Source organism: Klebsiella sp. YJ (assembly GCF_002108615.1).
GTDB classification, from domain to species: domain Bacteria; phylum Pseudomonadota; class Gammaproteobacteria; order Enterobacterales; family Enterobacteriaceae; genus Klebsiella; species Klebsiella planticola.
On sequence record NZ_MTEG01000001.1, the window covers coordinates 401,850 to 459,520 of the forward strand.

At 44.8% G+C, this 57,671-nt stretch carries 46 protein-coding genes and 2 pseudogenes (2 of these 48 cut by a window edge); 12 read left to right on the forward strand and 36 right to left on the reverse strand.

Annotated features, from left to right (window positions below; all coding sequences use genetic code 11):
- The 7 genes in view from hisD to hisIE are tightly spaced (each overlapping or abutting the next) and all read left to right on the forward strand, a layout consistent with a single transcriptional unit that may run on beyond the window.
- On the forward strand, positions 1-326 hold the final stretch of the coding sequence (gene hisD, locus BV390_RS01865; protein ID WP_004864519.1) for a histidinol dehydrogenase. The gene continues 979 nt to the left of window position 1, outside the view; the window shows 326 of its 1,305 coding nt (coding positions 980-1,305); its start codon lies beyond the left edge, outside the window; it ends in the stop codon at positions 324-326.
- Positions 323-1,384: a histidinol-phosphate transaminase gene (gene hisC / locus BV390_RS01870; RefSeq protein WP_085396452.1), complete on the forward strand. Its 1,062-nt coding sequence runs from the start codon at positions 323-325 to the stop codon at positions 1,382-1,384. The genes hisD and hisC overlap by 4 nt, the downstream gene beginning before the upstream one ends.
- The gene (gene hisB, locus BV390_RS01875) at positions 1,381-2,448 is read left to right on the forward strand and encodes a bifunctional histidinol-phosphatase/imidazoleglycerol-phosphate dehydratase HisB (RefSeq protein WP_046852089.1); all 1,068 of its coding nucleotides are present in this window, start codon (positions 1,381-1,383) and stop codon (positions 2,446-2,448) included. Before hisC ends, hisB begins: the two co-directional genes overlap by 4 nt.
- Positions 2,448-3,038, forward strand: a complete 591-nt coding sequence (gene hisH / locus BV390_RS01880) for an imidazole glycerol phosphate synthase subunit HisH (RefSeq protein WP_032686800.1) — start codon at positions 2,448-2,450, stop codon at positions 3,036-3,038. Before hisB ends, hisH begins: the two co-directional genes overlap by 1 nt.
- The gene (gene hisA / locus BV390_RS01885) at positions 3,038-3,775 is read left to right on the forward strand and encodes a 1-(5-phosphoribosyl)-5-[(5-phosphoribosylamino)methylideneamino]imidazole-4-carboxamide isomerase (protein WP_085396454.1); all 738 of its coding nucleotides are present in this window, start codon (positions 3,038-3,040) and stop codon (positions 3,773-3,775) included. The genes hisH and hisA overlap by 1 nt, the downstream gene beginning before the upstream one ends.
- The gene (gene hisF / locus BV390_RS01890) at positions 3,757-4,533 is read left to right on the forward strand and encodes an imidazole glycerol phosphate synthase subunit HisF (protein WP_004864530.1); all 777 of its coding nucleotides are present in this window, start codon (positions 3,757-3,759) and stop codon (positions 4,531-4,533) included. Before hisA ends, hisF begins: the two co-directional genes overlap by 19 nt.
- Complete coding sequence (hisIE, locus tag BV390_RS01895; protein ID WP_085396455.1) at positions 4,527-5,126, forward strand: bifunctional phosphoribosyl-AMP cyclohydrolase/phosphoribosyl-ATP diphosphatase HisIE; 600 nt, start codon at positions 4,527-4,529, stop codon at positions 5,124-5,126. Before hisF ends, hisIE begins: the two co-directional genes overlap by 7 nt.
- A gap of 105 nt (positions 5,127-5,231) precedes the next feature.
- Here hisIE and BV390_RS01900 read toward each other — a convergent pair whose 3' ends face one another.
- The 8 genes from BV390_RS01900 to BV390_RS01935 all read right to left on the reverse strand — a co-directional run bounded on the left by BV390_RS01900 (position 5,232) and on the right by BV390_RS01935 (position 14,630).
- Complete coding sequence (locus BV390_RS01900) at positions 5,232-6,239, reverse strand: acyltransferase family protein (protein WP_032686797.1); 1,008 nt, start codon at positions 6,237-6,239, stop codon at positions 5,232-5,234.
- A gap of 344 nt (positions 6,240-6,583) precedes the next feature.
- Positions 6,584-7,888 (reverse strand): glycosyltransferase family 2 protein, encoded by a 1,305-nt coding sequence (locus BV390_RS01905; RefSeq protein ID WP_064356875.1) that lies wholly within the window; start codon positions 7,886-7,888, stop codon positions 6,584-6,586.
- 121 nt (positions 7,889-8,009) lie between these two features.
- The gene (locus BV390_RS01910) at positions 8,010-9,155 is read right to left on the reverse strand and encodes a glycosyltransferase family 4 protein (protein ID WP_162180079.1); all 1,146 of its coding nucleotides are present in this window, start codon (positions 9,153-9,155) and stop codon (positions 8,010-8,012) included.
- Positions 9,156-10,046 (reverse strand): glycosyltransferase, encoded by an 891-nt coding sequence (locus BV390_RS01915; protein ID WP_032699197.1) that lies wholly within the window; start codon positions 10,044-10,046, stop codon positions 9,156-9,158.
- Positions 10,043-11,197 carry a UDP-galactopyranose mutase gene (gene glf / locus BV390_RS01920; protein ID WP_085396456.1) on the reverse strand — a complete coding sequence of 385 codons (1,155 nt, stop codon included), beginning with the start codon at positions 11,195-11,197 and terminating at the stop codon, positions 10,043-10,045. Before glf ends, BV390_RS01915 begins: the two co-directional genes overlap by 4 nt.
- 18 nt (positions 11,198-11,215) lie before the next feature.
- The gene (locus BV390_RS01925; RefSeq protein ID WP_085396458.1) at positions 11,216-13,108 is read right to left on the reverse strand and encodes a DUF4422 domain-containing protein; all 1,893 of its coding nucleotides are present in this window, start codon (positions 13,106-13,108) and stop codon (positions 11,216-11,218) included.
- A gap of 14 nt (positions 13,109-13,122) precedes the next feature.
- Entirely contained in the window at positions 13,123-13,863 is a 741-nt protein-coding gene (gene rfbB, locus BV390_RS01930) for an O-antigen export ABC transporter ATP-binding protein RfbB (RefSeq protein WP_000433876.1), read from the reverse strand.
- Positions 13,863-14,630 (reverse strand): ABC transporter permease, encoded by a 768-nt coding sequence (locus tag BV390_RS01935; RefSeq protein ID WP_015583927.1) that lies wholly within the window; start codon positions 14,628-14,630, stop codon positions 13,863-13,865. The genes rfbB and BV390_RS01935 overlap by 1 nt, the downstream gene beginning before the upstream one ends.
- Before the next feature lie 1,375 nt (positions 14,631-16,005).
- On the opposite strand from BV390_RS01935, the gene BV390_RS01940 reads away from it, so the two are divergent.
- Positions 16,006-17,010, forward strand: coding sequence for an NAD-dependent epimerase (locus BV390_RS01940; protein WP_032686791.1), 1,005 nt, complete (start codon positions 16,006-16,008; stop codon positions 17,008-17,010).
- Between the two features lie 201 nt (positions 17,011-17,211).
- On the opposite strand, the pseudogene tnpA reads toward BV390_RS01940, so the two are convergent.
- Positions 17,212-17,648, reverse strand: a pseudogene (gene tnpA, locus BV390_RS01945) (IS200/IS605 family transposase).
- A gap of 378 nt (positions 17,649-18,026) precedes the next feature.
- Here tnpA and BV390_RS01955 point away from each other — a divergent pair.
- Positions 18,027-19,024 (forward strand): annotated as a pseudogene (locus BV390_RS01955) (IS3 family transposase).
- Positions 19,025-19,193: 169 nt separating this feature from the next.
- Here the strand turns inward: BV390_RS01955 and BV390_RS01960 are convergent.
- The 23 genes from BV390_RS01960 to BV390_RS30510 form a co-directional block, all read right to left on the reverse strand.
- Complete coding sequence (locus BV390_RS01960) at positions 19,194-21,035, reverse strand: acyltransferase family protein (protein ID WP_085396459.1); 1,842 nt, start codon at positions 21,033-21,035, stop codon at positions 19,194-19,196.
- 391 nt (positions 21,036-21,426) lie between these two features.
- Entirely contained in the window at positions 21,427-22,593 is a 1,167-nt protein-coding gene (ugd, locus tag BV390_RS01965) for a UDP-glucose 6-dehydrogenase (protein WP_032699193.1), read from the reverse strand.
- Between the two features lie 246 nt (positions 22,594-22,839).
- Positions 22,840-24,246, reverse strand: a complete 1,407-nt coding sequence (gene gndA / locus BV390_RS01970; RefSeq protein ID WP_032699191.1) for an NADP-dependent phosphogluconate dehydrogenase — start codon at positions 24,244-24,246, stop codon at positions 22,840-22,842.
- Between the two features lie 178 nt (positions 24,247-24,424).
- The gene (locus tag BV390_RS01975; protein WP_085396460.1) at positions 24,425-25,753 is read right to left on the reverse strand and encodes an oligosaccharide flippase family protein; all 1,329 of its coding nucleotides are present in this window, start codon (positions 25,751-25,753) and stop codon (positions 24,425-24,427) included.
- Positions 25,750-26,976: a glycosyltransferase gene (locus tag BV390_RS01980; protein ID WP_085396461.1), complete on the reverse strand. Its 1,227-nt coding sequence runs from the start codon at positions 26,974-26,976 to the stop codon at positions 25,750-25,752. Before BV390_RS01980 ends, BV390_RS01975 begins: the two co-directional genes overlap by 4 nt.
- Complete coding sequence (gene wcaK, locus BV390_RS01985) at positions 26,973-28,244, reverse strand: colanic acid biosynthesis pyruvyl transferase WcaK (protein WP_085396463.1); 1,272 nt, start codon at positions 28,242-28,244, stop codon at positions 26,973-26,975. Before wcaK ends, BV390_RS01980 begins: the two co-directional genes overlap by 4 nt.
- Before the next feature lie 37 nt (positions 28,245-28,281).
- Positions 28,282-29,520 carry a hypothetical protein gene (locus BV390_RS01990; RefSeq protein ID WP_032699187.1) on the reverse strand — a complete coding sequence of 413 codons (1,239 nt, stop codon included), beginning with the start codon at positions 29,518-29,520 and terminating at the stop codon, positions 28,282-28,284.
- A 37-nt stretch (positions 29,521-29,557) separates the two neighbouring features.
- Complete coding sequence (locus BV390_RS01995) at positions 29,558-30,718, reverse strand: EpsG family protein (RefSeq protein ID WP_072010674.1); 1,161 nt, start codon at positions 30,716-30,718, stop codon at positions 29,558-29,560.
- A gap of 17 nt (positions 30,719-30,735) precedes the next feature.
- Entirely contained in the window at positions 30,736-31,572 is an 837-nt protein-coding gene (locus BV390_RS02000) for a glycosyltransferase family 2 protein (RefSeq protein WP_032699185.1), read from the reverse strand.
- Positions 31,573-31,587: 15 nt separating this feature from the next.
- Positions 31,588-32,463, reverse strand: a complete 876-nt coding sequence (locus BV390_RS02005; RefSeq protein WP_085396465.1) for a glycosyltransferase — start codon at positions 32,461-32,463, stop codon at positions 31,588-31,590.
- 26 nt (positions 32,464-32,489) lie between these two features.
- Positions 32,490-33,353, reverse strand: coding sequence for a dTDP-4-dehydrorhamnose reductase (gene rfbD / locus BV390_RS02010; protein WP_032699182.1), 864 nt, complete (start codon positions 33,351-33,353; stop codon positions 32,490-32,492).
- A complete protein-coding gene (gene rfbC, locus BV390_RS02015; RefSeq protein WP_032699180.1) occupies positions 33,350-33,886 on the reverse strand; it encodes a dTDP-4-dehydrorhamnose 3,5-epimerase in 537 nt (178 codons plus the stop codon). The genes rfbD and rfbC overlap by 4 nt, the downstream gene beginning before the upstream one ends.
- Positions 33,887-33,888: 2 nt before the next feature.
- On the reverse strand, positions 33,889-34,758 hold the full coding sequence (gene rfbA / locus BV390_RS02020; protein ID WP_032699179.1) for a glucose-1-phosphate thymidylyltransferase RfbA: 870 nt from the start codon (positions 34,756-34,758) through the stop codon (positions 33,889-33,891).
- A gap of 18 nt (positions 34,759-34,776) precedes the next feature.
- Positions 34,777-35,841: a dTDP-glucose 4,6-dehydratase gene (gene rffG, locus BV390_RS02025; protein WP_032699176.1), complete on the reverse strand. Its 1,065-nt coding sequence runs from the start codon at positions 35,839-35,841 to the stop codon at positions 34,777-34,779.
- A 71-nt stretch (positions 35,842-35,912) separates the two neighbouring features.
- Positions 35,913-36,824 (reverse strand): glycosyltransferase family 2 protein, encoded by a 912-nt coding sequence (locus BV390_RS02030; RefSeq protein WP_085396467.1) that lies wholly within the window; start codon positions 36,822-36,824, stop codon positions 35,913-35,915.
- A gap of 36 nt (positions 36,825-36,860) precedes the next feature.
- Positions 36,861-38,288: an undecaprenyl-phosphate galactose phosphotransferase WbaP gene (gene wbaP, locus BV390_RS02035; RefSeq protein WP_032699171.1), complete on the reverse strand. Its 1,428-nt coding sequence runs from the start codon at positions 38,286-38,288 to the stop codon at positions 36,861-36,863.
- 104 nt (positions 38,289-38,392) lie between these two features.
- Positions 38,393-40,555: a polysaccharide biosynthesis tyrosine autokinase gene (locus tag BV390_RS02040; RefSeq protein ID WP_085396469.1), complete on the reverse strand. Its 2,163-nt coding sequence runs from the start codon at positions 40,553-40,555 to the stop codon at positions 38,393-38,395.
- Positions 40,556-40,570: 15 nt separating this feature from the next.
- Positions 40,571-41,005 carry an arsenate reductase/protein-tyrosine-phosphatase family protein gene (locus BV390_RS02045; RefSeq protein WP_072010673.1) on the reverse strand — a complete coding sequence of 145 codons (435 nt, stop codon included), beginning with the start codon at positions 41,003-41,005 and terminating at the stop codon, positions 40,571-40,573.
- Between the two features lie 2 nt (positions 41,006-41,007).
- A complete protein-coding gene (locus BV390_RS02050) occupies positions 41,008-42,144 on the reverse strand; it encodes a polysaccharide export protein (protein WP_032699169.1) in 1,137 nt (378 codons plus the stop codon).
- A gap of 132 nt (positions 42,145-42,276) precedes the next feature.
- Positions 42,277-43,710, reverse strand: a complete 1,434-nt coding sequence (locus tag BV390_RS02055) for a capsule assembly Wzi family protein (protein WP_032699168.1) — start codon at positions 43,708-43,710, stop codon at positions 42,277-42,279.
- A 962-nt stretch (positions 43,711-44,672) separates the two neighbouring features.
- Positions 44,673-45,302, reverse strand: a complete 630-nt coding sequence (locus BV390_RS02060) for a phosphatase PAP2 family protein (RefSeq protein ID WP_032699166.1) — start codon at positions 45,300-45,302, stop codon at positions 44,673-44,675.
- Between the two features lie 473 nt (positions 45,303-45,775).
- Positions 45,776-46,672, reverse strand: a complete 897-nt coding sequence (gene galF / locus BV390_RS02065) for a UTP--glucose-1-phosphate uridylyltransferase GalF (protein ID WP_071999960.1) — start codon at positions 46,670-46,672, stop codon at positions 45,776-45,778.
- 165 nt (positions 46,673-46,837) lie between these two features.
- A complete protein-coding gene (locus tag BV390_RS30510) occupies positions 46,838-47,137 on the reverse strand; it encodes a hypothetical protein (RefSeq protein WP_132467560.1) in 300 nt (99 codons plus the stop codon).
- Positions 47,138-47,577: 440 nt separating this feature from the next.
- On the opposite strand from BV390_RS30510, the gene BV390_RS02070 reads away from it, so the two are divergent.
- Positions 47,578-49,164, forward strand: a complete 1,587-nt coding sequence (locus tag BV390_RS02070; protein WP_032695607.1) for a TerC family protein — start codon at positions 47,578-47,580, stop codon at positions 49,162-49,164.
- A 505-nt stretch (positions 49,165-49,669) separates the two neighbouring features.
- On the opposite strand, the gene asmA is transcribed toward BV390_RS02070, so the two are convergent.
- The 4 genes from asmA to alkA form a co-directional block, all read right to left on the reverse strand.
- Positions 49,670-51,517 (reverse strand): outer membrane assembly protein AsmA, encoded by a 1,848-nt coding sequence (asmA, locus tag BV390_RS02075; RefSeq protein ID WP_032686763.1) that lies wholly within the window; start codon positions 51,515-51,517, stop codon positions 49,670-49,672.
- Positions 51,518-51,544: 27 nt separating this feature from the next.
- Positions 51,545-52,126, reverse strand: coding sequence for a dCTP deaminase (dcd, locus tag BV390_RS02080; RefSeq protein ID WP_004864592.1), 582 nt, complete (start codon positions 52,124-52,126; stop codon positions 51,545-51,547).
- 90 nt (positions 52,127-52,216) lie between these two features.
- Entirely contained in the window at positions 52,217-52,858 is a 642-nt protein-coding gene (gene udk / locus BV390_RS02085; protein ID WP_004864593.1) for a uridine kinase, read from the reverse strand.
- A gap of 229 nt (positions 52,859-53,087) precedes the next feature.
- Positions 53,088-53,936 (reverse strand): DNA-3-methyladenine glycosylase 2, encoded by an 849-nt coding sequence (gene alkA / locus BV390_RS02090; RefSeq protein ID WP_085396471.1) that lies wholly within the window; start codon positions 53,934-53,936, stop codon positions 53,088-53,090.
- 137 nt (positions 53,937-54,073) lie between these two features.
- Between alkA and yegD the strand changes: the two genes are divergently transcribed.
- Both yegD and BV390_RS02100 read left to right on the forward strand, forming a co-directional pair.
- A complete protein-coding gene (yegD, locus tag BV390_RS02095) occupies positions 54,074-55,426 on the forward strand; it encodes a molecular chaperone (RefSeq protein WP_085396488.1) in 1,353 nt (450 codons plus the stop codon).
- A gap of 549 nt (positions 55,427-55,975) precedes the next feature.
- Positions 55,976-57,671, forward strand: partial view of a sensor histidine kinase gene (locus BV390_RS02100; protein ID WP_085396489.1) — the 5' portion only. The gene runs 194 nt beyond the window's last position; only the first 1,696 of its 1,890 coding nucleotides appear in the window; the start codon lies at positions 55,976-55,978; its stop codon lies beyond the right edge, outside the window.

The following is a 57,671-nucleotide window of genomic DNA, read 5'->3' on the forward strand; positions in this document are numbered from 1 at the left end:
ACCTGATTATCCAGACCCGTAACGCCCGTGAACTGGTTGACAGCATTACCAGCGCCGGTTCGGTGTTCCTCGGCGACTGGTCGCCGGAATCCGCCGGTGATTATGCCTCCGGCACCAACCACGTGCTGCCGACCTATGGCTATACCGCCACCTGCTCAAGTCTGGGACTGGCGGACTTCCAGAAACGCATGACCGTGCAGGAGCTGTCGCGCGAAGGCTTTGCCGCCCTCGCCTCGACCATTGAGATCCTCGCCGCCGCAGAGCGCCTGACCGCCCACAAAAATGCCGTTACGCTGCGCGTTGCAGCCCTTAAGGAGCAAGCATGAGCATCGAAGATTTAGCCCGCGCTAACGTGCGCGATCTGACGCCTTATCAGTCTGCTCGCCGTCTGGGCGGCAAAGGCGATGTCTGGCTGAACGCCAATGAGTTCCCGACCGCCGTCGAATTTCAGCTGACCCAGCAGACGCTGAACCGCTACCCGGAATGCCAGCCGAAAGCGGTGATTGAGAATTATGCCCGCTATGCCGGCGTTAAGCCGGAGCAGGTTCTGGTCAGCCGCGGCGCCGATGAAGGTATCGAGCTGCTGATCCGCGCCTTCTGCGAACCGGGACAAGATGCGGTGCTCTATTGTCCGCCAACCTACGGCATGTACAGCGTTAGCGCTGAAACCATCGGCGTGGCCTGCCGGACGGTACCGAGCCTGAGCGACTGGCAGCTCGATCTGCCGGGCATCGCCGCGAATCTCGACGGCGTGAAGGTGGTGTTTGTCTGCAGCCCGAATAACCCGACCGGGCAGATTATTAACCCCAACGATATGCGCACGCTGCTGGAGATGACCCGCGGGAAAGCGATTGTGGTGGCCGATGAAGCCTATATCGAGTTCTGTCCGCAGGCGACGCTGGCCGGCTGGCTGAGCGACTATCCGCACCTGGTGGTCCTGCGCACGCTGTCAAAAGCCTTTGCCCTCGCCGGACTGCGCTGTGGGTTTACCCTGGCGAATGCCGAGGTGATTAGTCTGTTAATGAAAGTCATCGCCCCCTACCCGCTGTCAACGCCGGTGGCCGACATTGCCGCCCAGGCGCTCAACGAGCAGGGTATCGCCGCGATGCGCGCGCGCGTGGCGCAGATTCTCGACGAGCGTGAGTATCTGATCGGTCAGCTGCGCGATATCCCGTGCGTTGAACAGGTCTTCGACGCCGAGACTAACTATGTCCTCGTACGCTTTAAAGCGTCCAGCACAGTGTTTAAATCTTTGTGGGATCAGGGCATTATCTTACGAGACCAGAATAAACAACCCTCATTAAGCGGCTGTTTGCGTATCACTATCGGTACCCGTGCAGAGAGCCAGCGCGTGATTGACGCTTTGACTGCGGAGAATGTATGACCCAGAAGTTTCTCTTTATTGACCGTGACGGTACGCTGATTTCCGAGCCACCGGTTGATTTTCAGGTAGACCGCTTTGAAAAGCTGGCCTTTGAGCCGCAGGTGATCCCTGCCCTGCTGAAACTGCAGCAGGAAGGTTACAAGCTGGTGATGATCACCAATCAGGACGGTCTGGGGACCGACAGTCTGCCGCAGGCGGAGTTTGACGGCCCGCACAATCTGATGATGCAGGTGTTCTCTTCCCAGGGCGTCAGTTTCGACGAGGTGCTGATTTGTCCGCATCTGCCGGCCGACAACTGCGAATGCCGCAAGCCTAAAACCCAGCTGGTGCTGCCGTGGCTGGAAGAGGGCGTCATGGATAAAGCCCGCAGCTACGTTATCGGCGATCGCGCCACCGACATCGAGCTGGCGGATAACATGGGCATTACTGGCCTGCGCTATGACCGCGAGACGCTGAACTGGCCGACTATCTGCGAACAGCTGACTCGCCGCGACCGCTATGCCCACGTTGAGCGCAACACCAAAGAGACCCAGGTGGATGTCAAAGTCTGGCTGGATCGCGAAGGCGGCAGCAAAATCCACACCGGCGTCGGCTTCTTCGATCATATGCTCGATCAAATCGCCACCCACGGCGGTTTCCGTCTGGAGATTAACGTCGGCGGCGACCTCTATATCGACGATCACCACACCGTGGAAGATACCGGTCTGGCGCTGGGCGAGGCGTTGAGGCTGGCGCTGGGCGATAAGCGCGGGATCAACCGTTTTGGGTTTGTGCTGCCGATGGACGAATGTCTGGCCCGCTGCGCGCTGGATATTTCCGGTCGCCCGCACCTGGAATATAAAGCCGACTTCGCCTATCAGCGCGTCGGCGATCTGAGCACCGAGATGGTGGAGCACTTCTTCCGTTCGCTCTCCTACACCATGGCGGTCACGCTGCACCTGAAAACGAAGGGCAAGAATGACCATCATCGCGTCGAAAGCCTGTTTAAGGCCTTTGGCCGTACGCTGCGTCAGGCCATTCGCGTGCAGGGCGATACGCTCCCCTCGTCGAAAGGAGTCCTGTGATGAACGTGGTGATCCTCGACACCGGCTGTGCCAACCTCAATTCGGTAAAGTCGGCAATCGGCCGCCACGGCTACCAGCCGGCGGTCAGCCGCGATCCGGATGTGGTGCTGCGCGCCGATAAACTGTTTTTACCCGGCGTCGGTACCGCGCAGGCGGCCATGGATCAGATTCGCGAACGCGAGCTGATTGAGCTGGTGAAAGCCTGCACCCAGCCGGTGCTCGGCATCTGCCTCGGCATGCAGCTGCTGGGGCGGCGCAGCGAAGAGAGCAACGGCGTGGATTTGCTGGGTATTATCGAAGAAGACGTGCCGAAAATGACCGACCACGGGCTGCCGCTGCCGCATATGGGCTGGAACCGGGTCTACCCGAAAGCCGGGAACCGTCTGTTCCGCGGTATTGATGACGGCGCGTATTTTTATTTCGTTCACAGCTATGCCATGCCGGTGAATCCTTACACCATCGCCCAGTGTCATTACGGCGAGCCGTTCACCGCGGCGGTACAGAAAGATAACTTTTTTGGCGTCCAGTTTCACCCGGAACGCTCGGGCAGCGCCGGGGCGCAGCTGCTGAAAAACTTCCTGGAGATGTGATGATCATTCCTGCTTTAGATTTAATTGACGGCACGGTTGTCCGTCTCCATCAGGGCGATTACGGCCAGCAGCGCGACTACGGCAACGATCCGCTGCCGCGCCTGCAGTCCTACGCCGCGCAAGGGGCCGAAGTGCTGCACCTGGTCGACCTGACCGGCGCGAAAGACCCGGAGAAGCGCCAGATCCCGCTGCTGAAAACGCTGGTTGCCGGAGTGAACGTGCCGGTGCAGGTTGGCGGCGGCGTGCGGACGGAAGAAGATGTGGCAGCCCTGCTTGCCGCAGGCGTGGCGCGCGTGGTGGTGGGTTCAACGGCGGTGAAATCGCCGGAAGTGGTAAAAGGCTGGTTTACGCGTTTTGGCCCGCAGCATCTGGTGCTGGCGCTGGACGTGCGTATCGACGCGCAAGGCAACAAGCAGGTAGCAGTCAGCGGCTGGCAGGAAAACTCCGGCGTGACGCTGGAAGAGCTGGTGGAGAGCTATCAATCCGTCGGCCTGCAGCACGTCCTGTGCACCGATATCTCTCGCGATGGCACTCTGGCGGGGTCCAACGTCGCGCTGTATGAAGAAGTGTGCGCCCGCTATCCGCAGGTGGCCTTTCAGTCTTCTGGCGGTATCGGCGACCTTAATGATATTGCCGCGCTGCGCGGAACCGGTGTGCGCGGCGTGATTGTCGGTCGCGCGCTGCTGGAAGGTAAATTTAACGTAACGGAGGCCATTCAATGCTGGCAAAACGGATAATCCCCTGCCTCGACGTTCGCGACGGCCAGGTAGTGAAAGGCGTGCAGTTCCGTAATCACGAAATCATCGGCGATATCGTCCCGCTGGCGAAACGCTATGCCGACGAAGGCGCTGATGAGCTGGTGTTCTACGATATCACCGCCTCCAGCGACGGCCGCGTCGTCGATAAAAGCTGGGTGTCGCGGGTAGCGGAAGTGATCGATATTCCTTTCTGTGTCGCAGGCGGAATTAAATCCCTCGACGATGCGGCGCAGATTCTCTCCTTCGGCGCCGACAAGATTTCGATTAACTCCCCGGCGCTGGCCGATCCGACGCTGATTACCCGTCTGGCCGATCGTTTTGGCGTGCAGTGTATTGTGGTGGGCATCGACACCTGGTTTGATGCCGAGAGCGGTAAATATCACGTTAACCAGTACACCGGCGATGAGAGCCGCACGCGAGTGACTCAGTGGGAGACTCTCGACTGGGTGCAGGAAGTGCAGAAACGTGGCGCCGGCGAGATCGTGCTGAACATGATGAATCAGGATGGCGTGCGTAACGGCTACGATCTTGAGCAGTTGCGTAAAGTCCGCGCCGTCTGCCACGTGCCGCTTATCGCTTCCGGCGGCGCCGGCACCATGGAGCACTTCCTTGAAGCCTTCCGCGACGCCAACGTCGACGGCGCGCTGGCCGCGTCGGTGTTCCACAAGCAGATTATTAATATTGGTGAACTAAAAACGTACCTGGCAGCACAGGGCGTGGAGATTAGGGTATGTTAACTGAACAGCTGGACTGGGAAAAAACCGACGGCATGATGCCGGCCATCGTACAGCACGCCATCTCCGGCGAAGTCCTGATGCTGGGCTACATGAATCAGGATGCGCTGGCGAAGACCGAAGGGAGCGGTAAAGTGACCTTTTATTCGCGGACCAAACAGCGTCTGTGGACCAAAGGGGAAACCTCCGGCAACTTTCTCAACGTGGTGAGTATTACTCCGGATTGCGATAACGATACCCTGCTGGTGCTGGTTAACCCAATCGGCCCGACCTGCCATAAAGGCACTTCCAGCTGCTTCGGTGACGCCGGCCACCAGTGGCTGTTCCTGTATCAGCTGGAACAACTGCTGGCCGAGCGTAAGCATGCGGATCCGGAAAGCTCATATACCGCGAAGCTGTACGCCAGCGGTACCAAGCGTATTGCGCAAAAGGTCGGGGAAGAAGGCGTGGAAACCGCGCTGGCCGCGACGGTGCACGACCAGTTTGAGCTGAAGAACGAGGCATCGGATCTGATGTATCACCTGCTGGTACTGCTGCAGGATCAGGGGCTGGATTTGACGGCGGTGGTCGAGAACCTGCGTAGCAGGCATAAATAAATCGATGAAGGGAGGGTAGGCCCCTCCCCTTTTAGCCGTCGCAACGCTACTCCGGCTGCAGTGCACTAACCAGTTAAATACCGTTCAATAAAACCCAAACTATAATTAACTTATTTTGGCAATCTGACGCTTTAACGCCCGATAGAGAGGATAATCGATAAATCGCGCATAAATATAGGCAATGAATATTGATGCAAATGCCGCTATTGATATTGATACCCAGGCATTCTCAGAGTCAAAAATGAATCCGGATACGATAACCAGTTCATGCAATAAATACAAAGGGAAGCTAATATAACCGAGAAACAAGAATAAATTAGAGGTGAAAATTCTCTTTATCAATTGATTATCCGGAAGATGATCGATGAATAGCATCGGGATAAACGCAACAAATAAAAAATAGTCCAGTCGACTATGGTTCATTGCATATACGCCAACGATCGATACGATAGCCGCTGCGGTAATAAAGAAAGCCATGAACTTTTCTTTCATCAGACACTTAAAGTACTCTGTCTGTGATAAAGAAAAAAACAATGAACCAATCAGCATTGACAGCATTGCTGTTAGCATTGATGGCGGTATCCCTGATGGATGTTTATGCCACAGAAAAATAAATAATAAACCTGCAACTACCGCACGAGTCATATTTCCTAATCGCGTAAAGATTAGAGGAATTAAAAGTGACACCCAAAACTCAATACTGATACTCCATGATGGCTCATTGACTAACTTGAAGTCATGCCAGTAAAGACCATGAAGAAATAATATATTTTTTAATATCACGCTAATAGAAAAAACATCCGGACTGGAAACATAGCCGCCATGGTGTGCATTGTAGTAATAAATGGCTACCATCAGTATCGTTGACAGAAAATGAAGCGGCCATAATCTGGCAAAACGTGTAAGAACGTATTTGAAAAAGTTTCCTGAGGCGTGGGCATAGGTTAGAACAAAGCCACTCATGATGAAAAAATATACCACGCACAGATAGGCACCGCTAAATGGTCTGACTTGCGGCCACCCCATAAAGCTGCCAAACATATGGCTGAGCATGACCATACCCGCCAATATCCCACGAGTGCCATCAATGGCATCAAATCTGTTAACAGACAATCTACACCCCATATTCCAATGAGTAAAACTACATTCTTTTAGAAGAAAGAATTTATTAGTAATAAAAAGAATAGCTATCAATATTCAAAGGTGATCACTGCCCGATAGAAAAAATTCAACAGGCAGGAAGTCACAAAAAAAACACATGTACACACATCGAGATATTACTGCCCCCAGTAAAACTCGACAAAAACCTATTACTCTCTAACTAATAAATTATTAATCTAACAGGAATAGAGACTCGCAAATCATATGACCAGGAGCTCTTTTATTTAACGAAAATTTTATTGAAAATAACAAGAACACTAACAAAGAAGTGAAACTTGCTTAACTTCTTTTTGAAATTATTTAAAAAAACGTCTTACCACTCGTAGTGGCTTAGTCAACTTCCAGGATAAAGAAGAGATTAAATTTTTGTGATGCTGATAAATTTCATTGAATTCTTGCTGTTTGATAGTTATTTCATGATGCATATTATTATTTTTGTCAGTTAACTGACGAATATTCTTTTCCTGTTCAGTAACCCGCTCTTCAATCTCATGCAATTGATTATGCAATATCGCATTTTCATCCTTTTGCTCAGCGAATGAGTCAGTCAGCGTCTCAACTTCTTGCTGTAATGCGGAGCTCTTTGCCTGGAAAAACTCAAGCTCCTTCAGAACACGATCTTTAAGGGAGAATAGGTACTCTTCAGCTGACAGCGTAGTGATTCTATGATGCGCGGCGGCGATAAATTCATCATAAAAATCATCATTCTTTGCATCTAACGCAACAATAAACTCTTTCACTTGCTGATAAAACGGATGAAATGCCGGACCAGATATCGTGTTTAAATGCCACTCAAGGAAAACGACAACATAGTTTTTGTAATCTCTGAGACGTTGATCCATCATCCCCTGCTGACAGATAAATGCTTTAAGAGCCACTAATGCTTCAACAGCACAGCGGTGCGATTCTGCTCTCGTGGCGGATAAGGATTCACTACGATTGATGGTATGAGAAATTAACGTTTCATTTAAGACCGAGATTCTATTCGCCATCAGCATGAAGGCACAGACGAAGAAAAGATCGTTTGTTGTCCTGATTTCCTGAAAACGAAGCTGATGAGTAGCAATAAATTGACGCCTGAGAAGCTTGTCCCATGGCCACCAGACAAAGGCGCGGAAAAAGTCAGAGGGAATATCCTGGGAGGAAAAAACCATAAGATCAGGTAGCAGCTCCTGGCGAACTGACCACGGCATCGGAGCATAAACTTGTAAGGAGGGATCAAAAGACTGGCTGCGACAAATAACGACATCCGCTTGTGTATCGCTGGCCTGCGCGTACATGCGCTCCAACATCATGTTATCAGCGTAATCGTCGTCATCGAGAAAAATAACGTACTCACCGATAGCAGCATCCAACCCAACGTTTCTCGATCCTCCACCACCAAGATTTGTCGTGTTGTTAATAACTCTAATCCGTGAATCAGTTTCAGCCAGCGCAGAGACAATCTCTAAGGTATTATCGTCAGAACAATCATTGATAATAATGATTTCGATATCATTTAATGTTTGCGACAAAACGGTGCTTAATGTATCGGAAATATATCCAGCAGCATTGTGCACAGGGATAATAACAGAAACAGCAATACTCTTTTTTTCAGACATGTAATCACCTTGACGCTTAGATTCTAAACGCAATTATATTTATTTATTGGTAGCGTTTAATTTGTAGGTTTCCAGTTCATTAAGGATAGGTAAGATGAAAGCGACTCAGCTTCATCAAAAATTACTCTTCAACAACATCGCGATATGTTTTTAATGTTTTATTAATGATCATCACGCTCGAGAATTTATCTTGAATACGCTTTCTGCCATTGATACCCATTGCGACTCGCGTTTCAGGATTATCTAACAGGAAACCGAGTTTCTCCGCTAATTCCTCGACAGATTTACTTTTTACAATTAACCCATTATCGTTGTTGATAATTAAGCTATCACAGCCACCAACATCATAAGCGATACAAGCACGCCCGACCGAGGAAGCTTCCAGCAAGATACGTGGTACGCCTTCGGCGTAGACCGACGGCAAAGCAACGATATTTGATTCTTCAATTAAATCAAATACATTAGAGCAATGACCGAGCCAGTTTATCACGCCTTCGCTTTGCCATTTCTGTATCGTCGCTAGCGGAATCGCGTCTTTATCATTCTCAACTAAGATACCGGCAACATTCAGCGTAAAGTGAATATTTTTATTACTCAGTATTTTTTTGGCTTCAATCAGATCACCAAGTCCTTTACTCCACAGCATACGGCTGGCAAAAAGGACGACCGGGACATCACGTTGCTGCTCCAGAGAATATTTGTAAATCTCTGGATTAATACCCGCACCATCAATAACAATAGTCTGTTTGTAATCGATACCAACCAGATCGGCGAGTTTGGCTCTGTCTTTATCATGTTCGAACATAAACAAGCTGCATTTGTTACTGGCGATATACTTATATGCCATAACAGTAAAACTACGCAGCAGCTTAAGACAGCCAGACTCTGCCGAAAATACTCGGCCTAAACCGACAAAACTCAGAATAACAGGACGATGGGTACTTTTAGCCAGAAATCCGCCGATCAAACACGGTTTGATGGTAATGCAGTGTAATAAATCAGGATTAATGCTTTGAATAATTTTCCGAGCCTTAAAAAAGGCCCGAAAGAAAATCAAAACGTTGAACGATTGAGCGACAAGAGGAATATTATGACAAATAAAACCTAGTGTCTTGAATTTTATCGCTATTTTATCATCGACAAAATGGCTAATAATGTGAATCTCATAACCGGCATCTCGGGCGGCAATTGCACGATCGGTCCAATGCAAATCAAAATACCAATCCGAATTTATGAAATAACACAGTTTTTTCATTGCTATGTCCACTTAGTGAAACTTACCGCTAATTCCTTTTACACCATGTACAATCCCACGGCATAAAAATTTTAGATATACCCATTTCCGGCGCTGTACAGGGAATATGGAGATATACTTGCATAGGCGCAAAAGGATTGATGAACTACTAAAAACTGCCACTTCCGTAAATATTCTCTTAGCCAAAATTAAGTTTCGACAAAGATAGTAAACCTTCCACTCTGGCGATATGACCTTTCCCTGGATACTCACATCATGAGTAAAAACAAGTTCCGGATTATAGATAATTTTCTCGCCACTTAGAGTTAATTGATAACCAAAATAGAGGTCATCAAAATAAAGGAAAAGTTCATCATAAATATGATGAAGGTGCTCATTCAAGACTTCACGCTTAATGATCATGCCAACAAATGAAACTGTTTGCACCAGCATTTCCTTATTATCTGGTACATATCGTTGGGGATGTTTGATATATTGCAAAGTATCACTAAACGAGGTCGGGACTTTTGCAAATGGAACATTCATCGCGCATGTCCGGCCCTGCAAATCTTTAACTAAAGCCGTAAAAACACGACAACCTTCTTTATTTATCGTTGAGAACTTATCAAGAATATCACTTTGCGGATAAGCATCATCGTCATAAAAGAAGACCCAATCGCTATCAACAGAACTGCATATGTATTGACTACCGGCCTTAAACCCTCCGGCGCCACCGTTATTACAGGCCAGATTCAAGACAATTACACGGGGATCAGTGATTGTCTGAAGCCAATCAGAGGTCCCATCCGTGGACCCGTTGTTGACAATAACGATAGAGGTAAAGTGCAGCTTAACAGTTTCAGCAACCGTCTTTTTTAGCTTTTCAAGACGGTTAAAAGTGACTATTAATGCAGTATGTTTCATCGTACGTCGGCCACAAATACAGGCATCGCTTCGTCGTTGGACAATGAGGACAGATATTTATCGGCCGTTTTCAATGCTTCTGCAATCGTTACATCCATATCAAGGTAGCGATAAGTCCCCAAGCGTCCAACGAAAGTAATATTTTTCTCATTCTCCGCCAGTGATAAATATTTATCCAGCAGAGCCATCTCACCCATCTGGCGGATTGGATAGTAAGGAATATCATCTTCACCGCAAGCGCGACTATATTCCTTATAACATACGGAACCTTCATGGCTTTCCCACGGGGAAAAATATTTATGTTCCGTAATTCGCGTATACGGGACATCAACTGAGCAATAATTCATGACCGCGCAGCCCTGATAATCACCTTGCCAGGTAAATCGCTCAAAGTCCAGAGTACGGTAGCCAAGACGCCCATGCTGGTATGAATAGAACGCGTCTAACGGCCCGCTATAAAACACATGATCATAACTTTCACGATTTTCAGCCGCAAACTCACGCTGTAATTGCAGAGTGATATTTTCATGATCGGCGATCGCTTCAATCATATGGGTATAGCCCAACTTCGGCATGCCCTGGAATTTATGATTGAAGTAGTTATCGTCATAATTGAAACGCACAGGCAACCGTTTGAGTATAGATGCCGGAAGCTCGGAAGGCTGCATCCCCCACTGTTTTATGGTGTAGCCTTTGAAGAACGCTTCATATAATTCTTTACCAATAAAGCGCAAAGCCTGCTCTTCAAATGTCTTCGGTTCCAGAATCGAGCTATCACCTTTTTCGCTAATGAGCGCGCGAGCTTCATCAGGAGAACAGGTTTTAGCAAAAAACTGGTTAATAGTATGCAAATTAATCGGCAGTGAAAAAACCTGACCATTAACAGTCGCTTTTACTCTATTAACATAGGGCATCATCTCAGCATACTGATTGACAAACTTCCAAACGGTTTCATTATCCGTATGGAAAATATGCGGACCGTAGACATGAACCATGACATCAGTCTGAGGATCGCGAGTGTCATAAGAGTTTCCTCCGATGTGGTCCCGCTGATCGATGATTTTAACCTTGTGACCTTGTTCAGCAAGCTGGCGGGCAATGACCACACCTGAAAAACCAGCACCGACGATCAGAATATTGTTACGCTTCATAATGTATCTCCAGTTATATTAGCCAAGAATCGAGCGGCGAACTTTATAATAATATTTAGTGAGCTTATTTCTTCTTGGCGAACCGACAGGAGCATATTTGTTAACATATGGCATTAAAGCTCGTTTAATCTTTGTCTGCAGTAACACGGTTTGCTGCAGTTCAGTATGTTGATTATGTACTACCGTGGCCACAGGTAACTGGCGATAGTAAATTTCTTTTTCCCATGGCGTATTTAAAACATTCTCAAGAAAATCATCATAGAAATCGACTTTCTCAGTATTCCATGGTTTGTTTTCACCCGCATAGTGAATCATTTTTGGATTTCTTCTGGCTTCCAAAAACCGCATATAGGTTGAAAACTTGAGATTCGGGAAGAAATCATCGGTATTACCATTACCATGGTACACATTCCATTCTAATGGTAAAAACTTGACTCGGCCAAAGAAGACTTTGTTCATGATATCCTGATCTAAGAACCAATACTTTTTGGCTTTCAATGCTGACATCAATTGAGCAAAGGTGTTCTCTTTAACCATTTGTTCGACGTTAAAAACAATAATCCCGGCCTGAAAATATTCGTCAGGGTTAGTCATTCCTAATGTCTTTTTCAGGTATTCCCCTGCTGGCATAATGCCATCATCAGATTCTGACATCGTACCAAACTTCACAAATCCTTCCATGACGATGTCTTTAACAGCGGCAACCAGGTTAGTGTCGATCTCAACATCCAGAAGTGTTGCCAAATCAGCCTTCACCACGGTGTCAGAATCGATAAACACAACTTTTTTATACTCGCGGAAAAGTTGCGGAATAAACAAGCGCGCATAGGTCGACGCACTAAAGTGTGCACGGGTATGAACATCACTCATCTCAGTGAATGAATTCACATCAAAAAAGCGCAGTGATATGTTGTTATGACCAGCAACTAGTTTGATAAGGCGTTGTTTATTTAAATGGCTGACCTTATTTTCCAGAACAACGATATCATAGTTTCTGTTAGCATCAGAATGGCGAACAATTGAATTTATTAATGCCCCGCCACTTAATGCATAGTTATTATCAAAACTGATAACAACCGGTACGCTTTCGTCAAAAACGGGGTTTAATTTACCATTAAATGTTTCAGCAGTGACAAACGTGCGCTGTAGTTCTTTTATTTTAAGCTGTTTATCTTGTTGACATTTAATGATATAGATATTGAATAAACGCTCAGCGATGTGCCCTATAACTCGTTTTTCTTGAGCATTATAGTTATTCATCGAAATCCGATCTTCAAGATTAGACAAAATAGCAAAAAGCCATTCAGAATAATCCAGGAACATGTCTTTGCGCATAACAAACATGTTCGTATAATAACCATCAGTTGCATTATTGAATTGTTGAATCGCAGCTTTATATTCCGGATACAGTTCTTCAACGACATCCAGAGCAGACTGATAGTCTTTAATGTGTAAAAACTCACCTTTTGCATAATGATCAAGGTTATTCTTACTTCCTGCCGATGTTACCGACCATTTTTTGGGTAACAGCAGATCATATCCATCGACGCAGGTACTTATGGATTCATCGTTTAAGCCAAACTGGCTTTCGTATTCGGCATTGATTAGCGGGTAGTTAACAACCCCCCAGTTATCCTCAGGATGATTTTGTTGTTCTGCAAAGTTCAAGTGTCTGCGGTAATGCATAAATCCCACATAGTCAGCAAGGGATTCATTCTTCCACAGCCAGTAGTGGGCCGTCAGCTCACAATAAAAGGGGTTTTTAAAGGAAATGTTGTCTCCGCTATCATCTCCTTCACAGCCAATGTCATTATAAGTATTAGCCTTCCCGACATGCAGTGGTTTAATAATAGAGGCGTTTAGAAAAGCACTGGGTTTGTGGTGACATGTATAAATTTTGATACTATTCATCTTATTACCAATTATTAAGCCATTGCTTGCTTGTAAAGTTCAATGATTCTCTCTGCTGAGCCAATTTCGCGGAGTTTATGGTTTTCGATCCAAACAACTCTGTCACAGATTTTTTCAACATCACTCATATTGTGGCTAACGAATAATATCGTTACACCCTTATTTTTGAAGTCTCGTATTGTTTGTATACATTTGGCCTGGAACGAAATGTCACCGACAGCAAGTACCTCATCGATAATAAGTATATCGGGTTCTACCTGGCTGATGACAGAGAATCCAAGCTTCGCAAGCATACCACTTGAGTACACGCGAATAGGTTCGTCAATGAAATCACCCAGTTCGGAGAACTCAATTATCCGATCCATCCGTTGCTGAACCTCTTTGCGGCGTAGCCCAAGCAGGGTCGCATTGAGATAAATATTTTCTCGCCCGGTTAATTCAGGGTGAAAACCGCCGCCTAGCTCAAGCATTGAGGCAACGCGCCCCTGGGTTGTAACAGTGCCTTTTGTAGGCTTAATGACGCCGGCCACCAACCCGAGGGAGGTACTTTTCCCTGCGCCGTTACGACCAATCAGCGCTACGGCCTCGCCTTTACCCACGGTGAAGGTAATGTCTTCGATCGCAAGATATTTACGCCCTTTTAACAGCTGAAAAGCTCTTTTAGGGTGAAATACGAGATCCTTAATTCCTGAGCCAATATGGTGGTAAAGAGGATACTCTTTCGTAACGTGGCTAAAGTTTATTACTGGTTCCATTACAAAATCTCTGCAAATCGATATTTTAATTTATTAAAAATACTCAGGCCCACAATTGTCAGGACTAAACCCGTAATGTAAAGGATTGAAATATATTCATAATTTAAGACGCCATCCATGAACAGCTGCCGCCAGCTGAGGATCATGCTTGCCAGAGGATTATAGGTAATAATCCAGCTAAATTTTTCCGGAATCATATCTGACGCGTATAATATCGGCGTGCAATAAAACATGAGCATGATACCAAGGCTGACAAATCGCTCTAAATCCCTGAAGAACAGATTTAACGTAGAAAATATGATTGAGATACCAAATGTAAAAATCACCTGACCAAGCGCAATAATTGGTACACCCCAGAGCCATGAGAGCGACGGACGCATACCATACACAAACAGGAATGCAATAATCACAGGAATTGTACACAAGAAATGCAACCCTTCCATCATGACATTACTCAATGGAATAACTGAGCGCGGGAAAACTGTTTTTTTGATTATTTGCGCATTGGCGATAAATGAAAACAGAGAATTTGTCGCTGAGCTGGCAAACCACTGCCACGGAAATAAACCAGTAATCAAGAAAAGGGTATAATTCGGGATCTGCACTCGCATGACGAGTTTAAAAATGAAATAATATATCATTGCAAAAAGCAGTGGATTCGCAATTGACCATAAGTAACCAAATACGCTGCTTTTATAACGTACCTTTAAATCTTTGTTTGTTATAACAACAAGAAGATCAAACAAATACCCTATATTATACTTCATTTTTATACTCATAAATTATTCTACAAAAAATTCCGTACGTAATATGTATCAAACAGAATTATCGATGACACCTGCTGTGCTCTAGAGACGAACAGCTATTCCCATAAACAAAGACCAATTGTAACATTATTTTGCACAAGCAATATGTGAGCAATCTTTTCTGCGCATATTCACACTCCAAAGTCGGAGATGACCGCTAACCTCAGTAAGAGCTGAATGAAAATGTGATTCTCGTGGAAGACACATAAACCATCCTTTAAGGTTGTAAAGAAAATGTTAAACCTAACAATAAGTTTATTCTAAAATTCAGACACGCTACCGCCATTGGCTATCGCAACCAAAATGCGGACTCCCCTCTCTAAAGTGTCTGTCTTGCCCGGTCATACCGTAACGAAGAGGATACACGCGTCGTTGGCGTTGCCAGCGCAGCGTTCATAAAGCCACAAACAGACTAGTCAGCGTTCGGCAAAAAAGCTAAAAACAAACGGATATCTGTACTCATCGCCCCTCTCCGGACTCACATCCATCGCTACACCGCAACAAATGCACCGCTACTCTCCCCAGTTTATGGCATCCTATCTATCAGGACTTTCTCATTTCACCATTGAAACCAACAAAAAGCGCCACTCTCAGCAGTGAGGCTTCAGCAGCCATGTAGCAAGGCGCTCCGCATCTCTACATGAGTCAGGCAGAGTATCAAGTTCGCGAGCAGGCAGCGGTAGCACTATCAGGATAACGTACTTCCTCAACCTCTTTTGCATAAAAGTGAGTTTGACTTTTCTTCAAAAGTGGCCACTCCGTACTTCGCAGAGTACGTTTGTTGCGCATTATCAATAATACATATGTAGGTTGTGAATTACGCGCGCATTATAGCTCTGGTCTGGAAGAATAAAAATGAAAAAGCATAACCAATCCATTCAGCCAAAAAACATACAGCTATCGCACATTATTCGAACACCGCGCCAGAACAACTTAACAATATGATAATAAAGAAAAAAAGTAGTTTTTATTACTATCATTACAATAGTAATACTGACTGATTATTCAGGAATTGTTCGGAAAATATATAAAAAGAAACAATATTGACCAGGCTCAGCCTTCCGCTGCTTTGCTTACGAGGCGAACAGAGTGCGGTAACTATCAAAGAACAGCAGGAACGATTATAACGCTAACTTATTTTTCATGTAATAATGATTATCATTTGCGAACTTACCCTAAATCTTCTGCACTCACTCAGACCCGGGAAGTGTACAACCCTGTACTTCCCACGGTACCTGCTTATATCCTGCAACGGTAAAGCAGATGATCCCGAAGGCAAGCCAGTGTAAAATCGACAAATATATATAGCGGGGAACACCGATCCCGGAGGATGAATATGAAGTTTTTAGTCACTGGAGCCGCAGGATTTATCGGCTTTCATGCAAGTCAGCGCCTTCTGGAGGCGGGTCATGAGGTTGTTGGCATCGACAACATGAACGATTACTACGATGTCAATCTCAAGCAGTCTCGCCTGGATCTTTTACAGTCCCCTCTGTTCAGTTTTTACAAAACCGATCTTGCCGATCGCGAGGGTATTGCCCAAATTTTTGCTACTGAGAAGTTTGATCGCGTAATCCATCTGGCAGCGCAGGCTGGCGTACGCTATTCGCTGGAAAATCCGCATGCCTATGCCGATGCCAACCTGATTGGTTATCTGAACATTCTGGAAGGCTGCCGGCATACCAAGGTACAGCACCTGCTGTATGCCTCTTCCAGTTCAGTGTATGGTCTGAACCGCAAGATGCCGTTCTCCACGGATGATTCGGTCGATCACCCGGTGTCACTGTATGCGGCAACCAAAAAAGCCAATGAACTGATGGCGCATACCTACTCTCATCTCTATGGTATCCCCACCACCGGCTTACGTTTCTTCACCGTGTATGGCCCGTGGGGACGCCCGGATATGGCGCTGTTCAAATTTACCAAAGCCATGCTGGAAGGTAAGAGCATCGACGTCTACAACTACGGCAAGATGAAGCGTGATTTCACCTACATTGATGACATTGTAGAAGCGATTGTCCGCGTGCAGGATGTCATTCCGCAGGCAGATCCTGAATGGACCGTAGAAAACGGCTCACCGGCCACCAGTTCAGCCCCTTATCGAATCTATAATATCGGTAACAGCTCGCCGGTGGAGTTGATGGACTACATCACCGCTCTGGAAGAAGCGCTGGGGATGGAAGCTGAGAAAAACATGATGCCGATCCAGCCAGGCGACGTCCTGGAAACCAGCGCGGATACCAAGCCACTGTATGATCTGGTTGGCTTTAAACCACAGACATCCGTTAAGGATGGCGTGAAGAACTTCGTGGACTGGTACAAGGCGTATTACAACGCCTGAGTGGTTACCTGATTCTTTCTGAACCGCAATCGCAGGGTTGCGGTTTTTTTTGTTCCTGCGTTTTACAGAAGCTTTGATGCGCATCCACTTTGGTCGGAACTCCTGCTTGATTAGTTCTCCCCTGGGTACAAAAGTAAAGGCCACCTTCTGAGAAGGTGGCCTTTGAGAATTCTCCTGTAAGGGGGGACTGTCAACTTTCGATTACTGCTCTAGCAATTCTATCTGCAGTTCATACGTTTGTTCCGTTTTCTCCTGATCCCTCACATATCGTCTGATAATTTCTTCATTCACTTCCACCGTATCGACAAAGTAGCCTCGGGACCAAAAATGGTTTCCCCATTGCTTCTTCATGATATGTGGAAAACGATTATAAGGCCTGATGGTACTGCGTCCTTTTAGATGGCTCATCAGAGTTGATATCGAGATCTTCGGTGGGATGATTACGACCAGATGTACATGATCGGGCTGAACATTTAGCTCCAGAACCTCACAATCCTTTATTCCACAGAGGATATAAACGCCCTGGACAGCTCCTTACCCAGCTTATCTTTCAGGATCCTGAATCGGTACTTTGGCGTCCAGACTATGCGGTATTTGCAACGCAAATATTTATATGATGAACTCCTGTAAAGTCCCATGACGGTTTGTCTCCTTTTACTTGTGGTGAGTAAGAAGAAATACTCCGACATGGGCATTCTTCAGGCTATATCCTTACAGAATCAATCACCATCTCACTAGAAGGTAGTTTACGGATGACAACAAAAAAAGCCCGCATAGCAGGCTTCTTTCCCTTCCGGCGCTTATCTCCGGCATCTACATCTAAGTGACGGCAGCTCTTCACAAGGTATGATTTAACATATCCGACCACCGTAAACCTAGCAATGAGTTTAGCGTAAAATTACAGCCTGCATCACACTACGGAGGTCATAGTTGAGGTTGTAAGCATCCCTGTAAACCGGACCATTCACTTTCAGAGATCTTCCGGCATACTGACTATGTCCCCGGAGGAGATCACCATGCGCAAAGCACGATTCACCGAACACCAGATCATCGCCGTTCTGAAGTCCGTCGAAGCCGGACGCACCGTTAAGGATGTCTGCCGCGAGGCCGGGATCTCTGAGGCCTCGTACTACAACTGGAAAGCGAAGTTCGGAGGCATGGAAGCCTCTGATATCAAAAAGATGGAGGATCTTGAGGATGAAAACCGCCGGCTGAAACAAATGTTTGCAGACCTGAGTCTCGAGTGCCGCGCCCTGAAAGACGTTATTGAAAAAAGCTTTAAAACCAGCGATAAAGCGTGAGCTGGTCAGCTATCTGACCGCGCAGTTTGCCATGAGCTTACGTCAGGCATGCAGGACATTGTCGCTGAGCAGGACGGTATTTCGTTATCAGCCGGATACGCGACGCGATGAGCCGGTGATTATGGCGCTGAGCGTGGCGGCTGAACGCTATCCGCGATACGGATTTAAAAAGCTTTTTCTGGTGCTGCGCAGGTAGGGCAATATCTGGAACCATAAAAGAGTTCACCGTATTTACTGCCTGCTGAAACTGAATTTTCGCCGTAAGGGAAATCAGCGCCTGCCGGTGCGTTATCCGGCTCCGCTGGCGACGCCAGAGGCGATGAATCAGAGCTGGTCCATCGATTTTATGAACGATGCGCTGGTGTGCGGCAGGCGCTTCCGGACCTTCAACGTGGTGGATGATTTTAATCGCGAAGCACTGGCGATCGAAATTGACCTGAATATCCCCGCGCAGCGGGTCGTGAGAGTGCTGGAATTTATTAGGCCCGGCAAGCCCACGCAGAATGCCTTTATCGAACGGTTCAACCGGACGTACAGGACAGAAATACTGGATTTTTATCTGTTCAGAACACTGAATGAAGTACGGGAAATTACAGAGCGCTGGCTGGAAGAATATAACAACGAGCGCCCTCATGAATCCCGGAATAACCTGCGCCGGAAGAATACCGGCTGATGGCTGAAACCCCGGAAATATCAAAAAAGCATGGAACTAAAATGGGTCTATTTATATTGTATCCAAGATTGCCAATTCTTGAAAAAAGAAAAACGTGAGCCTGTAAACTATTTTCTGAATTTATAAAGACATTAGTTAATATAGCGGCATAATTAATAACTTATAAAATCATAACTTAAGACTCACTTAATCAATCACAAATAATTATGTCACTTGGTTTTTAGTGGAAGTCCTAATAAAACCTCCCTCGACCAAGGCAGAGTAAAATGATTATTATCAAACATTATAGGGTAATTTTCACTTGATACATAAGAACACTTATTATCGCTACAGCCGAAGTTGTATAAATCAACGTAGTGTATATTATGAGCGTTCATTTTATTTATCAGAACAGCATTCAACTCTGCGGGCTCTTTTAACTCATGTTTTTTAACATTATTAAATTCCAGAAGTGCGATTCTGTAAAATGGAGTGTCATATACTTTAGTTTGCCCCAACACATATATATTTTTAGAGTATTTGCTAAGAAACTTCACAGCGTTCATTAAATTCTCTGATATCTGTGCTTGCGAGAAGTATTTTTTTCCATCAACCCAATTTGCAGACAGTAAAACCGTATCAATCTTGTACTCTTTAATATATTCCCCATAAAGCTTATTCATCAAATCAGTGCATCTTTTTTCACCACGTGAGTTTATAAAAGGCATGCAACCAGAGGAAGTAACTTGCATTATCTGGTAGTCTTTATATAGTTCTTTCGCTGCAGCATAATATTCAGCAGCGTGACTATCACCAATAAGTAATAACCTAGGCTTTCCATTATCTTCGCTTTTTACCAAGCATTTATCTTCATCAAATTGCGAGGCATTATTATAACCACTGGTAAGAAAACAGACTCTATTAATATTACCAAACTGGTAAACTCCTTCATCACTGGATCCGTATGTGTGAAATTTATCCATAGTCAATATCGTGTCAGACATCCAAAATTTTGAAACACTAAATTTACTACCAACAAATGCAACTACTGAAATTAACATTGCAAATACTGCCAGAGAATATACTCTAGTTTTACATCTTTTTTCTATATAATTATATGAGAGATAACCCAAAATGAAGGAAATGGATATCCCTACCAATTGACTAAAGAAATTAAACTCAATGCCATTTAAATAAAATAACGATACTATTGGCCAATGAAATAAATATATAGAATAAGAAGATGACCCAACTACTTGAAATGGTTTTGCACGTAATAAGGTTTTATCATTTCCTACATTCGCATGTAAAAGTAGCGCTGTAGCGACGGTCGGGATAAGAGTCTCAACACCAGGCCAATTAAAACTCTCTTTAATCATCGCAGTAAATGCAATCAAAACTATCAATGCAATTATTTCTGTGGTTCTGGGATATTTATTTTTTATAGTAAGTGATGATGCCATCGCCCCAATCATCAATTCCCAGGCTCGGCTTGGCAACAAATAAAATGAATAAGTTTGATTATACCTAGTTAAAAAAACACAAAAACACAAGGATAGCAGTATTATGCATAAATAGACTGTATATTTACCACATTTCTTTGAGAGGTAATTTGACATTAGTAGAATAAACGGGAAAAACAAATAAAACTGCCACTCTACAGATAAAGACCATGTATGTAAAAATATAAAACTATCTGCAGAATCAGTAAAGTAACTGGATGTAGCTTTAAGGTAATATAAATTAGATGTAAATGATAGGGATGAAACTACCTGATAAAACAAACTCTGTAACATCGAAGGAGGAGTAAAAATAATTGCAAGTACAAACGAGAATAACACACATGCGACTAAAGCAGGATAAATTCTCTTAAATCTTTTTTCATAGAAATTTAAAATCCAACCTTTTGAACCAAGCTTATTTCTACAAATTTCATTCATCAAAAAACCTGATATGACAAAAAATACATCTACCCCTGCATAGCCACCATAAAAATATCCTATTTTAAAATGAAAAAGAACAACCATCGTGACTGCAATGAAACGTAAGCCATTAATATCAAGACGAAACATTTAAATAACCTTGGGATAGTTTATGAGTAAACAATAAATGATAATTTATAAGTCGTATCTGATAGACATTATCTTTATCATTACTATCATTATGTCATCTAGAAATCCATGCATATTAGATACTCTCATAATAAAAAAGTGAGATAATCCATTGTCATAATCAATGATGCACATATATTAATGCATAAAAATATGGTGGTAATCATGGTGCATAATTTACTAATATACACTAACTGATATAAAGATAGACGAAACACTAAATTGCGTCATTCATATTGTTTTATTTAATAAAACATGCAACAGCCATACAAATAAAAACATTAAACCATTTAATAGATCAAATAAAATATGAGAAGGGTTACCCCCTCTCATTGTACTAATGAGATATGGATTAATCACTACCGAACAGATCTCGCGTATAAATTTTTTCTGCAACATCGCTAAGCTCGTCAGCCATTCGGTTCGATATAATAACATCTGCTTCTTTTTTAAACTCGCCCAGGTCACGAACCACTCGGGAATTAAAGAACTCATCCTCTTGCATCACCGGCTCGTAAATAATAACCGGGATACCTTTAGCTTTAATGCGCTTCATAATCCCTTGGATAGAAGAGGCACGGAAGTTATCTGAGCCGCTCTTCATAATCAGACGATAAACCCCAACCACTTTCGGTTTACGCGCAAGGATAGAGTCAGCAATAAAGTCTTTACGGGTACGGTTAGCATCCACAATAGCGCCAATGATATTGTTTGGCACCGATTCGTAGTTGGCCAGCAGCTGTTTAGTATCTTTCGGCAGGCAGTATCCACCGTAACCGAATGACGGGTTGTTATAGTGATTGCCGATCCGCGGATCCAGGCACACGCCTTCAATAATCTGCTTGCTGTTGAGGCCCTGGCTTTCTGCATAGCTATCCAGCTCATTAAAATAGGCGACACGCAGAGCAAGGTAGGTATTGGCAAACAGCTTGATTGCCTCCGCTTCGGTCGAATCGGTAAACAGCGTCGGGATATCCTGCTTGATAGCACCTTCTTTCAGCAGATTGGCAAAACGCTCTGCCCGCTCCGAACGTTCACCGATGACAATGCGAGAAGGATGCAGGTTATCATACAGCGCCCTGCCTTCACGCAGAAATTCCGGGGAGAAAATGACATTGTCTATACCCAGACGCTCTTTGATATCACGGGTGAAACCGACCGGAATGGTCGATTTGATGATCATGACAGCGTTGGGGTTAATCTCAGTGACATCACGAATAACGGCTTCAACCGTTGAAGTATTGAAGTAGTTAGTTTTTGGATCGTAGTCAGTCGGTGTGGCAATAATGACATAGTCAGCATTGCGATATGCATCTTCTTTGTCAGTTGTCGCACGAAAATTCAGCGTTTTTTCAGCCAGATATTCCTGAATCTCTTTATCGACAATCGGCGACATCTTCTGGTTAAGCATATCAACTTTAGATTGTACGATATCCAGCGCAACCACTTCGTGGTTCTGCGCAATCAGGATGCCGTTCGATAAACCAACATAACCGGTACCGGAAATAGTAATTTTCATTCGATCACACTTTAATCAGTTAACTGGACAGCGGCATAGTAGCCACCCTGTAATCAACAATTCTGGCGGTTCTACTCTCTGTCCTGGTACATGTCAAGAAACAGACCAGGAATGGTCGAAAGCAAGCAGCAGAACTCTAATATGAGGTCAAACATTCTTAACAGAACGTATTCGAATTGGGAAATATTTATAGAAAAATCCCGGTTATTTTATAACCGGGATTTGATTACCTTTGACCACAAACGATTATTCCATCCACTCGGTATGGAATACACCATCTTTATCAGTGCGCTTATAAGTATGTGCGCCGAAATAGTCGCGCTGAGCCTGAATCAGGTTAGCCGGCAGCACTGCAGAACGATAGCTGTCGTAGTAGGCAATGGCAGCAGAGAATGTCGGAACCGGGATGCCATTCTGAACAGCGTAAGCCACGACATCACGCAGCGCCTGCTGATATTCATCAGCAATCTGCTTGAAGTACGGCGCCAGCAACAAGTTGGCGATACCCGCATTCTGCTCGTAAGCATCAGTGATTTTCTGCAGGAACTGAGCACGGATGATGCAACCCGCACGGAAGATTTTGGCAATCTCACCGTAGTTCAGATCCCAGTTGTATTCATTCGACGCAGCACGCAGCTGGGAGAAGCCTTGAGCATAAGAAACAATCTTGCCAAGATATAAAGCGCGACGAACTTTCTCTACAAACTCAGCCTTATCACCAGCTGGTTGAGCTTTTGGCCCCGTCAGGACTTTAGACGCAGCAACGCGCTGATCTTTCAGAGAAGAAATATAACGAGCGAAGACTGACTCGGTAATCAGGGACAGCGGTTCACCCAGATCCAGTGAACTCTGGCTGGTCCATTTACCTGTACCTTTGTTGGCAGCTTCATCAAGAATCACATCAACAAGGTATTTACCTTCTTCATCTTTTTTAGTGAAGATGTCTTTGGTGATATCAATCAGATAGCTGCTGAGCTCGCCTTCGTTCCACTTGGTAAAGGTTGTTGCCAGCTCTTCATTAGAAAGTGCCAGACCACCTTTCAATAAAGCATAGGCTTCGGCAATCAGCTGCATGTCGCCATATTCGATACCGTTGTGTACCATTTTAACATAGTGACCCGCACCATCAGCACCAATATAGGCGACACAAGGTTCACCGTCTTCCGCACGAGCTGCGATCTGCTCAAGAATTGGCGCTACCAGTTCATAAGCCTCTTTCTGCCCACCAGGCATGATTGAAGGGCCTTTCAGTGCGCCCTCTTCCCCACCAGAAACACCGGTACCAATGAAGTTAAAACCTTCCGCAGACAGCTCACGATTACGACGGATAGTGTCCTGGAAGAAGGTGTTACCACCATCAATGATGATGTCGCCTTTGTTCAGATACGGTTTAAGAGAATCAATCGCACTATCAGTGCCAGCGCCTGCTTTCACCATCAACAGGATGCGGCGTGGAGTTTCGAGGGATTCAACAAACTCTTTAACGGTATAATGTGGGACCAGTTTCTTGCCTGGATTTTCGGCAATCACTTCTTCGGTCTTTTCACGGGAGCGGTTGAAAACAGAGACGGTATAACCACGACTTTCGATGTTGAGCGCAAGGTTGCGCCCCATCACTGCCATACCGACAACCCCGATCTGTTGCTTGGACATTACATACTCCTGTCTGGTGTGGTCACTGCGACAATCTCGCAGCTTAAAGATGTAGATTATGTTAGCTCAAAGCTAGTAAGCCGCATAGCGTAAATTTTTATTTTCATATAAAAGTTGCTATTAAAGAATATGAAATATCCCTAAGCACGTTTTATAATAATAAACTTTCATATAGTTTTCATTTCCAAAATGGAAACACAAACAAGTTAAATTCATAGACCCCCCATATTAAGAAAGAAAACAAAATCGCTATAGGAAACCAATTTAACATGTAAGAATAAAGTTTAACACTGACGATAGGTTTTACAAAGAAAGGATATACTAAAAAAGTAATTAGCACCTGAGAAATAGATAGAACCAGCGACACATACCATAAAGAAGAATAAAGTAAGATTGTTGTTGACATGCATACAACGACCAACCCTGCAATTATATTCCAATAAAATTCAATATTAGTTTTACCATTAGCTTGTGCGATCGCACCTGTTAACCCCCCCATAGGTCGTAACATTCCAAAGAGAAGCATGAAGGGAAGCAAATTCATAATTGAAATTCTTTGCTCACCATATAAAACAGAAATAATCACAGGGGAGAAAATATAAATAAATAAGAATGTTAATGCGCTGAGGGAAACAATAACAAAAGTCCCCTTTAAATATACAGAACTTAGAGCCCTACTATCATTCTGAGCCTCGGCGAATCGTGGCAAAGCCAATCTATTAATAACAGGCGATATTAATTTCAATGGCTGCATAATTAGATCTTTAGCAAGGGAATAGAGCCCTAAAGACTCACTCCCAAGAACCTTGCCAATTATAATAACATCTAGTTGAGTTCTTAATTGGTTAATTATTTGAGAGCCTAACTGATAAATCCCATATTGAAAAACATTTTTACAAATACTTTTTTCAAAGACAAACTGGGGCCTCCATTCTTTCTCACCAAAAAATGACATGAATAACAACCGTAGAACAGCGTTAACAATAAGACCAAGGACAACAGCAGAAGTTCTTAAATCAGTAAAAAATATGGCCAGTATTACACATGCAAATGAGATTGTTTTAGCGGACATCTCTATTTTTGATAGAGAAATCATTTTCTTCGCTTTTATAAAATGGGCCTGATATTGAGACAGTGAACCTAAAAAAATAAAATTTATACTAGTGAGTAATATGAGTGGCTGCAAATTATCCATCTGGTAAAATTTAGATAGTGGCCATGCCGACATTAACACAATTAAGCCAGCTAAAAGACTCAAAGCAAAATTTACCCAATATATTGTACTTTGCTCTCTTCTGCTAAGATCTTGCCTATGTACAATGTAGCTACTCATTCCCATATCTTGTAAAATCATAGCTATCATAAGAATTGAGTTAACGATCGCTAGCAACCCTAATTCATGTAATTCTAAATGACGGGCTAGTATACTAATTTGAATAATCTGCAAACCTGCTGAAAATAGATTAGAAAACAACAACCATGCAGCTTGCTTTCTCAACCCACTCATCTGATATGCTCCAGTAATTCAGCCATTTTCTCATATTCTCTTACTTGATTAAATGACGTCTCGATTTTACTTCTAGCATTATCTTCAATAAATTTCAAATTACGTTCTCTTTTAACAATGCTAATCAAAATTTCAGCTATCTCATGAAAATTACGTTCAGTACATAGCCAACCAGAAACATCATTGTCAATCAATTCGGGGATACCACTATGATATGTGGAGATAACAGGCAGACCAATAGCCATTGCCTCCATTAAAGCAACGGGTATTCCCTCCATATCTCCATTATCAGCTGTAATTGACGGTAAAAGAAATACATCGCTATGCATTAACATTGTTTTGACAGATGATTGTGGCTGAAAACCGACAATTTTAATTTTACTTTCAAGATTAAGTCTGTTTATTAAAATCTGCAAGGATTCCAACAAATCGCCATACCCAACAATTGCATACTCAAAATTATAACCAGCTTTATTTAAAATATCACAGGCCTGAATTGCATACGATAAACCTTTCTTTTCCGTCAAGCGACAAACAGATATTATTTTCAAACATTTATTGTCAAATGTTCGCGGTGAGTAATTAAAATCGTCAACTTTAATCCCCATCCTGATAATAGTAATCTTACTTTTATCACATCCCATTTCTATTAACTTATTCTTCCATGTTAGGCTAACTGGCAAAAAATGTTCGCCATCGATAAATAATTGCCTGTAAGAAGAGGAATATCTATTTAAAAGACTCGTCGCCGATAAATCATAACCATGAAAAACAGTAACTATTTTACCGGTTAAAATACCACAATGCCTTAAACTATTAGCTAATACACCACAAGGTCCAAAATGTGAAATGATCACATCACTTTCAATTTTTTTGTTAATACGTCCAACTAGAGAAGGAAGTAGGAGCGAATATGTTAAGAAACTAAAACTTTTTGCATTAAACGCCGAAAAGCCACCACGAATTAGAGCATTCAATGAATATAAAGCTCGATAACCTAATTGATAAAATTTATTTTTACTGGATAAATCTTTTTCAAATATATATGATACTTTATTTGCAATATCATAATTAATATAATCGCTATGTAGTTTATCAAGATCACCGGGATAAACAGAAAGAATACTAACCTCATATCCCATTTTTATAAATGAAACGACCTGATTTAGAACAAATGTCTCTGAAGCAAGTGGGAACCTAATGCAAAAGAATAATATTTTCATTTTTCACCAATTTTTTTAATTAGATCGCCTATCAGTTTTTTACCATTTCCCTTTACTTCTTCTATTTTCACTTTTAATTTATTTCTAACTTCATCATGATTTGAATGCAGATAATTAATTTTATTTGTAATTTCATCAGTAAACAAATCCTTAACGCTTATTGCTAAGGAGTCAAACTCTAAAGAGTTCATAATACCTTTAGACTTGTGTTCGTAATTAATAGCGATAGCAGGAGTGCCAAAATTCATGGAAATAATTGCAGAATGCAATCGGGTACCAATTGTAAAAACACACTTACTCAAAAGAAACCCTAATTGCACATCATTAATTTCATCCATAACAACATGGCAGCTACCATTACTTTTAACTTTATTCTGAATGGATAGAGCAATCATACGGTCATCATTATTGTAGCTTTCAATACCGGTGCACGTTGAAAAAATAACAACTTGATAACCTAAACTAATAATATGTTCAATAACACTAGAAACTGCGAATTCATATTGCTCTTGTGTTACTCCCAAGCGCTTATCAAATGGTGCTAACTTACGCACAGTTAATGCAACAGTTTTATTTTCATCAATCACGTATGACCAATGTTCAGTAATATAATTCTTACTATATTGAGCCTCAGCAACATCAACTAAGAAAGCAGTATCGATACCCATTGATACATTACTCATATCAAAACCATCTTTGATAAGGATTTGCTTGCTAACATCTTCCCTGAGAATTAACTCATTAACTCTTGAAAATGCATATTTAGCAACTTTGTTGAAGTTTCTATTTTCAAATGGGCCGACGCTATGTCCAATAAGATAAATAGGTTTTTTTGCCATGAGAGTACAGAATATATGTTCAAACTGAGCAGCCCCATATAAATCTACAAAAAAAGAGCCGCCTACCTGGATAACAGCATCATAATCATCGATATTGCTAACAAAATCACAAATATAACTCGGTAATTTAATATATTGCAAAAAACCTTTTTTTTCACAATGTGCCAGTAAAATTCGTGGTAAAATTAAATTATTGATTTTATTCTTTACCTTTGAATATATTCCTGAACTATTTCTATTGCCTTTTAAAAAAAGAGTGTCTTGTTTTATTTTTTCATTTAATAAAAAAGCTGAGCTAATAGAATACCGGCTAATTGTATCAATCTCGATATTTTCGTCAATGCTCCTCAGACAATTAAGTAAGCCACGAAGAATAGCTGCATCACCACGATTGCCGCAAGTATGATTCCCAACAAGTAATAATTTCATAAGTATCCCTCAACAAAAACCCTGTCAAATTTGAAAATTACACAATAACCCATTTATTATCGATAAAAATCAGATCTTTATTCCAATTGCTATTATTAAACTTTTCCCCACCAATTATTTCTAATTTGGATTTGAGATTTATGGTATGCTTACCATCGCCTAAGGAGGATAACTTCAAAGTAAAACCATCGATTAAATTATCTTCATCAGGCAAAGATACAGTTATATCATCTCGAGCAGTAAATATATATCTTGCATATTCATCATTTAAATGATAATTTCCCTTTACTAATAATGTCTTATAATTTATTTTTGCTATCTGTCCTGATGGTGAAATCGCGGCTGTAATCACATCACCACTCTTCCATTCAAGTGAGTGTCTTTTATTGCTACCAGAAAACTGCATGCCAACTTCGGAATCGGAAATATCGAGGAAACTTACTTGCACATGATTAGCCGGTGTATTCTTACTTATGAATGAATATTTGTTGCCAAGAGATAAGAATCCATAATTCCACTGCTGATTAAATCCAGTATTGGCTGCTCTAGCTATATATGCTGAAGCCCCTCCAAATTTCGAATACGGAAGAATAACTGTATCAACTCCATTTACAATTCCTGATTTTGTTTTATTGTTTACTACTCCATTTTCTTGTACTACCCCTTTGATAGCTCTAGAATCACTAGGTAGTGTAATATTATAATTTGTAGCCCATATTTTAGTTATTGGATTAACTAATAATATATTACTCTTAGGAACCCCCATATGTTTTGTTTCCATATTCACCCAACCACTGGTAACAATTTTTCCTTTAGCAACAGATATGACATATGTCGTCCACTTGGGACTATCTTTGGTCTCTATAATCATACCAGGGAGGATTTTCGTATAATCAATCGATTCAGAAACAATAGAAGTTGGAGTAATATGAGCATTAGTAATGACTTCCCAGGGTTTATAGTCTGGGGCTGTATTATCAGCATATAGTGCTACAGAATCCCTATCAACATACTGCGTTAAACCATATAAAGAATTGATCCCTAACACAGGGAAATTAAAGGGATTATCAGAATTAGCTTTAAATGAGGCTACTACAGCACTTTGCCTCATACCATATGTATTTTTTGCCGCGTAGATCCCTTTAAGATACATAGGTGAGTATCCGTCATTTTTTGTTGTTGGTTTTCCTAAATAATTAAAGTTTATCTCTTGAGAAGAACCAATAACGGGAATACAAAGAAAAATTAAAGCTATTAATTTATGGGTACTTTCCATAATTGACTCTCCAAATAGTTTCACCTATAGCAATTGGTTATGGATACGATATAAATATTGAAGGGGTTCGCCACATGGTAATGCAGGAAAATAATAACAAGAAAACAGATAAAGCAATACAATATTTGGTAAGTTTCTTGGGTGATTTCTCTTGAACAAAATGAAGAAGTAGTGGGTATATCGCGCAAGAGAAGAATGTATTCCAATAAAAATTACGCATGAACCATGTCATTGATATTAAAAGTACACCATAAATACTTAGCATGGAGAAAAGTGACAGAATACATCTTGAATTATCATCTGAAAAAATATAATTCCTATTTTCTTTTTTGACGGTAAAACAAACTAAGAGAATCAATGGTATCAATGTTGTTAATATATTATAAACACGTCTAGGGACATTAAAATCATAAAAATTTGCGCCATCGACACCTCCTGCTAAATAAGCATCTGCTTTGGATGATAAATTCACCCCACTAAACAAAAAACTTAATGCAGAAACATGTTCGTATAGTAACCCCATAATATCAATCTTTACGACTATCGCTATTACAAACATTACTAGTGCAATTCGGGCTGCATAGATAGTCATTATTGTATTCATGAAAAAATATGAAAGAACACATACTAAAACAACAACTATTGCCCCCCAGTGAAATGAGAGTGCTATATAGAATATTAGTGATGCCCAAATATAATGTTTCCTATACAATAAGACACAAGCAATGCCTGCAAGTATCGATGAGACTCCTTGCCTATAGGCATTAGTTGATAGCTCTAAGACATCCCAGCTATAAAAACATGCAATTATTAGTAAGGATTTATAGTTCTTTCCTTTGAAGGTATATATCACGAAGATTAAAAGACAGAAAGTAAGAAATAAAGACGATGCAAAAATATATAACTGATGAGACTTACCAAATATAGCGATAAATTTCATCAAAGCATAAAACCCCCATCCCCATGAGAATGAATCCAAGTTTGATAAACTATCAAACTCACTAAGATACATTTTAGTATCTGTAGTCCCAGGATAACGGAGTCCATAAAAAAGAGTAATTAAAACAAAACTAAGAATTAATGTGAAATTGTCTAATTTTTTACTTCTCGTAATAATACTTAATGATGCCAAAAATAATGTTATTATTGAGCAAAGAAGATATAACAGCATCAATTCGTTATCTAAAAAATGAGGCATATAATACCCATCAACATTTAATTAAAACGCTCTACAATATTTACCCATAAATATTTGCTCATTGCATAAGGCAAATTAATTATTCTATATCTGATCGCAAGATCAAGATCATTCAAGGCAGAGTGATATTTTGCCCAAAAAGCAATATCTTTACGGGATTTATTCCAACCTCTACAATGGTAAGCGCTCAAATGGTTCACCATCATAACCTTCCATTTATTTTTTCTAAACCTTAAACATAGCTCAATATCTTCCTTGTACATGAAATAACTTCCCTCAAACCCTTTTTTATTTGATTTATCAAGGCATACGTTAAGTGCATTCCCTCTAATTAGCATAAAAGCTCCGCATACAGCAGATATATCAGTAGGTTCATTAGGTAGCTGTCTAACTGGTTCACCTGAACCTACATCGAACCATTTTCCATATAGACTTGATTTTATTCCTAATGAGTCAAAAACAGATAGTGATTTCATCTCATCAATTGAAAACCGAATCAAAGGTACAGAAAATATGCCGACATTATTATATTTTATTTCATTCGCCAAAGAGATTAACTTGTCTAAGACTTCACCTTCTACGCGAGCATCCGGGTTAAGTAATAGTATCCAGTCATCATCCTTTATTTTATGTAAGATCCTATTATTTCCCTTAACAAAACCAATATTATCTTCTTTGAATACTTCTAACTGATGTTTAGAAGACAAAGAATCGAGATAAGCAGGATTATTAGATCCTGAATCTACGATTTTTATATTGAGTTTCAATTTAGATGATTCTAATCCATCAATACACCATTGTATATGCTTTTGGCTATTGTGGGTAACAATGATAATTTTGCATTCCATAGACATTAAAAACCTCAATTTTCATCTGTGAACATTCTTTGAGAAAAACTGTTCAATATATTTAAGTATATATTTAGGTTTTTTCCTTTTTACGCTCCATATAATACTATCCACCATTTTAGCTTTTTTACTTTCTAACAATACTAAATAGTCGATGAATTTTGTTTCTTCTATACTGTATAATTCAGCATTACGCTCTCTCAATTCATTTAATGCCGAGAATAATGGATATGCTTTCGAGACTCTTTTTTCATCTTGCTGATGATCATGATACATAATATAAGTTGCTTTTGGTAATATTTTAAATGTACCAAAACTATAGCCTAATCTTAACCATGTATCCCAATCTTGTAACCTCTTGACTCTAGCATCAAAACCACCGATCTTTTTCATTCTTTCAGTTAGGGTGAATACTTGATTTGATGCTAAATTGTCAAAGAGTATATCTTTATAAGTCAGGTGAATATTTTCATTTATGTTTCGATAATGCAGTTTTTTTACTCCATTGCTGTAACAATCATAAAAATTACAACAAAGAAATGAATATTTATCATCCCAATTATCTACAAATATCTTAATCCTATCCGTGGTAAACACATCATCATCATCTAAGCCAGTGATAAATTGTCCAGTAGCATTAAATATTCCTAAATTTCTTGTAACACAAGCACCTTTGTTAACCTCATTCCTGAAATAGAGAACACGCTTATCCTCACTGCATAGTGAGTTCATATATTCTTGTGTTCCATCCTGTGATGCATCATCACATACTAATAATTCGATATTCTCATAATCTTGCAATAATACCGATTGTATTGCCCTTTTTAATCTATCTAGCCTATTATGCGTTGATATATAGACACTGACTTTAGGAACTCTACAACTCTCAGGATTCATATTTTTAAGTCCAATTGTTCAGTAAACTAATCTTGATATATAGAATTTATAACTTTACTAACATTAACATTAAAGTTTGAGGGCTTAATATCATATCCATTTATTTTTTTACAATCTAAAGTTGAATACTTAGGTCTCTTGGCTAAAGTTGGATACTGTTCAGTTGTTAGTCTATTTATTACGGGCATATTTTTAATTTTATTTTCTTTATTAAGCTCAATAATAATTTGTTCGGCAAACTCCCTCCAACTCATTTCCTCATCGCCACAAAAATGATAAATCCCTCCAGGGGCTCGTACAATTAATAACTGTATTATTGCAGTTGCTATATCGCCTGCGTATGTTGGGCAACCATACTGGTCATCAACAACACCGATTTGCTCTCGCTCTGAAGCTAAGCGCAGCATCGTTTTAAGAAAATTATTACCATACTCACTGAATACCCACGCTGTACGTATTATTATAGCATCCGGATACACTTCAGATACAGCCACCTCACCATCCAGTTTAGTTCTTCCATAAACTCCTAATGGATTTGGCAAATCATCCTCAGTATAGGGCGTAGCCTGTGTGCCATCAAAAACATAATCAGTTGAAACATGAACAAAACGTGCCTTAAATGCCTTAGCTGCAGCTGCTAAATACATAGGTCCATTCGTATTTACGAGTCTGGCTATATTGATTTGCTCTTCAGCTTTGTCTACTGCAGTATAAGCCGCAGCATTAACGATAACATCAGGTCTCATTTCTTCAACAAACTCAGTAACCTGACTTTCATTTGTTATATCAAGGTCATTAGAATCAGTTGCTATTACTTGCCATTCTTTTGGCATTCTATCGATAAAACAGTTCCCAAGCTGTCCTTTTGCTCCGGTTAATAATACCTTCATGCAAATAGCTCCTTTAATGTTTTTCCATTCTTATCTTTTTCTGAAAGCAGAGGAGATTTCTCAGGCCAATCTATACCGATATCAGCATCATTCCAAATAACACACCCCTCGAACCCAGGATTATAATAATCGGTACACTTATACTCAAAATCAGCAATGTCGGAAAGAACAACAAAGCCATGAGCTAAACCAGGGGGTATCCAGAACTGAGTTTTATTTTCTTCTGAAAGGATTACTCCTTCCCATTTCCCAAATGTTGGCGACTCAGGTCTAATATCGACTGCTACATCGAAGACTTCACCGCGCACAACCCGGACTAATTTTCCTTGCGCATGTTGTGTTTGAAAGTGTAATCCACGAAGAACACCTTTAGCTGATCGGGAGTGATTATCCTGAACAAAGTCCAAATCAATATTCAACATTTCTTGATAGCGTTTTTTTTCATAAGTCTCTACGAAGAAACCTCGAGCATCACCGAAGACGTTTGGTTGTATAATCTTGACATCAGCAATTTTAGTATCAATAATCTGCATTATTATTTCTCCTCTACCAACATTTGAAGGTATTGTCCATATTGAGTTTTTGAAAGTACTTTAGCTTGTGCTAATACTTCATCTTTTGAGAGCCACCCTTTTCGATAAGCAATCTCTTCAAGGCAAGCCACTTTGAAGCCCTGGCGCTGTTCAATAGTATGGATAAACTGAGATGCTTCTAATAAACTCTCATGAGTACCGGTATCTAACCAGGCAAATCCGCGACCGAGTTTTTCAACATGTAAATTGCCATGCTCAAGGTACATTTCATTTAATGTAGTAATCTCTAACTCACCTCTGGCAGATGGTTTAACTTTCTTTGCCATTTCCACAACATTCTTGTCATAGAAATATAGTCCTGTAACTGCCCAATTGGATTTAGGCTCAGACGGTTTTTCTTCAAGTGATACCGCACGATTGTTTTCATCAAATTCAACAACGCCGAATCGCTCCGGGTCCATTACCTGGTAGCCAAAAACAGTTGCTCCATCAGTACGCTGTACAACAGCTTCTAACTTGCGTCCAAAGCTTTCGCCAAAGTAAATATTGTCACCCAAGACCAATGCGCAACTATCTCCGTTAATAAACTCTTCTCCAATCAGGAAGGCCTGAGCAAGCCCATCCGGGCTTGGTTGAATGGCATAGCTAAATTTAACGCCAAACTGGCTGCCATCACCGAGCAAACGTTTAAATCCAGGCATATCATCTGGAGTCGAAATAACTAATATATCTCGTATACCAGCAAGCATAAGAACTGAGATTGGATAATAAACCATTGGTTTATCATAAATTGGCAAAAGTTGTTTAGAAGTCCCTTTAGTAATAGGATAAAGACGAGTGCCAGAACCACCTGCAAGAACAATACCTTTCATTTTCTATTCCTTGATTAATTAACGAGACAGGCCTAAGCGCTCACCAGCATATGAACCATCTTTTACACGGCTCCACCACACTTCATTAGCCAGATACCATTCAACTGTTTTACGAATTCCACTTTCAAAAGTTTCCAGTGGTTTCCATCCGAGTTCTCTATAGATCTTATCAGCATCAATCGCGTAGCGCATATCATGGCCGGGACGATCTGTAACATATTTAATAAGGTCAGTATATTGTGCAACACCAGCAGGCTTAACAGGAACAAGCTCTTCAAGCAACTGGCATATAGTCATCACGACATCAATATTTTTACGTTCGTTATGACCGCCAATATTGTAGGTTTCTGCAACTTGTCCTTCTGTAACGACTTTATACAATGCACGGGCATGATCCTCAACATATAGCCAATCGCGAATCTGTCCACCATCACCGTACACTGGAAGAGGTTTACCATCCAATGCATTCAAAATGATCAACGGTATTAATTTTTCCGGAAAATGATACGGCCCATAATTATTAGAGCAATTCGTCACTATTGTTGGAAGCCCATAGGTTCGATGCCATGCCCGAACTAAATGGTCACTTGAAGCTTTGGATGCAGAATATGGGCTACTCGGAGCATAAGGAGTTGTCTCAGTGAATAGGTCATCCGTTCCGTGAAGGTCCCCATAAACTTCATCAGTCGAGATATGGTGAAAACGGAAATTTTGCTTTCTTTTCTCATCTAACTGATTCCAGTAAGAACGCGAGGCCTCAAGCATCGTATAAGTGCCAATGATATTGGTTTCGATAAACTCTGCTGGGCCATCGATAGAGCGATCTACGTGACTTTCTGCAGCCAGGTGCATTACAGCATCTGGTTGCTGTTCACTGAAAACACGGTCTAATTCGGCCCTGTCGCAGATATTCACATGTTCAAATTTAAAGCGAGCATTGTCAGTAACTTCTTTCAACGACTCAAGATTACCCGCATATGTAAGGTTGTCTACAACAACGACTTCGTCTTTAGTATCTTTAATAATATGACGTACTACAGCTGACCCAATAAACCCAGCACCGCCAGTGACAATTATTTTCATGTTATCCTCTTACATCCTTTAACCAATAAATAAAATGACTATCATATTAATACTTAGAACTAAGTTTAAGATCAGAAATCCCAATAGCGCTTATGCATGCTAAAGGATTTAATCATTTTTTTAGGTAGTTTTTCATATTGTTGCCCCAACTTATATCCAAGAATTTTCATAAAGTTATTTATACATGATATTGGTAACCAATGAGGCGCTCTTTTAAGCAAAAACTTTATCTCTGACAGTATAAACCTTTTCCCTTCACCTCCAGCACCTCCCATATTTTCCCTAATCCAAGGCTCATCTTTGTGAAAAACACCAATATCAAAATAACGTTTGAACTCTTCAGATGGGGTATAATTATGCGAATGTTGTACTACTGCTTTCGCAACATAGGCTACCTTATATCCAGAAAGGACAGCCTTTGCTGTGAAAAACATATCTTCACAAAGAATCGTATTTGAAGGGAAGCCGCCTAACTCTTTGAAAGTTGATAGCCTATATGCTGAAAATGAATTTGACATAAATACAGTTTTAAGCCCCATCTGAGGAATGTCATCTTTTCCACAAACATACCCTTTTTCCGGATAGCTATATTTTCTCGCATGTTGTGCCAGTGGATTAGCATCTGTATGAGGTAACTGTCGACCATAGGCACATGCAATGCTAGTATCAGAAAATACTGATATTATTTCCTCAATAAAATTAGGTTGAGGAATAGCATCCTGGGTCAAAAAAATCACTATATCATACAGATCAATATATTTTTCAACCGCTTGATTTCTTGTCCCCCCATGATTGAAGTCTTTCCCAGCAATAGTCAGCACATCGAAACCCGACTTGTCGGCAACGGAAACTGTATCATCCTTACTTGTCGAGTCAATTACATGTACAAACAAATCAGCAGGGGCATATTTCTTTATATTTTCTACAACAGTTTTCCATATTTCCCCACCGTTATAAGTAGGTATTGCAACATAGTATCTCATATAAAAACTCTTTATCTACTATTCTTAAGGATATGCTTAATACGCACCATCCTTTTTCAATACAACACCAATAGTCTTAAAGAGAATGGCGATATCATTCCACATAGACCAGTTTTTAACATACCATGCATCAAGGTATACTCGAGTCTCGTAGTCTACATCGCTACGACCACTCACCTGCCACAAGCCAGTCATCCCAGGTTTACTTAGGAGGTAATAATCAACTTCATCGTTATATCTTTCGAGTTCAGCAGTAATAATAGGCCGTGGGCCAACCAAACTCATTTCACCTTTCAACACATTGAATAGTTGAGGTAACTCATCGAGACTAGTCCGACGTAAGAAACTTCCAATTTTAGTAATTCGTGGATCATTTTTTAGTTTGAATGTTGCATCCCACTCCTTTTTTGCTTCAGCATCGTGAGATAAAAGTTCCTCCAGAACTTCTTTAGAGTTTATGACCATTGAACGAAATTTTAAGCATTTAAATGATTTCCCACCTTTACCAATTCGCTCATGCCCATATATTGACGGCCCCCCATCCTTTTTAACTTTACTACTTATATATACTAGCATCGGCGATAAAATAATAATAATAGACAGCGAGCCGACTATATCAAAGATACGTTTTAAAATTCTTGAAGACCATTTCGCGAGATTTTGTTGAACCCTAAAAATCATAACTTCATGGCTAAAGATAAATGACATATCTGTGCTATCTAACGGCATTCCGCGTAATGTAGGAATCACAGAAACAAATCTATAGCCCTTAATCATAAAATTACGCAACCACGTATTTCTTATTTCGCTTTGATCAGATTCTACTGCTACGATAAATTGTGTTTTGGGATCTTTGGTTGACAGCCAATTTATATCATTTGGCAAAACAGATATTCCATCTATTTTTTCACCTGAAACCACTCCCCCTGGACTAGAGATAAACCCAACAACTTCCAATCCTAAATTCCTTTCGCTGCTTATTGCTTTGTATGCCTCTTTTGCATTCTCACCACTACCAATAATCCAAGTATCACGCTGCCATAGATTAAAAAAGTCCAAAACTCGTTTTATTCCCATCCGCGCTATAGGAACCAATATTAAAATTAAAATCCATGTTAAAAGCCATAATAAGCGTGAGAATGTCCACGTTGTAAATGCCATAACTGCAATTTCAATTATTGCAAAAATAACAAGCGTCCGCAGTATTTCTTTTAGTTCAAACCAGAAAGTCTTACGATAAAAGTAATGTCTAAGCCTCATGGAATACCAGCCAACACAGCAGAATGCTAGTAACCAATGTAAGGCAATCCATCCTTCTATCTGATTTTCCGGGAAATATTCTTCATAATTATTTACTGTAACAGATAATAATCCAGCTGATATATATAGTGATATTGTAAAAGCAAGGAAATCAGATACTGCTAATGCAATACTGACGATAATATTCCTGACAAAGAGCGTCATAATCCCCTCTCTTGAGATTTATATTTAACCTGTTTGTTTTTTATTTATATTTATGTAGACCGATATAAACAGGGAAAACTTCCCTGTTTATATCGAAGTAAATTCTATTTATTGTCTTTATATGAATAGCCATAATGGCTATATCCATAGCCATAGTAGCTACTTGCTTTTTTTACAACACCGTTCAAAATGCACCCTTTTACAGCTATGCCTGCGTTTTCAAAGCGCTTAATACTAACGTCTATCTCTTTGACAGTATTTTCCTCAAAGCGCGCAACTAGCAGCGTAGTACCGACGTAATGACCAATTACGGCAGCATCAGTTACTGCAAGTATAGGTGGAGTATCTAATACTACAATGTCATAGTTTGCACTTGCCCAACTAATTAACTCACCAAACCGGCGATGCATTAACAACTCTGCTGGATTCGGAGGCACCATACCTCTTGAAATGTAATCAAAATCAGCCGAAATGATCCTTTTAATAGCTTTGCTTGACTCTATGTTTCCGACCAAAATATCTGACAGACCGTTTTCATTGTTTTGATTAAATAACTTATGAGTATATCCTTTTCTCATGTCAGTATCTATAAATAGCACTTTTTTCCCAGTCTGGGAAATTACTGCTGCTAAATTTGAACTTACAAATGTTTTACCTGCATTTGGACTAGCACCAGAGATCATAAGAACATTATTTCTGGCTTCCATCATTGCAAAATGAAGACTTGTACGTAAACCTCGTATAGCTTCAATTGCTAAATCCGCTGGATTATCTACTGCCAGAAAACCCTGTATTTCATTTTGTACTTTCTTTGACCATTTCGGTTGAACTATATTATTACTATAAGCTTCTGCAACCGGAATACTTGCGTAAACATTAATACCAAGCTCTTCTAGCTGCTCAGGTGTTTCAATGCCTCTTCTTAAGAAGACTCGTAATAACACTAATCCAATTGATACGATTCCGCCAAATATAATTCCAATTAGAACAATTAATACTTTCTTCGGTTTTACAGGTTTTAGTTCTGTTACTGCATTATCAATTATTCTAACATTACCAATCGCGCTAGATTTGGAAATACTTAACTCTTGTTGACGATTTAATAACTGCATATATACTGCACGTCCAGATTCAACATCTCGACTTAATCTTAATATTTCTTGTTGAGTTTCAGGCATTGCCGACACTCTTTTGTTTAACTTTGCTTTTTCGTCCTGTAATGTTTTCCTTTTCTCCATTAAAGCCTTATAAGTTGGATGCTCCTTAGTATACAACTGTGAAATTTCTGACTCACGAAAAGTCAATTGATTAAGCTGATTATCAACATTTACTATTTGATCAAGTACAGATTTGGCTTCAAGTGATAAATCGACGGAATCGTTTTGCTGACGATATTTATTTAGTCTACCTTCAGCCATATCAAGATCACTACGCACTTGCGGTAATTGTTGATTTAGAAAATCTAGGCTTTTGGCATCTTGGGCTGCTTGACGAGCGATGTTTTGTGCCAAATAATTATTGCTAATGCTGTCAACAATTTTTTCTATTAACTCTGGATTATCTCCTGTTAAAGAAATACCAAGCATTCCTGTATCTTTTCCTTGATCTGCCACTTCCAATGATTCTTGCAAATCACTTATAGCTTTTAATCTGCTAATATATACAATCGAGAACTCAGAATCTGGACTAGCTTTTATTTCATCAACTTTCAGTGTAACTCCTGATGCTTCAAAAAGAACACCGACTTTCCCATTAAATGTTTTCTCACCAATGTCTATAATATAATTATTTTCATCTTTTACTGTGAGTTTAATTTTCGGAGCTTCATCACCATCAACCTGCGGAATATATAATCGTGAAATTGATATAACACCTGGTTTATCCCCCATAAATCTTGCTAAACCACGACCAAAAATAGGGAAAAACTCCTGTTTGACTCTTATTTGCAAATTAAGGTCATCCACTGTTTTTCCTAGTATCATCCGCGAACCAAGTAATGTTATCTCTGGTGCAGATTGTGGTTGACTGTTTGGCAACATTTGGCTGAGATTGCTCAGTATAGCATTAGCCTGCTTCTGTTCAACCTGAACAAGAGCATCCGCCTGATATATTGGTGTAGCGAAAATTGCATACAATAAAGCAAACAATGTGAAAAGTGAAGTTACTGATAAGATGAGTTTTCGATGATCAATTAGCTCACCCAAAAGACGACCTAAGTCGATCCCTTCATCATCTTTAGATGTCGTTTTGTTAATAGCTGATGTCATTCTAATTTTCCTGAATTATGCACCTAACTTTTGTGTCCAAAGTTTTCCGGCCTGCTCTATTAGCTTATATACAGATAAAAAGGCCTCTTCACTCTTCCTATATGGATCAGGTATATCTCTTTGATTAAGCCAATGACCAAATAACATTGTTTTACCCCTGACCTCAGGTGCAATATGCCCTATTTGTTCTATATGTGATCGTTCCATTACAAGAATTAAATCATATTGTCGACCAAGTCGAGCAGTAAACTGTTGCCCCCTATGTCCCTCTAATGAGAGACCATGCATCGCAGCAACTTTAATAGCACTAGAATCAGCAATATGATCAACAAGAGCTCCCGTACCCGCCGAATCTATTTTTTTATTAGGTAATGCTCGGCGTAAAAATCGTTCTCCGATAGGAGAACGACATATGTTACCGGTACAAACTACTAAAATTGATTCAAACATAATTATGGCCACGATTTAATGAAGCGTGCAGTTTCTGTCATGTCATGGACTCCAGTAATTGTCGGTACCAACTGAGACACAACACGATTCCAACGAACCAATGGTGCAGTAGTAACGTAGACAATATCATATGGTTGTAACTGGAATTCAGTACCTAACACCATAGCAGAAGCATCCTGTGCATTAAGCTGGTATATATTGGCAATTTTTCCCTGCTTATCTCCTTTTAACTGGCGAACAACAAAGACTCCAGTTGCATCACTCATTGCCTGGGATATACCTTCAGCATTGCCTAATGCTTCAGCCAGCGTCATGCCACTGCGGTCCATTTTCATGGTACTTTGTTTGCCAACTTCGCCCATAACAAAGACTTTAAGGTCGTCATTACGAGGTATGAACAGGATATCTCCGGGATACAAGAGATGATTCTGTGTCAAATCACCTTTCTGCATCAATGCATACAAAGAAATTTTGGTATCTTTACCATTATGCGTCAAAACAACATTTCGCCAATCAGCATCAGGAGCCAACCCACCTGCCGCATTAATAGCATCCATTACCGTTAAAGGAATATTAGTAATTGGCTGCTGCCCAGATTTGATAACTTCGCCAGTAACATATGCTTTTTGCGAACGGAAAGCAGCTACACTGATATCCACCTGAGGACTTTCAATATATGTTGTCAAACGGCTGGCAATGATTTGTCTGACTTCACTTAATGTTTTGCCTGCCACCTGCACTTTGCCGATATACGGATAGAAAATAGTACCATCCGCATTTACCCAGTTGCCGGTATCACTCGCACTACGATACTGCCCTGCCGGAGTCGTAAGTTCTGGATGATCCCACACTGTCACCATTAGTACATCGCCAACGCCGATACGATACTCGTAGCTTTTGAGTAAATTATCCAGTTGCGGATTTGGCTGCGCCATCACCGTAGGCGTACGTAGCTGATCGATCAGCCCTGGTGTCATCGGGTAAACATTGACCAACTTATCCAGATCGTAATCGCTATCGGGTAACTCAACAACATTCTTACGCAGGCTATTTAACCCCTGTCCTGGCATAATAGTACAACCCGCTAACAGCCCTATTGCCAATGCTAAAGCCGAAAATCTAACCATTTTTTTCTTCATAGTGTCACATCATCAGTAAACTAAAATTTCTTATTTCTGAGCTACATAGCATCCGCCAGTTTGTCCCCGGCTGGCTTCATGCAGACAATGGTAGACTGAAGTCCATTCTCTGATTTTGCTGTAGCATTCAGCCTATAGACTAAATGGGATCTCGATCCCGGCGCTTGCGCCAACATCATCGCTATCGCTATGGTCAGCATTGGTATACCACAGCGAGGTGTTCAGGCGGACAGTCTTATAGACATCCCCACTCCAGCCCAGTTGTACACCTTTCAATGTATCTGCATGCGGGAATGCTTTATTAATTGATTGATCTTTAGGATTCACCTTGGCATAGACCAGGCGTGTGCTCCAGCGCTGATTATCTTCGGTAACCAGTTCAACTTTACCGGCAAACAGCTGACCGTCGCCCCCCATAGCATCGCCTAGCGGATAACCCTGCTGATAATAACCATCGGTATAAATATGGTGGTTATAACTATAATTTGTTCTACTCATATTTGAGCGTGTATCATGCGCTTCTACATACCAGTTGACCGCATCTTTCCCCCAGCCGTGGTGCCCTTCAATTCCGCCCAGATACATATTAGCTGAAGGCAGATAGCCGGATTCATCTTCCCCAATCATCTGGCCATACAGGCTCACCGGCCAGCCCAGAGTTGGCTCGAGCTTCAGTTTAAAATCAAATCCCGCCAGCTGGTTACCGGGTTCATTAGCAGTACCGGTATTATCATGCCCAGTGAAACCATCCCAGAAACTGCTAAATGATTGAGGGCGCCCCTCTCCTCCCCACTGCATAATACGTGAAGCCCCCAGTTCCAGAGACTGGAACGGGGAGAAGGTCAAACGGCCGCCGATAATCTTGGCATGCGGTACCGCCGTGTACTGGTTCATCTGGCTGGCGGAAATCTGGTACTGCCAGGGGCCAATCCAGCGCAACCACCAGGTTTCCGGGGCCACCTGTTCAGCGCGCTGCATCAGGAATCCGGTCATTGGCCTCGCAGCATCGCCGCGGATAAGGCTTCCTTCATAGCCAGGCCCCCACCACTGCGGCATCTGGCCGAACGACAGCCACTGGTTCCAGAACTTCACCGCGCCGTACGCGCCGTTGGCATTGAACCGGGAGCCGTTGCTGATACGCTCACCGCCTTCCACATTGCCCTGCAGATGAACATCCCACCAGTCGCCGCTGTTATTAAAGGACAGCGATAGCGAGTTATCCGCCGGTTGGCTTTGCGCAAAGCCCTGCGGTGTTCCCGGCTGATCGGTAGAGGTGTAGCCGCTGACGCGGAAATCAGCCTTCAATGAGGAAAGCCGCTGATTAATACGCGCCAGCACCACCTGTTCAGAAGAATAGGAGGGTTTAGCCTTTTTTAACGCCCGGGTAATCTCTTCCTGGCTCAGGGGCCAGGTCGAAAGGCTAAGCTGGATAACTCCCCGGTCAGAAAGCCAGGAGAGATCGTTACGCAGTTCGTTATCATTGAGTACCAGACCAGAGGCATAAACCTGCGCACTCACCGATGTCAACAGCCCCAAAGCAAGTGCAAGACGCGCGATTTTCATCATTATACAAGATCCATTTTTAGCCCCGTTTCCGCAAGCTGGCGAGTCATGGGGAAATATGAGTTTAGAGAGCGCACGCAGACGCCAGTCGTAGTATGTTTGTTCAGCAGTGATGATGCAATAAGCAGTACCTTTGAACGTAATCAGCCACGCACTATTTGAATTATCAGTGCAACAGTCACAACGCCAGCGACGCCCCTCACACCGATCACCACCCCACCATGGACATGAGCTATCTCAAGTTGGCCAGAGGGATAACACGCTGTAGAGTCAGAAAGATTGCCGATTATATACGGTGCTTGCGGATAATCATCCGTCGCAGCCGGTTTTAGGAATTTCGAACATATAGAAGATGACTGCAGAATTGACGCTGACGGTTTCGATACGCTACCGCCCTTGGCTTAACAGCTACCAATGCACTGTACTTCATTTATACATTTTTGCTGGCACAGTGCCCGCGTGATTATTAGTCATTGACAATATTTTTTGCGGCATCAAGTTTACGAGATTCTGCCGGCAAATGGGAGTAAAAATGACAACTATTCGCTTATCAAAGCAACCTAATCTGACTCCTCCGACAAGCGGACGACACCTCAATAAGATTGTTTAATAATATCTCATCGATCCAGCTCAAGATGCATAATCACGCACCAAAACCAAAGCAAGGCTATGTTTTTTAAGACTTTTATTGGATGAGTATATTAACCACGCTAATTCTCGTCACTTCCGTCAACTACAAAAATTAATACCTGCCATTCATTTTTTATACTTGACAAACATAATTTAATTTCAAGAGTAAGGGGCGGCCTGCCTATTTAGGATTGTTCTCAGCCACGTTATTTCCTGTGTCAGCAAAAATATTGCTGCAGAATGTAGTAGCAACTATTTATTTCACGAATATGAATGTACGAAACCGGGACTGATTCTATTATTTTCTCTGGACTTATTCATCGTCAGCAGCACACTCAGTAAAAACGCTTATGCAAATCCGCGCGGGTAAAAGGCTTTTCCAGCGGACCCAGCTTAACGGCTATTTCACCCAGCAGAGACTGAGTTGGCGCTTTAGCGCCGGTATTTAGCAGCACGACGGGGATGATAATCAGACTGAGCACCCCGCTCCAGGAGAGTTGCACATCGGCCACGCGCGATGAATTCCGCTGCAGCAGCAGAAACAGCGCGCTACCGCAGGCGCCAAGCAGCAGCCCGGCAATCACTTCAGATGGGGAATGGGCATGAATCGCCAGACGGGAATACCCCACGAGGATAGCCAGCAAATACCCTATAACCATGGCAGCCCGGCGTAAAGCAACGCTACCGCGGGCACAGAGCAGCCATAAGAAAATGGGCCAGAAGGCGGTAGATAAAGCGGTGTGCCCGCTAAAACCAGTGAAATCGAGCTCACGGATGCCGATGCCCCAGCCCATAAAAGCCAGTTTTGACGCACTGACGATGGCGCCGGTAATACCAAACAGCAATCCCCACTGCCAGGCAATCTGTCTGGAAGGCCTGCGCAGAAATAAAACCATGAACACTGCTGCCGCGCTGGGTAACAGCACGGTACTATCGCCAAAAAAAGAGACCCACTGCCAGTTCATTTATTTTTCATCCTTTGACGATTTTCCAGTTCGCAGCGCCTTTGTCCATGACGTTGTTATGGGCATACACATCCGATAACTTCACATTTTTATGCATGCATCACTGTTGTTTAATGCGTAAGCATGATCTCAGTCAAGTTTTATTTTTTTATGACAGCCAGCGACATGCATATTTTTTTAAGAAGATTCTGACTAACTCATTATTAGCAAACATAAAATTATGCTACTCCGACCATTCCATCACAGGAGGGCCAGCACAACAACCAGATGTCTCTGAAGTCGCTTTTTGTTTACACATTAAGTGTGTTTCAGCAAATCAGCATAACCATCTGATTTATATTGATTAATATTTGTCTAAAATATGCTGTTTTAATCAGCAGGGCTGTCTACAGAAGCATGCAACATCGCGGTCTTATGCCACATACTTCTGTAAACCCTACATTTTCATACTTCTGAAATCCGGTAGAGCCTATTTACGCGAGTAACTTCTTAATGCTCTCGCGGAATTTCGTGCCTTCTTTATGGTTACGCAGCCCGTAGTTTACGAAGGCCTGCATATAGCCCATTTTTTTCCCGCAGTCGTAGCTTTCGCCGGTCATTAACATGGCGTCAACGGGCTGCTTCTTCGCCAGTTCAGCGATCGCATCGGTCAGCTGAATACGTCCCCATGCGCCAGGTTGAGTGCGTTCCAGCTCAGCCCACACATCGGCGGAAAGAACATAGCGCCCTACGGCCATCAGATCGGAATCCAGCGTCTGCGGCTCGTCAGGCTTCTCGATAAACTCAACGATTCTGCCAATCTGCCCTTCCACATTCAGCGGGTCTTTGGTCTGGATCACCGAATACTCCGACAGGTCGCCGTCCATTCTCTTGGCCAGCACCTGACTACGCCCGGTTTCGTTAAAGCGGGCCACCATGGCTGCCAGGTTATAGCGCAGCGGGTCAGCGCTGGCATCATCCAGAACGATGTCCGGCAGCACCACAACAAACGGGTTATCACCGACGATCGGGCGCGCGCAGAGAATGGAGTGTCCCAGTCCCAGCGGCTGCGCCTGGCGTACGTTCATGATGGTCACGCCCGGCGGGCAGATTGCCTGTACCTCAGCCAGCAACTGACGTTTGACACGCTGCTCAAGCAGCGCTTCCAGTTCATAGGAGGTATCGAAATGGTTTTCCACGGCATTCTTAGACGAGTGGGTAACCAGTACAATCTCCTTGATGCCTGCAGCCACAATCTCGTCGACGATATACTGAACCATTGGCTTATCAACGATTGGCAGCATCTCCTTCGGAATCGCCTTGGTGGCCGGCAACATATGCATCCCCAATCCGGCTACCGGAATAACTGCTTTCAAACTTGCCATTCTCATATCCACCCATATAGTGATAAATCTTCGATACCCACCTGATTACAGGTTCTCCTGGTATCAATCTGTGATATTACCGTTTTGCTCTCAGTCCGACTTCCAGCAAAATTCCGAAACTACATGTTTCATCAGAGAATACACGCAAAGTATTAGGTCCGACAGAGCGGTTTAAGAAAATTCTGATGACGCAGATGCCATATAGCGCCCTGCCTCAGGATTTTCTTCTGTTCTCGTACCACCAGCAGGACTTATCGCTGCATTCCCGGTAGAGAATACTGTAGAGGATACACCTGGATAATTCGCAAAACGTAGGGAAAAAGAGGATTTATTCTTATGAACACCGGTCCATAATTCATAAAAATAATCTGCAGGCGCTATTTTCAATAGAAAATAGCGCAGAAAGCTCACCGCTGCGCTCATCATGCCCTCCCTCGCCTCTTGCCCGCTGTCCATGTCATCCATCGGCACTGACTTTTACACCTGATTAAAAGCTACTGATATCGTCTGATTAAACAAGATATTTTGCAAGCCACGACATTCAGTAGTATCAAAAACTGGATCGCTACGATTAAGTAATTGAATTGGGCGTTTACCCCCGGCGTCTAAATCCGTCTGATTTTCATACCGCTATGCGACCAGAGAGAGCAATAACCGGCATTATTGATCCAGTACACTTTTTGCAAGTTTATATTCAGTCGTCCACAGTCATGCCTTTTATTAATAAGCTTATTTGCATAAAAAATAAGCTCGCGCGTCTATAATTCATGCAGTCTAATATTGCGATCCGCAGCATTTCTCCCGCAGCTGTACCCGCCCGACGTCATAAGACGAGAATATATTGCAATTTATCTGTCGCTTATCCATGATCGTCGGATGGCACTCTCAGGTAGTATAGGTTTTAACTAATGATGGAATGGATTGCCGACCCCTCAATTTGGGCCGGTCTCATAACGCTGGTGGTTATAGAGCTGGTCCTCGGTATTGATAACCTTGTTTTTATCGCGATCCTCGCGGAAAAACTCCCTCCGACTCAGCGTGACCGCGCGCGGGTGATTGGCCTGCTGCTGGCGATGCTGATGCGTCTGCTGCTGCTCGCCTCGATATCCTGGCTGGTCACCCTGACCACACCGCTGTTCACCTACCACGACCTCAGCTTTAGCGCGCGAGATTTGATTATGTTGTCTGGTGGGTTATTCCTGCTGTTTAAAGCCACCGTTGAGCTGAATGAACGGCTGGAGGGCAAAGACAGCGATAATCCGGTTCAGCGCAAGGGCGCGAGGTTCTGGGGGGTGGTCGCTCAGATTGTGGTACTGGATGCCATTTTCTCCCTCGATTCGGTGATCACCGCCGTAGGCATGGTCGACCATCTGGCGGTGATGATGGCGGCGGTGGTTATTGCCATGAGTTTGATGCTGCTCGCCAGCAAAGCGCTGACGCGGTTTGTCAACAGCCACCCGACTATCGTTATTCTCTGTCTGAGTTTCCTGCTGATGATTGGTTTCAGCCTGATTGCCGAAGGGTTTGGGTTCCCCATCCCGAAAGGTTATCTGTATGCGGCCATCGGCTTCTCCGTCATCATTGAGTCGCTGAACCAGCTGGCGCTGTTCAACCGCCGTCGCTTCCTCTCCGCCAATCTCACGCTACGCCAGCGCACGACCGAAGCGGTGATGAATTTACTCAGTGGGCATAAAGAACATGCCGAGCTCAGTAGCGATACGGCCGCGCTGATCGACAGCCAGGCCGATAACCCGCTGTTCAACCCCCAGGAACGCCGGATGATTGGGCGGGTGCTTAATCTCAACCAGCGCACCGTCAGCAGTATTATGACCTCGCGCCATGATATCGAGCATATAGACCTTAGCGCACCGGAGGAGGAAATCCGCGCCTTGTTGGAGAAAAACCAGCACACCCGGCTGGTCGTCACCGGCGGAAATGATGATGAAGATCTGCTCGGCGTGGTTCACGTCATCGACCTGTTACAGCAATCGCTGCGCCATGAACCGCTCGACCTGCGCGTCCTGCTTCGTCAGCCGCTGGTGTTCCCTGAGACGTTGCCTCTGCTGCCGGCACTGGAGCAGTTCCGCCATGCCAGGACCCATTTCGCCTTTGTGGTGGACGAGTTTGGTTCCGTTGAGGGGGTGGTGACCCTGAGCGATGTCATGGAAACCATCGCCGGCAATTTACCCAACGAGGCTGAAGAGATTGATGCCCGCCACGATATCGCGAAAAATCCTGACGGCAGCTGGACCGCCAATGGGCATATGCCGCTGGAAGATTTAGTGCAGTACATTCCCCTGCCGCTCGATGATAAACGCGAGTATCACACGATTGCCGGTCTGTTGATGGAAAATCTGCAGCATGTCCCTGAAGCGGGTGAAGAGGTGAAAATCGGCGACTACATCGTACGCACGCTGCAGGTCGAGAGTCACCGGGTACAGAAAGTGCAGATTATCCCGCCGCCGCCGCGGGAAGATGAGCTGAGCTACGAAGTGTAATCCCCGCAGTCGGCAGATACTCCCCGGTGGCGCTACGCTTACCGGGGCTACAAAGAGAGTCCGCTCGGGTAGCCCGGATAAGGCGTTTGCGCCGCTATCCGGGAAAACCACCGTGATAACCTTTCAACCTGCATCAGACTGCTTCCCCGGTGGCGCTACGCTTACCGGGGCTACAGGGAGAGTCCGCTCGGGTAACCCGGATAAGGCGTTTGCGCCGCTATCCGGGAAAACCACCGTGATAACCTTTAAACCTGTCTCTGTCTGCTTCCCCGGTGGCGCTGCGCTTACCGGGGCTACAGAGAAAGTCCGCTCGGGTAGCCCGGATAAGGCGTTTGCGCCGCTATCCGGGAAAACCACCGCGATAACCTTTCAACCTGCATCTGTCTGCTTGCCCCCGGTGGCGCTACGCTTACCGGGGCTACAGGGAGAGTGCGTTCAGGTCGCCCGGATAAGGCGTTTGCGCCGCCATCCGGGCCCGTAAAGTCGCTCCGCCGGTCAATCCTGGTTAGTGTTTCTCAAGCAGCTTCTTCACTTCTTTCCCGTCCTGGGTGTTTTTATTGCGCTCAATCCAGTCATTAAGCCGCTGTTTAGCTTCATCCTGCAGCTGTTTACGCAGCACCTGGTCGACCTGCAGGCTATAGCTCAGCGCCTGCCATTTTCCGTAGATACGTAGCGGAATCGCGGTCTGTTTGAGCTTGTCGATAAGCTTGCTTTCGCCTTTCCAGCCGCCCAGCACGCGCACGTTAAAGCGCATATCGCACTCTTCTTTCAATAAATTCAGGTCGCCCTGCCCGGTCAGCGCCATCATCTCTGATTGCCCCTGTAGGCTTTGCAACGTGACCTGTCCCTGCGCCAGCTGCAGCTCGCTGCTCATGGAGTCGAGGCGGGTCGCGTTGTCGTAATTTTCCTGCGCCTGCACATTGGTGCTGCGCTCAACGGCCTGCTGCACGAGCTGCTGGAAGTTAAGCCCTTCGGTGCGGGTATTCGCCATCTGTATCTGCGCATCCCCTTGCCAGCGACGACGGAAATCGTCGGCATCAATTTTTTCACCGGAGAAATCCCCGGTTAACGAGAGCTTACCGGTCAGATTGAGCGAATAGTTAAATGCTTTCAGGATGGTGGCAATCTCAACGTTATCCAGTTTGGGCTGGAAAGAGGCTTGCGATGTCTCTCCCCGCGCGTCAAGGGTGCCGGGCAACGATATCAGGCCGCCATCCAGTTCGCCCTGAAGCTGGTTGATGGTCAGCAGTCCGAGCTGGTTACTGATGTCGCTTTTCACCTGAGTAAAGGTCATCCCACGCCACTGAAGCTGGTCGGCCGTTAGCGCCATATGGGCGGTAAATCCGCGCAGGCTGTTGTAATCTTCCTGAATATCGCTGTCGGCAATCACCGGGCGCAGCTGCCTCGGCTGGCTTTGTCCCTGCTGGCTGGCGCCAGAATCCGTTGCCGGCGAACCGTGCGTCAGCAGAGTGTCGAGGTCAAGAGTCGTGGCATGAAGATTGAGGTTCCAGTCGGCCCGGTCACCTAAAATCACGCTGGCGCTGCCGGCAATCGTGCTGCCGTTCGCCGTCAGATTGAGGTTATCAAAGCTCAGCTTTTTCTCGTCCTCCTGCCAGTTCGCCTGCATACTGCCCTGCCCGCTCACGCCGTCAGCCGGGAGCTCGGCGCCGCGCAGCTGCCAGTCGAGCCGGGAGATGTCAGCCTTCAGAGAGTGTGGATAGTCACCGCCCTGCACCTCGGCGGTGAAAGAGAGCGCCAGATCGCGCTGGTCGCGGTTGATTCGCCCGGCAAAGTCGAGCGTTGCGTGATGATGTTCATCTTGATCCATCTGCAGGCGAATATCGCGCACGGTCACCTGTTCGCCATCTTCATGCTGGAAAAAGAGGACGCTGTCCACCACCTGCAGCTGCCGCACGTCGTAGGACCAGCCGCTGTCTTCCGCCACCAGCGGCAGCGAATTGTCGTGAGGAACCACCGGCGCATCCTGGCCGCGTACGGCTTCGGTCTTCGGCGTCAGCTGAATGACCGCTCCCTTGAGCATCACCTGTTTGACCTGCAGCTGATGAGAAATCAGCGGCATGAGGGCGACATCAAGACGCATATTGTCCGCGCGCACCACCGGTTCAGCCGCCCCCGGTGCCGTCAGCGTCATGCGGCCGGAAAGAATACTCAGCTGCGGCCAGACGTGCCAGCGCAGCGGGCCATCGAGTTCGAGCTGATAACCGCTACGTTCCGCCACCTTATGCACCATATAGGCGCGAAAATCGTTGGGATTGACCAGCAATACCAACGCGGTCAGCCCGGCGACAACCACCGCCAGCAAGATCATCAGCGTCGTCAGAATTCGTCTCATGGCACCCTCAGTACACCGCTTACGTTATCAATCCTTGTCGATTCGACTCGCCACCGCGCCCTGCTGGTCGCGATATTTGGCGTCTTCACGGCGGTTATAGGGCCGTGCCGCAGGGCCTGACAGCGGTTCAAAGCTCAGTGCGCCGATCGGCATCCCCGGACGCAGCGCCAGCGGCAGCTTGCCGGAGTTGAAGAACTCGAGCACGATGCAGCCAGACCAGCCGGGATCGATACGGTGAGCGGTGACGTGCACCATCAGCCCCAGACGCGCCAGAGAGGAGCGTCCGTCCAGCCAGCCGACCAGATCGGCCGGTAGCGTCACCGACTCATAGGTCACCGCCAGCGCCAGCTCTCCCGGATGCAGATAGAAGGCTTCGCCTTCCGGCAGCACGATCTCTTCGCTCATCACCCGATCCAGCGCCGCGGTCACTTCTGCTTTTGGCCCGCTCAGATCGATAAAGGGCGCCGTGTGGCCGCGAAACGTGCGGAATTTATTCCCCAGCCGAACGTCGACGGTCGCGCCGTTAATACGTTCAATGGGCGGGCGCGGGCTGATAGATAGCCGCCCCTCATCCAACCAGGCTTCTATATCTCGGTCGCACAGACGCATGAGCTCTCTCCTTTATGGCATCGCGCCCCTACACCTTCCGGGGCTAAGGGCAATTTGGGTTCTCTTTGCACGTTACACAATTCGTCTGTGTTATTCAAAGAACTGACTGATTTTTGCCTTCAGAATATCAATCGCGATGCGGTTTTTACCGCCGCGCGGCACAATAATGTCGGCATACTGCTTGGAAGGGTCAATAAACTGCAGGAACATCGGACGAACCGTTTTCTGATATTGCGCCATCACCGAGTCCATCGAGCGCCCGCGTTCATTCACATCGCGCTTGATGCGGCGCATCAGGCAGATATCCAGCGGCGTATCAACGAAGATAGAGAAGCTCAGCTCATTGCGCAGGCGAACATCCGTCAGCAATAAAATTCCTTCGAGGATGATCACTTTTTTCGGTTCGATGTGGATCGTTTCCGGCATACGCGTATGTTCAACGTAGCTGTAAACCGGTAATTCAATCGGCTGGCCGCTTTTCAACATCTGCAAATGTTGAAACAGTAAACTGTGATCCATCGAGCTGGGATGGTCATAGTTCGTTTTAACACGCTCTTCCATCGACAAATGACTTTGATCTTTGTAGTAGCTGTCTTCCGGAATAACGCCAATATGTTCATCACCAACCTGTTCGCGCAATTCGCGATACAGCGTGCTGGCGATAAGACTTTTTCCCGAAGCCGATGCGCCGGCGATACCTATAATGACGCACTGATGAGACGTATCAGTCATAACTTTTTTGCGACCTGATTAACCTGGATGTATATACACATAACCCTTCGAGCTGCCGCCGCGTGACTCGGCTTGCAGCCTCGCCCCTGTGGGGTTTGTTCAAAACGCTAACGAGTTTTGAGGCGCATCTCGAATAATTTCATGTATTGGAAGGGTGACGTTTGACCGTCAAACGCGGCAATTATAGGGATTTCAGCGCGTCGATACCAGTGATATGCACCCTGCATGGTTATTCCTCCGTCGGCGCCCATCCTTCGCTATACCAGATATGCAATAACGCATAGGAACGCCACGGCTGCCAGCGGCTGGCGTAACGGGCAATACGCGCCGGGGTCATGCCGCTAAACCGCTGCTTAATCAGGTAATCATCCGGCAGAAAAATGTCCTTCGCCTGCCAGCCGCGCAGGGCAAAATAGCTGGCGGTCCAGCGGCCGATACCGGGCAGCGTTTGCAGCTGTTTCATCCCGCCCTCAATGTCGTCCGGCGCCGTCAGCGGCAGCTGACCGTCAATCACCGCCTGCGCCAGATGGATCAGGGCCTCGGCGCGCCGCAGCGACATCCCCAGAGCTTTAAGCGCTAATGGATCCGCTCGCGCCAGGGTTTGTGGTTCAGGAAAGAGCCGGTATTCCGGCGCCTCCGCCAACGGTTCCCCGTAAGCCGCCGCCACTTTTGCCGTCAGCTTCGCCGCCATCGCCACGCTGACCAGCTGCCCCAGCACCGCGCGTACCCCTTGTTCAAAGGCATCAAGCGATCCCGGTAGCCGCAGCCCAGGACGCGCGCTGGCCAGCGTGCCCAGCGTCTGGGCCACCCGATGCGGGTCGCAGGCTAAATCAAACAAGCGCGCAACCCGATAGTGGCACGCATCGGCCACCGGCAGCAGGCCGGCAGATAAGGTCACGCGTAATCCCTGCGCCGCCATATCGGGCTCAACCGCGATCAGGCCACGATGGCCCGCCAGGGAAAAGCTGCGGGTGTAACGCCCCTCGCTGAACGTTTCAATACCCGCCACCGCACGGGCGTGTAGAAAACCGAATATCCATTGCGGGTCGTAGGGGGAGTGCCAGGGTAACAGCGTCATCATTTCTCCTTCTTTAATTGCCTCAATGATAGACGCTCCACGTCCGACATACCTTGCTTTTAAATTCCAGTTGTCGCCGTGGCGGCAATCCGCTAAAGTCGCCCCCCTTCTTCACTGGCATGGGGATTTTTCAGGTCATGTTTATTGGTTTTGACTACGGAACCGCCAACTGTTCGGTTGCCGTAATACGCGATAATCTTCCGCAATTGTTAACGCTGGAAAACTGCAGCAAGCTGCTGCCGTCAATGCTGTCGGCGCCAACCCGCGAAGCGGTCAGCGAATGGCTCTATCGCCATCATGACGTGCCGACCAACGGCGCTGAAAACCAGGCGCTGCTGCGTCGCGCCATCAACTATAACCGCGATGAAGACATCGATGTCCTCGGCAACAGCGTCCAGTTTGGTCTGGCCTCGCTGCATCAATATGTCGACGATCCGGAAGAAGTGTACTTCGTTAAATCTCCGAAATCGTTCCTCGGCGCCAGCGGCCTGAAGCCGCAGCAGGTTGCGCTGTTTGAAGATCTGGTGTGCGCCATGATGCTGCATATTAAACAGCAGGCGCAGACGCAGCTTCCGGAAACCATTGATCAGGCGGTAATTGGCCGGCCGATCAACTTTCAGGGTCTGGGTGGCGATGACGCCAATGCCCAGGCGCAGGGGATCCTCGAGCGCGCGGCGAAGCGCGCCGGTTTCCGCGACGTCGTTTTCCAGTTTGAACCGGTTGCCGCCGGGCTGGATTTCGAAGCGACGCTCAACGAAGAAAAACGGGTGCTGGTCGTCGATATCGGCGGCGGCACCACCGACTGTTCGCTGCTGCTGATGGGGCCGCAGTGGCGGCAGAAAGCCGATCGCCAGCAAAGTTTACTCGGCCACAGCGGCTGCCGCGTCGGCGGGAACGATCTCGACATCGCTCTGGCCTTTAAATGCCTGATGCCGCTGCTGGGGATGGGTGGCGAAACTGAAAAAGGGATCGCCTTACCGGTACTGCCGTGGTGGAACGCCGTCGCGATCAACGATGTGCCGGCGCAAACCGATTTCTACAGCAGCGCCAACGGTCGCTTGCTCAATGATTTACTGCGTGATGCCCGCGACGCCGATAAAGTCGCGCTGCTGCTGAAAGTCTGGCGCCAGCGTCTGAGCTATCGCCTGGTACGCAGTGCGGAGGAGAGTAAAATCGCCCTCTCCGCGCAAGAGCAGGTGACCGCCGGACTACCGTTTATCGGCAATGAACTGGCCACGGCTATCAGCCAACAGGGGCTGGAAGCCGCGTTGAATCAGCCGCTGACGCGTATTATGGAACAGGTTCAGTTGGCGCTCGACAACAGCCGCGAAACGCCGGATGTGATCTACCTGACCGGGGGGAGCGCCCGCTCACCGCTGATTAAGAAAGCGCTGGCAGCCCACCTGCCAGGTATACCGATCGCCGGCGGAGATGATTTTGGCTCCGTTACCGCCGGTCTGGCCCGCTGGGCGCAGGTCGTTTTCGCTTAACGTTCACGGGGCAGCCCTGCCCCGTTTTCTCCTGCGGCTCCCCCTCCCGGAACGCCACTGCCCAAAATCGCGTCATGGCATAAATCAGCTTCCCTGGAATGGACTCTCGCCAGGCGAACATGCACTCCCCCGGTTTTATCATCGTCCTGGTTTCCCCGGCAGTAGCGTTTTATATCGCCGCATGGCCAAAGCGACATCATGTTACGCCGTTTTGAGCTCGTCATGCCGGATACCATCACGACGCATGCCTTGTCTGACGCGGCGTAGAGGACAGGTCTGGCCAGTATGACCTGTTACAAATAACGCTGGTACAATCTCCTCGCCCCCTGCAGAATGCTGTGCCGTCTGAAACTTCGCATTTATTTCCCGACATCCGGGGGGACCGCCTGTGCATGTCGCAGACATGATTGATTATTCCTGTCACCATTATTCATCCATGCCGCAGGGGGAGATTTGAATCATCTACGCGCCGTTCCTGGCCTCGCCGCTTCGCTCGCCTGGAGCTACAGAGTGCTCTTTTGGATCGGCTTTGGCATTGCGACCAGCCTGATGTTTTCTTCCCCCGCTGCGGCGCAAAGTCGTCAGGTTGGCATTGATATTCCCGTGCAGTGGGTTGCCGACATTGACGGTTCGATGACGCTGGAGACATTTCTCGCCCTGCCGGAGAGTGCGCTCACTACGGGGCAGCGCATCCCGTCATTTGGCTACTCAGCAAAAACGTACTGGTTTAAGAGCCACCTGCCGGCGGCCGATTTTGACGGTGAACCTCGCTGGCTGCAGCTCGGCCCCTCCTTTATCGATCACCTCAGCGTTTTCTACCGTCCTGCCGGCAGCAATCTCCCGTGGACGCATAAAGAGTTTGGCGACCATGCCTCGACCCGCGATAGCGACCTGGACTACCGCGAAAGCGTACTGATTTTAGCGCCGCCCCCTGGCGACGCGGGATACGATATGGTCTTTCGCCTGCGCAGCAGCAGTACCCTGATCCTGCTGGCGACGCTCTCTTCCCCTCAGGAGTTTGTCCGCACCGCAACCCGGGATACCGCATTCTGGAGCTTTTATTTTGGCCTGGCGGCGATTGCCAGCGGAATTGCCCTGTGGCTTGCCTTATTGTTGCGTCGCCGCCTGCTGTGGGGAATTTGCCTGTTTTCCCTCAACTATCCGCTGGTGGCGGCGCTACACGGCTACCCGGAGTGGTTTTTTGGCGATGCCGCTCTCCCCGTGCAGGATGCGATGATCAGCTACCTGTCATTGCTCAGCTACGCCACTGCGCTGTGGTTGCATAGCGAGGTTTTTGATCTTAAAAACAATATGCCGCGCTTGCACCGGCTGCTGCTCGTTGCTATTGGCGTCAATATTGTGCTTCTCGCCAGCGTTCCCCTCGGCTTTTACGGGCAGGCCATGCAGATCGAGGCGGCGATGTTCTTTATTGCCGCTCCGATTCTGCTGATCACCTCATGGCTGCTCTGGCGACGCAAAGCCATTGATTTGAATACGCTGCTGTTGGGACTGCTTCCGCCGGTCTACGTGGCCTCCGCCGCGCTGGTGCTGCTCTCCATTCACGGGGTGATCCCTTTTCATAACACTATCTATTCCGCCTGGCAGTACGCGCTGATTGTTCATATTGTCACCGTCCTCATCATTGCGGTCCGGCGAGTACGGGCCGAAAATCGCAGGCTGGTGCAAAAACAACAGCTGACGCGAGAACTGCAGATCGAACGCGAGGCAAGCTTTCATCAACGTCAGTTTATGGGGATGGTGGCGCACGAATTCAGAACGCCGCTCTCGGTTATTCAGGCCGCGCTGGAGAACCTGCTCTTATGTTCTCCGGATCCGGCGCAACGGCCGCGCCTGGACCGCATGCAGCGCGCCACCACACGTCTGGTCCAGTTAACCGATAACTGTCTGGCCGATGCCCGGCTCTCATCCAGCGCGCTGCATGTCGATAAACAAAATGCCGACCTGCTAGCGATCATTCGCATGGCGGCAACAGTGGTTGAACTCTCGTCAAATCATTATCTGACGATCACGCTGGCCGGGCACAGCGTCGACGCCACGACCCGCTCGCCTCCACTCTTTGCCGATAGCGCACTGCTGTGCATTGCGCTGGCCAACCTCCTGGACAATGCGGTGAAGTACACGCCGTCTGGCGAGATTGCAATTGCGATTCGCCCAAAGGCAAACTGCTGCGAGATTGGGATCCGTGACCAGGGGCCCGGTATTGCCGCTGATCATGTCGACCAGA

Coding starts and splice junctions, on each gene's coding strand:
- hisH (WP_032686800.1), top strand. CDS start 2,448: ATGAACGTGGTGATCCTCGACACCGGCTGTGCCAACCTCAATTCGGTA.
- rfbB (WP_000433876.1), bottom strand. CDS start 13,863: ATGGAACCAGTAATAAACTTTAGCCACGTTACGAAAGAGTATCCTCTT.
- udk (WP_004864593.1), bottom strand. CDS start 52,858: ATGACTGATACGTCTCATCAGTGCGTCATTATAGGTATCGCCGGCGCA.
- BV390_RS01990 (WP_032699187.1), bottom strand. CDS start 29,520: ATGGAAAGTACCCATAAATTAATAGCTTTAATTTTTCTTTGTATTCCC.
- BV390_RS01925 (WP_085396458.1), bottom strand. CDS start 13,108: ATGAATAGTATCAAAATTTATACATGTCACCACAAACCCAGTGCTTTT.
- glf (WP_085396456.1), bottom strand. CDS start 11,197: ATGAAGCGTAACAATATTCTGATCGTCGGTGCTGGTTTTTCAGGTGTG.
- BV390_RS02030 (WP_085396467.1), bottom strand. CDS start 36,824: ATGAGATACTATGTTGCAATACCTACTTATAACGGTGGGGAAATATGG.
- dcd (WP_004864592.1), bottom strand. CDS start 52,126: ATGCGTCTGTGCGACCGAGATATAGAAGCCTGGTTGGATGAGGGGCGG.
- BV390_RS02000 (WP_032699185.1), bottom strand. CDS start 31,572: ATGTCTATGGAATGCAAAATTATCATTGTTACCCACAATAGCCAAAAG.
- BV390_RS01935 (WP_015583927.1), bottom strand. CDS start 14,630: ATGAAGTATAATATAGGGTATTTGTTTGATCTTCTTGTTGTTATAACA.
- BV390_RS02060 (WP_032699166.1), bottom strand. CDS start 45,302: ATGAACTGGCAGTGGGTCTCTTTTTTTGGCGATAGTACCGTGCTGTTA.
- asmA (WP_032686763.1), bottom strand. CDS start 51,517: ATGAGACGAATTCTGACGACGCTGATGATCTTGCTGGCGGTGGTTGTC.
- galF (WP_071999960.1), bottom strand. CDS start 46,672: ATGAGAATGGCAAGTTTGAAAGCAGTTATTCCGGTAGCCGGATTGGGG.
- BV390_RS02070 (WP_032695607.1), top strand. CDS start 47,578: ATGGAATGGATTGCCGACCCCTCAATTTGGGCCGGTCTCATAACGCTG.
- rffG (WP_032699176.1), bottom strand. CDS start 35,841: ATGAAAATAATTGTCACTGGCGGTGCTGGGTTTATTGGGTCAGCTGTA.
- hisC (WP_085396452.1), top strand. CDS start 323: ATGAGCATCGAAGATTTAGCCCGCGCTAACGTGCGCGATCTGACGCCT.
- BV390_RS02045 (WP_072010673.1), bottom strand. CDS start 41,005: ATGTTTGAATCAATTTTAGTAGTTTGTACCGGTAACATATGTCGTTCT.
- wbaP (WP_032699171.1), bottom strand. CDS start 38,288: ATGACGCTCTTTGTCAGGAATATTATCGTCAGTATTGCATTAGCAGTA.
- yegD (WP_085396488.1), top strand. CDS start 54,074: ATGTTTATTGGTTTTGACTACGGAACCGCCAACTGTTCGGTTGCCGTA.
- BV390_RS01980 (WP_085396461.1), bottom strand. CDS start 26,976: ATGAAAATATTATTCTTTTGCATTAGGTTCCCACTTGCTTCAGAGACA.
- BV390_RS01960 (WP_085396459.1), bottom strand. CDS start 21,035: ATGTTTCGTCTTGATATTAATGGCTTACGTTTCATTGCAGTCACGATG.
- wcaK (WP_085396463.1), bottom strand. CDS start 28,244: ATGAAATTATTACTTGTTGGGAATCATACTTGCGGCAATCGTGGTGAT.
- BV390_RS01975 (WP_085396460.1), bottom strand. CDS start 25,753: ATGAGTGGGTTGAGAAAGCAAGCTGCATGGTTGTTGTTTTCTAATCTA.
- rfbD (WP_032699182.1), bottom strand. CDS start 33,353: ATGAAGGTATTATTAACCGGAGCAAAAGGACAGCTTGGGAACTGTTTT.
- BV390_RS02005 (WP_085396465.1), bottom strand. CDS start 32,463: ATGAATCCTGAGAGTTGTAGAGTTCCTAAAGTCAGTGTCTATATATCA.
- BV390_RS02050 (WP_032699169.1), bottom strand. CDS start 42,144: ATGAAGAAAAAAATGGTTAGATTTTCGGCTTTAGCATTGGCAATAGGG.
- hisF (WP_004864530.1), top strand. CDS start 3,757: ATGCTGGCAAAACGGATAATCCCCTGCCTCGACGTTCGCGACGGCCAG.
- gndA (WP_032699191.1), bottom strand. CDS start 24,246: ATGTCCAAGCAACAGATCGGGGTTGTCGGTATGGCAGTGATGGGGCGC.
- ugd (WP_032699193.1), bottom strand. CDS start 22,593: ATGAAAATTACTATTTCCGGTACCGGTTATGTTGGTTTATCGAACGGC.
- BV390_RS02055 (WP_032699168.1), bottom strand. CDS start 43,710: ATGATGAAAATCGCGCGTCTTGCACTTGCTTTGGGGCTGTTGACATCG.
- rfbC (WP_032699180.1), bottom strand. CDS start 33,886: ATGCAGATTATTGATACTAAAATTGCTGATGTCAAGATTATACAACCA.
- hisIE (WP_085396455.1), top strand. CDS start 4,527: ATGTTAACTGAACAGCTGGACTGGGAAAAAACCGACGGCATGATGCCG.
- BV390_RS01940 (WP_032686791.1), top strand. CDS start 16,006: ATGAAGTTTTTAGTCACTGGAGCCGCAGGATTTATCGGCTTTCATGCA.
- BV390_RS01915 (WP_032699197.1), bottom strand. CDS start 10,046: ATGAAACATACTGCATTAATAGTCACTTTTAACCGTCTTGAAAAGCTA.
- alkA (WP_085396471.1), bottom strand. CDS start 53,936: ATGACGCTGTTACCCTGGCACTCCCCCTACGACCCGCAATGGATATTC.
- hisB (WP_046852089.1), top strand. CDS start 1,381: ATGACCCAGAAGTTTCTCTTTATTGACCGTGACGGTACGCTGATTTCC.
- BV390_RS01905 (WP_064356875.1), bottom strand. CDS start 7,888: ATGTCTGAAAAAAAGAGTATTGCTGTTTCTGTTATTATCCCTGTGCAC.
- hisA (WP_085396454.1), top strand. CDS start 3,038: ATGATCATTCCTGCTTTAGATTTAATTGACGGCACGGTTGTCCGTCTC.
- rfbA (WP_032699179.1), bottom strand. CDS start 34,758: ATGAAAGGTATTGTTCTTGCAGGTGGTTCTGGCACTCGTCTTTATCCT.
- BV390_RS02040 (WP_085396469.1), bottom strand. CDS start 40,555: ATGACATCAGCTATTAACAAAACGACATCTAAAGATGATGAAGGGATC.
- BV390_RS01995 (WP_072010674.1), bottom strand. CDS start 30,718: ATGCCTCATTTTTTAGATAACGAATTGATGCTGTTATATCTTCTTTGC.